This window comes from Vagococcus carniphilus (assembly GCF_014397115.1).
Lineage (GTDB): Bacteria > Bacillota > Bacilli > Lactobacillales > Vagococcaceae > Vagococcus > Vagococcus carniphilus.
In genome coordinates this window covers 921362-979032 of sequence record NZ_CP060720.1, presented here as the reverse complement: position 1 = coordinate 979032, position 57671 = coordinate 921362, and the positions used below count along the sequence as shown (strand labels likewise).

At 32.8% G+C, this 57671-nt stretch carries 52 protein-coding genes, 1 tRNA gene and 1 pseudogene (1 of these 54 cut by a window edge); 11 read left to right on the top strand and 43 right to left on the bottom strand.

Going from position 1 to position 57671, the window contains the following annotated elements; genetic code table 11:
• The 28 genes and pseudogenes from H9L18_RS04885 to rpoN all read right to left on the bottom strand — a co-directional run.
• A protein-coding gene (locus H9L18_RS04885; protein WP_185847502.1) for a zinc ribbon domain-containing protein crosses the window boundary here: on the bottom strand, positions 1-640 show its 5' portion. It extends 1004 nt beyond the left edge of the window; only the first 640 of its 1644 coding nucleotides appear in the window; the start codon lies at positions 638-640; its stop codon lies beyond the left edge, outside the window.
• A 5-nt stretch (positions 641-645) separates the two neighbouring features.
• Complete coding sequence (locus tag H9L18_RS04880; protein WP_126795041.1) at positions 646-1527, bottom strand: serine hydrolase; 882 nt, start codon at positions 1525-1527, stop codon at positions 646-648.
• A gap of 16 nt (positions 1528-1543) precedes the next feature.
• Positions 1544-2512 (bottom strand): zinc ribbon domain-containing protein, encoded by a 969-nt coding sequence (locus H9L18_RS04875; RefSeq protein ID WP_126795043.1) that lies wholly within the window; start codon positions 2510-2512, stop codon positions 1544-1546.
• 5 nt (positions 2513-2517) lie between these two features.
• Positions 2518-3726 carry a glycoside hydrolase family 3 N-terminal domain-containing protein gene (locus H9L18_RS04870; protein ID WP_126795045.1) on the bottom strand — a complete coding sequence of 403 codons (1209 nt, stop codon included), beginning with the start codon at positions 3724-3726 and terminating at the stop codon, positions 2518-2520.
• 4 nt (positions 3727-3730) lie between these two features.
• Positions 3731-5230 carry a zinc ribbon domain-containing protein gene (locus tag H9L18_RS04865; RefSeq protein ID WP_126795047.1) on the bottom strand — a complete coding sequence of 500 codons (1500 nt, stop codon included), beginning with the start codon at positions 5228-5230 and terminating at the stop codon, positions 3731-3733.
• Between the two features lie 254 nt (positions 5231-5484).
• Positions 5485-5694: a hypothetical protein gene (locus H9L18_RS04860; protein ID WP_126795049.1), complete on the bottom strand. Its 210-nt coding sequence runs from the start codon at positions 5692-5694 to the stop codon at positions 5485-5487.
• 78 nt (positions 5695-5772) lie between these two features.
• Positions 5773-6396, bottom strand: coding sequence for a DUF47 domain-containing protein (locus tag H9L18_RS04855; protein WP_126795051.1), 624 nt, complete (start codon positions 6394-6396; stop codon positions 5773-5775).
• Between the two features lie 12 nt (positions 6397-6408).
• Positions 6409-7425, bottom strand: coding sequence for an inorganic phosphate transporter (locus H9L18_RS04850; RefSeq protein ID WP_126795053.1), 1017 nt, complete (start codon positions 7423-7425; stop codon positions 6409-6411).
• A gap of 216 nt (positions 7426-7641) precedes the next feature.
• The gene (locus H9L18_RS04845) at positions 7642-8358 is read right to left on the bottom strand and encodes an MIP/aquaporin family protein (protein ID WP_126795055.1); all 717 of its coding nucleotides are present in this window, start codon (positions 8356-8358) and stop codon (positions 7642-7644) included.
• 4 nt (positions 8359-8362) lie between these two features.
• Complete coding sequence (glpO, locus tag H9L18_RS04840) at positions 8363-10183, bottom strand: type 1 glycerol-3-phosphate oxidase (protein WP_126795057.1); 1821 nt, start codon at positions 10181-10183, stop codon at positions 8363-8365.
• A gap of 23 nt (positions 10184-10206) precedes the next feature.
• Complete coding sequence (gene glpK / locus H9L18_RS04835) at positions 10207-11721, bottom strand: glycerol kinase GlpK (RefSeq protein ID WP_126795059.1); 1515 nt, start codon at positions 11719-11721, stop codon at positions 10207-10209.
• Between the two features lie 217 nt (positions 11722-11938).
• A complete protein-coding gene (locus H9L18_RS04830; protein ID WP_126795061.1) occupies positions 11939-13423 on the bottom strand; it encodes an AcpB/EbpR/MafR family transcriptional regulator in 1485 nt (494 codons plus the stop codon).
• A gap of 24 nt (positions 13424-13447) precedes the next feature.
• Positions 13448-14734 carry an FAD-dependent oxidoreductase gene (locus tag H9L18_RS04825; protein ID WP_126795063.1) on the bottom strand — a complete coding sequence of 429 codons (1287 nt, stop codon included), beginning with the start codon at positions 14732-14734 and terminating at the stop codon, positions 13448-13450.
• A 586-nt stretch (positions 14735-15320) separates the two neighbouring features.
• Positions 15321-16835: a DUF3800 domain-containing protein gene (locus H9L18_RS04820; RefSeq protein ID WP_126795065.1), complete on the bottom strand. Its 1515-nt coding sequence runs from the start codon at positions 16833-16835 to the stop codon at positions 15321-15323.
• Positions 16836-16903: 68 nt separating this feature from the next.
• Entirely contained in the window at positions 16904-18052 is a 1149-nt protein-coding gene (locus tag H9L18_RS04815; protein ID WP_187559359.1) for a hypothetical protein, read from the bottom strand.
• Positions 18049-18468: a hypothetical protein gene (locus H9L18_RS04810; RefSeq protein ID WP_126795069.1), complete on the bottom strand. Its 420-nt coding sequence runs from the start codon at positions 18466-18468 to the stop codon at positions 18049-18051. Before H9L18_RS04810 ends, H9L18_RS04815 begins: the two co-directional genes overlap by 4 nt.
• A gap of 70 nt (positions 18469-18538) precedes the next feature.
• On the bottom strand, positions 18539-19069 hold the full coding sequence (locus H9L18_RS04805) for a hypothetical protein (RefSeq protein ID WP_126795071.1): 531 nt from the start codon (positions 19067-19069) through the stop codon (positions 18539-18541).
• A 17-nt stretch (positions 19070-19086) separates the two neighbouring features.
• Entirely contained in the window at positions 19087-20052 is a 966-nt protein-coding gene (locus H9L18_RS04800) for a hypothetical protein (RefSeq protein WP_126795073.1), read from the bottom strand.
• A 20-nt stretch (positions 20053-20072) separates the two neighbouring features.
• Positions 20073-20225, bottom strand: a complete 153-nt coding sequence (locus tag H9L18_RS15555) for a helix-turn-helix domain-containing protein (RefSeq protein ID WP_185847503.1) — start codon at positions 20223-20225, stop codon at positions 20073-20075.
• A gap of 13 nt (positions 20226-20238) precedes the next feature.
• Positions 20239-20660: pseudogene (locus H9L18_RS04790) on the bottom strand (recombinase family protein); the annotation flags it as partial.
• 140 nt (positions 20661-20800) lie between these two features.
• Positions 20801-21124, bottom strand: a complete 324-nt coding sequence (locus H9L18_RS04785; protein WP_126795075.1) for a site-specific integrase — start codon at positions 21122-21124, stop codon at positions 20801-20803.
• Positions 21125-21362: 238 nt separating this feature from the next.
• Complete coding sequence (gene eno, locus H9L18_RS04780) at positions 21363-22658, bottom strand: phosphopyruvate hydratase (RefSeq protein WP_126795077.1); 1296 nt, start codon at positions 22656-22658, stop codon at positions 21363-21365.
• A 103-nt stretch (positions 22659-22761) separates the two neighbouring features.
• Positions 22762-24288: a 2,3-bisphosphoglycerate-independent phosphoglycerate mutase gene (gpmI, locus tag H9L18_RS04775; RefSeq protein ID WP_126795079.1), complete on the bottom strand. Its 1527-nt coding sequence runs from the start codon at positions 24286-24288 to the stop codon at positions 22762-22764.
• Position 24289: 1 nt separating this feature from the next.
• A complete protein-coding gene (tpiA, locus tag H9L18_RS04770) occupies positions 24290-25045 on the bottom strand; it encodes a triose-phosphate isomerase (RefSeq protein ID WP_126795081.1) in 756 nt (251 codons plus the stop codon).
• 25 nt (positions 25046-25070) lie between these two features.
• On the bottom strand, positions 25071-26258 hold the full coding sequence (locus H9L18_RS04765) for a phosphoglycerate kinase (RefSeq protein WP_126795083.1): 1188 nt from the start codon (positions 26256-26258) through the stop codon (positions 25071-25073).
• Between the two features lie 90 nt (positions 26259-26348).
• A complete protein-coding gene (gap, locus tag H9L18_RS04760; protein WP_126795085.1) occupies positions 26349-27353 on the bottom strand; it encodes a type I glyceraldehyde-3-phosphate dehydrogenase in 1005 nt (334 codons plus the stop codon).
• 43 nt (positions 27354-27396) lie between these two features.
• Complete coding sequence (locus H9L18_RS04755) at positions 27397-28434, bottom strand: sugar-binding transcriptional regulator (protein ID WP_126795087.1); 1038 nt, start codon at positions 28432-28434, stop codon at positions 27397-27399.
• A 184-nt stretch (positions 28435-28618) separates the two neighbouring features.
• On the bottom strand, positions 28619-29956 hold the full coding sequence (gene rpoN, locus H9L18_RS04750) for an RNA polymerase factor sigma-54 (RefSeq protein ID WP_126795089.1): 1338 nt from the start codon (positions 29954-29956) through the stop codon (positions 28619-28621).
• Between the two features lie 71 nt (positions 29957-30027).
• On the opposite strand from rpoN, the gene H9L18_RS04745 reads away from it, so the two are divergent.
• The 5 genes from H9L18_RS04745 (at position 30028) to H9L18_RS04725 (ending at position 32470) form a co-directional block, all read left to right on the top strand.
• A tRNA-Arg gene (locus H9L18_RS04745) sits at positions 30028-30099 on the top strand.
• Between the two features lie 94 nt (positions 30100-30193).
• Positions 30194-30328, top strand: a complete 135-nt coding sequence (locus tag H9L18_RS04740; RefSeq protein WP_126795092.1) for a teichoic acid D-Ala incorporation-associated protein DltX — start codon at positions 30194-30196, stop codon at positions 30326-30328.
• Between the two features lie 73 nt (positions 30329-30401).
• Positions 30402-31226: a glycerophosphodiester phosphodiesterase gene (locus H9L18_RS04735; protein WP_126795093.1), complete on the top strand. Its 825-nt coding sequence runs from the start codon at positions 30402-30404 to the stop codon at positions 31224-31226.
• Between the two features lie 122 nt (positions 31227-31348).
• On the top strand, positions 31349-31942 hold the full coding sequence (gene clpP, locus H9L18_RS04730) for an ATP-dependent Clp endopeptidase proteolytic subunit ClpP (RefSeq protein ID WP_126795095.1): 594 nt from the start codon (positions 31349-31351) through the stop codon (positions 31940-31942).
• A 12-nt stretch (positions 31943-31954) separates the two neighbouring features.
• A complete protein-coding gene (locus tag H9L18_RS04725) occupies positions 31955-32470 on the top strand; it encodes a thioredoxin domain-containing protein (RefSeq protein WP_126795097.1) in 516 nt (171 codons plus the stop codon).
• Positions 32471-32554: 84 nt separating this feature from the next.
• Here the strand turns inward: H9L18_RS04725 and H9L18_RS04720 are convergent, their stop codons facing one another.
• The 8 genes from H9L18_RS04720 to rapZ all read right to left on the bottom strand — a co-directional run bounded on the left by H9L18_RS04720 (position 32555) and on the right by rapZ (position 42123).
• The gene (locus tag H9L18_RS04720; protein ID WP_126795099.1) at positions 32555-33754 is read right to left on the bottom strand and encodes a dihydrolipoamide acetyltransferase family protein; all 1200 of its coding nucleotides are present in this window, start codon (positions 33752-33754) and stop codon (positions 32555-32557) included.
• 16 nt (positions 33755-33770) lie between these two features.
• A complete protein-coding gene (locus H9L18_RS04715) occupies positions 33771-34793 on the bottom strand; it encodes an alpha-ketoacid dehydrogenase subunit beta (protein ID WP_126795101.1) in 1023 nt (340 codons plus the stop codon).
• Between the two features lie 27 nt (positions 34794-34820).
• Positions 34821-35786 (bottom strand): thiamine pyrophosphate-dependent dehydrogenase E1 component subunit alpha, encoded by a 966-nt coding sequence (locus tag H9L18_RS04710; RefSeq protein ID WP_126795103.1) that lies wholly within the window; start codon positions 35784-35786, stop codon positions 34821-34823.
• Between the two features lie 13 nt (positions 35787-35799).
• Positions 35800-37137, bottom strand: a complete 1338-nt coding sequence (gene lpdA / locus H9L18_RS04705; protein ID WP_126795105.1) for a dihydrolipoyl dehydrogenase — start codon at positions 37135-37137, stop codon at positions 35800-35802.
• Positions 37138-37339: 202 nt separating this feature from the next.
• Complete coding sequence (locus tag H9L18_RS04700) at positions 37340-39127, bottom strand: sigma-54-dependent Fis family transcriptional regulator (protein ID WP_126795107.1); 1788 nt, start codon at positions 39125-39127, stop codon at positions 37340-37342.
• Between the two features lie 163 nt (positions 39128-39290).
• A complete protein-coding gene (whiA, locus tag H9L18_RS04695) occupies positions 39291-40217 on the bottom strand; it encodes a DNA-binding protein WhiA (RefSeq protein ID WP_126795109.1) in 927 nt (308 codons plus the stop codon).
• Between the two features lie 20 nt (positions 40218-40237).
• The gene (locus H9L18_RS04690) at positions 40238-41230 is read right to left on the bottom strand and encodes a gluconeogenesis factor YvcK family protein (protein ID WP_126795111.1); all 993 of its coding nucleotides are present in this window, start codon (positions 41228-41230) and stop codon (positions 40238-40240) included.
• Positions 41227-42123 carry an RNase adapter RapZ gene (gene rapZ / locus H9L18_RS04685; RefSeq protein WP_126795113.1) on the bottom strand — a complete coding sequence of 299 codons (897 nt, stop codon included), beginning with the start codon at positions 42121-42123 and terminating at the stop codon, positions 41227-41229. Before rapZ ends, H9L18_RS04690 begins: the two co-directional genes overlap by 4 nt.
• 144 nt (positions 42124-42267) lie before the next feature.
• Here rapZ and H9L18_RS04680 point away from each other — a divergent pair, with 144 nt between their 5' ends.
• Genes H9L18_RS04680 through H9L18_RS04670 form a run of 3 tightly spaced genes read left to right on the top strand, consistent with a single transcriptional unit; the run spans position 42268 to position 44224 of the window.
• On the top strand, positions 42268-42636 hold the full coding sequence (locus H9L18_RS04680) for a GntR family transcriptional regulator (RefSeq protein ID WP_126795115.1): 369 nt from the start codon (positions 42268-42270) through the stop codon (positions 42634-42636).
• Positions 42633-43481, top strand: coding sequence for an ATP-binding cassette domain-containing protein (locus tag H9L18_RS04675; protein ID WP_126795116.1), 849 nt, complete (start codon positions 42633-42635; stop codon positions 43479-43481). Before H9L18_RS04680 ends, H9L18_RS04675 begins: the two co-directional genes overlap by 4 nt.
• 11 nt (positions 43482-43492) lie before the next feature.
• Positions 43493-44224 carry a hypothetical protein gene (locus H9L18_RS04670; RefSeq protein ID WP_126795118.1) on the top strand — a complete coding sequence of 244 codons (732 nt, stop codon included), beginning with the start codon at positions 43493-43495 and terminating at the stop codon, positions 44222-44224.
• A gap of 47 nt (positions 44225-44271) precedes the next feature.
• Here the strand turns inward: H9L18_RS04670 and uvrA are convergent, their stop codons facing one another.
• Both uvrA and uvrB read right to left on the bottom strand, forming a co-directional pair.
• Positions 44272-47100: an excinuclease ABC subunit UvrA gene (uvrA, locus tag H9L18_RS04665; protein WP_126795120.1), complete on the bottom strand. Its 2829-nt coding sequence runs from the start codon at positions 47098-47100 to the stop codon at positions 44272-44274.
• Positions 47101-47112: 12 nt separating this feature from the next.
• Positions 47113-49107, bottom strand: coding sequence for an excinuclease ABC subunit UvrB (uvrB, locus tag H9L18_RS04660; RefSeq protein WP_126795122.1), 1995 nt, complete (start codon positions 49105-49107; stop codon positions 47113-47115).
• Positions 49108-49273: 166 nt separating this feature from the next.
• Here uvrB and H9L18_RS04655 point away from each other — a divergent pair, with 166 nt between their 5' ends.
• Positions 49274-50608 (top strand): C1 family peptidase, encoded by a 1335-nt coding sequence (locus H9L18_RS04655; RefSeq protein ID WP_126795124.1) that lies wholly within the window; start codon positions 49274-49276, stop codon positions 50606-50608.
• Positions 50609-50666: 58 nt separating this feature from the next.
• Here H9L18_RS04655 and H9L18_RS04650 read toward each other — a convergent pair whose 3' ends face one another.
• Together H9L18_RS04650 and H9L18_RS04645 are read right to left on the bottom strand one after the other, a co-directional pair.
• Positions 50667-51602 (bottom strand): LCP family glycopolymer transferase, encoded by a 936-nt coding sequence (locus H9L18_RS04650; protein WP_246433310.1) that lies wholly within the window; start codon positions 51600-51602, stop codon positions 50667-50669.
• Between the two features lie 111 nt (positions 51603-51713).
• Entirely contained in the window at positions 51714-52895 is a 1182-nt protein-coding gene (locus H9L18_RS04645) for a MalY/PatB family protein (protein WP_126795126.1), read from the bottom strand.
• Positions 52896-53050: 155 nt separating this feature from the next.
• Between H9L18_RS04645 and H9L18_RS04640 the strand changes: the two genes are divergently transcribed.
• Complete coding sequence (locus H9L18_RS04640; protein WP_126795127.1) at positions 53051-53278, top strand: FeoA family protein; 228 nt, start codon at positions 53051-53053, stop codon at positions 53276-53278.
• A complete protein-coding gene (gene feoB / locus H9L18_RS04635; RefSeq protein WP_126795129.1) occupies positions 53275-55188 on the top strand; it encodes a ferrous iron transport protein B in 1914 nt (637 codons plus the stop codon). Before H9L18_RS04640 ends, feoB begins: the two co-directional genes overlap by 4 nt.
• Before the next feature lie 43 nt (positions 55189-55231).
• Here feoB and H9L18_RS04630 read toward each other — a convergent pair whose 3' ends face one another.
• The 3 genes from H9L18_RS04630 to copZ all read right to left on the bottom strand — a co-directional run bounded on the left by H9L18_RS04630 (position 55232) and on the right by copZ (position 57621).
• The gene (locus H9L18_RS04630) at positions 55232-56593 is read right to left on the bottom strand and encodes an alpha/beta hydrolase family protein (protein ID WP_185847504.1); all 1362 of its coding nucleotides are present in this window, start codon (positions 56591-56593) and stop codon (positions 55232-55234) included.
• Positions 56594-56657: 64 nt separating this feature from the next.
• Positions 56658-57299 carry a TetR/AcrR family transcriptional regulator gene (locus tag H9L18_RS04625; RefSeq protein ID WP_126795133.1) on the bottom strand — a complete coding sequence of 214 codons (642 nt, stop codon included), beginning with the start codon at positions 57297-57299 and terminating at the stop codon, positions 56658-56660.
• A gap of 112 nt (positions 57300-57411) precedes the next feature.
• On the bottom strand, positions 57412-57621 hold the full coding sequence (gene copZ / locus H9L18_RS04620; protein ID WP_126795135.1) for a copper chaperone CopZ: 210 nt from the start codon (positions 57619-57621) through the stop codon (positions 57412-57414).
• Positions 57622-57671 lie beyond the last annotated feature (50 nt).

The following is a 57671-nucleotide window of genomic DNA, read 5'->3' as shown; positions in this document are numbered from 1 at the left end:
TTTCCAATGCTTTTTTTAATGTATTGATATCTTCTTTATTTTCTTCAAAATACTTTAACATAGGTCGTAGACTTTCTTCATTAATGGTAAGACTTGGGTCTTCTGTTACCATTCGGTCTACTAAATAAGACGTATCTTTATTCTTTATAGCAACAACTAATGACTCAATTTGTTTTTCTTGGCTGTTTTGCTGACTAAAGAAGGCGTATAAACCACCACCAAATACCAAACAAATGGCAACAACCAAACCAATCATTTTATTTTTCTTTGAGACAGGTTGTTTTGGTCTTTGCATCACTTCTTCTTCAACATTCGGAAATGGTACTTCATTTGGTTCAACATTCTGAGGTTCTACCTCTATTTTTTCTTCTAATACCTTTATCCCACAATTGTCACAAAAGGCAGCACCTTCTTCTAATTCATGCTGACAATTAGGGCATCGCTTCACTTCTTTATTAATAAGAGGTGTTTCAGCAACTAATTTTGTTCCACAATTCTCACAAAAAGAGGCTTCTTCTTCATTATCAACACCACAAGAAGTACATGGATTTACTTTTTTTACTTCAAAAGCATGTCCACATGATTCACAAAATGCAGCATGAGAGGCATTTTCTTGTCCACAATTTTGACACTGTTTCAAACTATTCACTCCTCGTTTATCAACTCATCAATATTTTTAACTATTTTTTCAATTTTCTCATTTGAATAACCATCACTTAAGATGGATAAAACATATGGTTTCTTATCATCAACAACACCCACATCATGATTAAAAGTGTCATTAGTTCCAATTTTATGATAAACATCTTTATCCAAACTACCAATTTTTTCTTTTTGCCAATCTGTTTCTAAAAAGTATTCTTTACCTAGCTCATTTCGGTAAATAGCAAGCATCATCTCTCCGGCTGTTTTAGCAGTCATCTCTTTTGAAAACTCCGTTTGTTTAGTGGCATAAAAAGGAGCAATAATCTCTAAAAACTCATTACCATTTTGTTTAGCGACATAATATCCCAACATGTTACTTGCTAAATTATCAGAGTGACGAATACTCCACTCTAATAATTGGGCAACAGAAAACGTTTGATTTTCAAGTTCCATTTGTTGCATGACACCTGTCCCACCTCGAACCATGGCTCCTGGTACTTCATTAACCTGATCAATATAAGGAAAAGTCATTTCAAGGGAAATCTCTTCTTTTTTTAATTTTTCTTGGGTGTAAAAAATAATAGGCAGTTTCGCAATACTCGCACCATAAAAGTTTTTTTCTTGATTTACGCCATACTGCTCTTTCGAGTCCAAACTTTCAATATAGATACCAACTGGTTCATTCTTTAATTTATCTAAGTATTCTTCTATTTTAGACATTTTCTTTTCTTGGCTAATTTCTGTTGTTTGAGTTGTCGTTTCGATCACTTGACTAGTTGTCGAGGTATTAGTAGTCGTTACTGTTGACTTCTGATTTTCCTGACAACCACTTAGTAAAAAAAGACTACTCACTAATAGCCAAGTAAGAGTTTGCTTTTTCAAATAATCACCTACTCAATTATAGAAACATTCTAGGTGTAAAAGAATCAGTTACATTCGAGATAATTTCAGCAATGCTTGTACCGATAATATCTCCAAGCATAATACCAACAATTATTTGAACAATAAAACTTACGATAATAACACCAATCGTCCAATAGAATTTATTTCGTTGTGTCTGATTTTGACTCACCCAAAGATTAGCTACAAATGAAGCATTTGTTAAAAAATAAGTGAATAATAATACGACAACGAATAGAAAACTCAAACCAATCGTTGAGACAAAAGATAAAACAAAAGCAAATAAACTTGTATACACAGCTAAGCTAATTGGAGCGTACACTCTATCAAAACTATCTAAAAAACTAATCTCTTCACGGAATATTTTTGCTGACAAGACATACACAGTCGTTACACTAATCAACTGAGTCACTAAAATTAGTAAGAACAATTGAATTAATAGAGGAAAACTAGAATCCGCATACCCCATCGTTCCAAAGCGAACTGCTTTTCCTATTGAATGGCTAATCGCTAAACTACTAAATAAAGAAATCAAGACATAACTCACTAAGCCGAAGTAACCATTTGTATTTTGCCCACCAATATTAGGCTTAGCAATGTTTTTATTCAGAAATGAAAAATAATTTTTACTATTGTCCGTTAGCTGATTAACACCTCCATGATTAATACTAATCAACGGCGCCTGTTGCTCATTACTTGGTTGTTGTTGTTGAGAGCTCTGCTGATTTTCTTGATTAATAGTTGGTTGAGACGGTTGTTCAACTGGTTGTTCTGGTTTCGCTACTTCTTCTGAAGGCACTTTTGTTTCCACAACAGGCTGTTCTTTCTCATCATTAACTTCTTCGTTAACAACTTGTTCCACTACCTGTTCTGTTACAGTTGTTACTTCCTTTTGTTCTGCTCCACAGAATGGGCAAAATTTAACCTTGTCTTTAATTTCTTTTCCACAATTAATACAAAATTTCATTTTATTTACTCCTCCAATTTGATAATTCCTAATTCATACTTCCATTTTAAAACTCTTAAAACAGATGCTTCTAATTGTTCTTCAGAATAATCGCCACTTTCGACTGCTTCTTTAACGACTGGTATCTGAGTACTGTATGTAGATGACAAAATTAAATCATTTCCTGATTTTAAAGCAGCTAGAGCAGCTTGCTCTTGGCTAATAAAATCTGCTAATCCTGCCATATCCATGTCATCAGTCATAATCACACCATCAAATCCCAACTCTTGACGCAACACCTCATGTATTTTAGGTGAAATAGATGCTGGAACTTCTGAATCAATCGCATCTACAATATTGTGTGACACTAAAATACTATCAGCACCAGCTTCAATTCCTTTTTTAAAGGGGGGTAATGATGTTTTTTCGATTTCCTCTATTGAGCGAGTATCTCTCACAATTTCAGTATGAGAATCTCGATTATCTCCATAGCCAGGAAAATGTTTCAAAGTAGAACCTATTTCATTCTGTTTTAATTCCTTAACAACATCAACTACATAATTACTTGTTCCTTCAACGTCTAAGCCAATCGTCCGGTCATAAATAAAAGACTCTGGATCAGTTGAAACATCTGCAACCGGGTATAATCCCGTGTGAATACCCAATTCTTTAAAGATATCTGATTTACGTTTCGTCTCCTTTAAGACAAGAGACATGCCGCCCTTTTTATAAAGAGATTGAGGGGATTCAAATTTATCTGGAACAATTTTTTTATTACTACTTATCCTTGTTACAGTACCCCCTTCTTCATCTGAAGCTACCATAAAAGGGGTTTGACTCATTTCTTGAAACTCAGCTATTTTTTTGGTTAATGTTTCTTTTGTTTGATTCTCCATATCTCTTCCAAAAAGAAGATAACCACCTAATTGAAAATTCTTAATGTCTTCTAAAGCATTGGATTCAGGAACACGAACAAGAAAAAGTTGACCTACTTTTTCATCAATAGACATTTCTTTTATCATCTGTTTAAGTTGTTCTTCCACACTTAATACTCTCCTTTCAGAGCTTTCAGTCTGTATTGTTGTCTCTTTTGTCTTAACACGCGTTTCAGATGAAGTTTGTGAACTCTTAGAATCAGCCGGTTTTTCTTTTTGATTACTTAAGGCATAAAGGGTACCTCCTAACAAGCTAATTAAAAGAATTCCTATAATAAAACTTTTTGTTTTAAAGGACATTTATCTAAGAAACACCTCCATTATCTACTACTTCAAAGTTTTCTTTACCACCTAAATCAACAATTTCAAAACGTTCTTCTTCTTGATTGTAAACCATAGTGGCTTTGGTATATCTAAAGACTTGAACAACGTCATCCATCTTATATGATTTATAAACAGTTCGATATTTAATTAAATACTGTACCTGATATCTATCTTTACCAATCATTGTCATTTTTTCAACTTTAGGTTCACCTTGAACACTTGATTTTTCAGAACTTGAGCGAACATCTGTAATGAATTTCAAGAAATCTTGGTAGTCAGCATTGTCTTCTCCATTTTGAAAATACTTAGCTAAATCAGATTTTGCCATTCCATCTAAATCACTGTATTCACTTGTATAAGAAGACACATCACCATAAAGACCATATAAAAATGATTGAACATCGTCTTTTGATTTGATCCCCTTAATTTCAAGCATCACCTCTGAACCATAAGACTCTTTTTCAAATTGACTTGCTAGAAATTCTTCTGATTCAATTTTTCTAATCTCTGATTCAACGACTTGTTTATCAAATTTTTTCTTCACTTGAACGGCTAATCCTTGATGCCAAACAACATCTTTAACTTCAGCTGAACCATCCTTAATAGTAGCTATCTTTTTGTTATCCACTAAAACTTCAGCGTCTTCAACATTTGACTTCACTATAAAAGAAACTTTATGTAAATCCAATTTCATATGACTATTGGTTTCAAAATCATCATTTTGAAAACGAACCAAGTCAGTTTTTGAATCAGTCGATACGTTTTTTAATGTTCCTTTGATGTCATATTTCCCAGGTGTTAATGGGCCAACTTTTAACTCTTTTTCTTTAACATCACCTTGTTTTTTACCATCAATTTCAACTGATACGCCAGGTTGTTGCGCCTCAATTGTTAAATAAACAGGCTCTAACTCTAATGCATACTTATTGAAAAATACAAAAGACTTACCGTTGGGTTTAATATTAAAATCTGATGGCTCTTGACTGCTTTTTCCAATACTACCGACGAGATTGGAGAATTTTTCTTTTTGTTGGTCATCCTTATAATAATCAGTCATCTTCTTCAAATTATCAGAAGTTAATTTATAACTTGGGTCACTGGATACCATTAACTCTGCCCACTTATCTGGATCTTTTGTTTTAATTGTTTCAGTCATTCGATTAACTTGTTGCTCATAACTAAAATAATAATTGCCGTAAGAATAAAGACCGACAAGTAATACAATGCCTACTCCACCTGTTATTAAACCTATTTTTTTCTTTTTCGTCATAGGTTCTTTTGGTACAGGTGATTGAGTACTAGTTGAGTTAACTATTGGTTGATTTGACTCTTTTATTTCTTGTGGTTCAGTGGAAGCTTCTTTACTATCCTTTTTTAACTCTTCTCCTGGACTGATTCCTTCCTGTAAATCTGAGCCACATTCTTCACAAAACAACGAATCAGATTCATTTTCGTGACCACAATTCCAACAAAACTTCATAAAATCTCCTCCTTAAAAATTAAAGCCCTAACTAACTATATATTTTAACATATAAAAGTAACATCAAGTTATTTTAACCTCAAATGTCTCACTGATTTTGTATGTAATAAAGTGATTATTGGGATATCTATTAAACATAACTAAAAAAAGCACTCCTTAATCAAGGGAGTACTTTAATTCATAAGTGGCTGCACCATCATTCGATACTTTCAGCTTCTTTCTTTGTCAATTCTTTTAGTTTATCTACAAACATTTCAACTCACTTTTTTAATTTCTACATTAATTAATTCGATTGCTAATGTTAATGCTTTGATTCTATCTTTGGACAGAGTTATCTGAGATTTAAGATTTTTTCCACCTTTTTGTTTTTCTTCTAAAGATAAAACAGCTTGTTCTATTTTTCTTAATGTTGATTCTAATGATTTTTTGGCTGACAATAATTCAGTTAACTCATACCTACTCACTATTTTTTATTCCCTTCTCAAAAAAACAAGAACTTCTTAAGAACAAGCTCTTGTTTTATCTATTTTTATTAAAATAATCTATGTATTTTTAATCACCATTGCTTCCATAATTAATACTGCTTGTTCTGTTCCATTCACTATTTTTTCTAAACGATCAAACACTTCTTTCCATCTTACAACTTCTAAAACATTCTCTTCCGAGGTAAAAAGTTCCTTAATTTGAGCACTATGAATAATATCTGCTTTTCCTTCTAGTTCCGTCACTTTTTGAATCATTTGACCGATTGTTTTAGTACTCTTAAATTTTGAAAATTCTTTTGTTACAACAGTCATAGCTTCGACAATCTCAACAATCAGTGCAGACATTTCAATTGCTTTTTCACGCATTTTTTGAATGCCTAAATTATCAAAAGAATAAGGTAGTGCATTTATATTATCTAATACATTGTCAATAAATTTAGTGATTGCTATGATATCTTCTCTATCAATTGGTGTCACAAATGAATGATTGAGTTCATACATAATACTTGAAACGATTTCATCACCTTCTCTTTCTAATTGATGAATACTTTCAGCTTTTTCTATCAAGTAGTCACTGGAATAATGTGTAATAATATCATCTAATACAAGAGAAGCCTCTTTTGTTTTCATAGATAGTTGATACATTGCATCAAAATAATCGAATCCTTTTTTTCTAGCCATTCTTCATTCCTCCTAAAATATTGCAACAAAAAATTTCGCCATGATATAAGCAATCAACCCACATCCTGGAAATGTTAATACCCAAGCCATTACCATCTCTTTAACTAACTGCCAGTCCACACTAGATATCCGTTTAGCTGCTCCAACACCCATGATGGCAGTTGTTTTCGTATGTGTTGTTGAAACTGGAATCCCGAAGATAGAAGCTCCAAACAAACAAATAGCTGCACTTAAATCTGCTGAAAAACCTTGATATTTTTCTAATTTAACCATATCCATGCCCACAGATTTAATAATTCGCATACCACCAACTGAAGTTCCTACACCCATCACAACTGAACAAATAACCATAACCCAAATAGGGATAATAAAACCTCCAGAAGGTGTTTTTTCAGCCAACCCATTGTAGAAAAGACCTAACATAAAAACGCCCATAAATTTTTGTCCATCTTGAACACCATGTAAAAAGGACATCGCAGCAGCACCACCTGCTTGACCGATGGTAAATATTTTATTGGTTTTTCGTCTTTCCATATGAAAGAATACGGTTTCAACTATCTTCGTTACAAAATAACCACCAAAAAAACCAAAGAAAGTCGAAACAAAGAGTCCAATTATAACCTTCATCCACTCATTCATATTAACCGCACCTAAGCCACCCAAAGCCATAGCTGATCCAGTTAGGCCTGCGATTAAAGCATGACTCTCACTCGTTGGAATACCAAACCACCAAGCAGCAACTGCCCAAACAACAATTGAAAAAAGAGATGCTGCAAGAGCTACTTGTGCTGCGTTTCCACTACCTTCAAAACGAACCATCTTACTAATCGTTTCTGCTACTTGAGCATTAAACATTGTCATAATTAACGCGCCTAGAAAGTTACAAATAACCGCCATCCCAATTGCCACATTAGGGCGTAAAACTCTCGTTGAAATAGCTGTTGCAATCGCATTAGGAGCATCCGTCCATCCATTAACAAAGATAACGCCAATAACTAAAATCAATGTAATAACCAAAGAAACACTCATTCATTTCATCTACCTTTTTTTAGATTTATCCCTCTCTTGTTAAGCATATCACATTAAAAAAATAAATAAATATTTATTTATGTTGCTTTATTAATAGTTTAATGACAATTTTGTCATATAATTTTTATTTCACTGTTTCGTATAATAATTGAAACTTTTACAATTACACACAAAAAAAGCAGATAGTTTTCTATCTGCTTTACTACTTCAAAACTCTTAAGGGATCATTCCCCAAGCAAGTGCTGCTAATAAACCACCTAACATTGGTCCAACGATTGGTACCCAAGCATAACCCCAATCTGAATCACCTTTGTTAGCAATTGGTAATATTTGGTGTGCAATACGAGGTCCCAAATCACGAGCTGGGTTAATCGCATAACCTGTTGGTCCTCCTAATGATAATCCTAGAGAAAGAATTAATACACCAACAATCAATGGATTCATTCCATCTGCAAAAGTTGTACGACCGAATGCTAATAAAGCAAAGACTAAAACAAACGTACCTATCAGCTCAGTAATCATATTTGAAAATGGTTTTCTAATAGCTGGTCCAGTTGCAAAAGATCCCAAAATAGCAGCCTCATCCTTTGTAGCTTCCCAATGTGGCATGTAAGTGACCCAAACTAGCGCTGCTCCAACAATACCTCCGACTATCTGAGCAATAATAAACGGTGTTACTAGATTCCAGCCTATATTTCCCGCAACAGCCATACCTAGTGTAACTGCTGGATTTAAATGAGCCGGTCCCATAAAACTTGATGCATATACAGCAATGGTTACGGCCGCTCCCCAACCTAAAGTAATAACTATCCAGCCTGCTCCTTGAGCTTTACTTTTTTCCAAAGAAACTGCAGCTACTACACCATTACCTAGCAAAACTAAAATCAACGTACCTAAAAATTCACTAAATATTTGTAAATTATCTCCACTCATCATATTAGTTCTCCTTTTTCAAATTCATTAGTTGTGATTCATTGATCGCATTTTCTAACTCTAAACGATAACTAGTTGTTTGTTCATTGTTCCAACCATAGTATTCAGCCATTTTTTTAATAATTGGTTCTTTTATTCTATCTAATTGGTCACTAATAAATAATAAATAATTAGTTCTTCGCAGTAAATAATCTACTGGTGTTAAAGTCATTTCGTTATTTAAAGCATACATTAAGCTAGCAGCTTCTGATTGTGATAAGCCAGGTATGTCTTCATTTAGATACGTTAAAACTGATTCAGTATTTGATCCATATAAATTAGCTAAGAATTCTGCTTCTTCTTTAGATAATCCTTTTTCTTGGCCTAGTTCTGTTAACTCTGATATTTTTTCATCCACTTTTGTGTGATCAAAGTGTCCACCTGAAACAGGGTAATTACTTGAATCTACTAAATCAAAATGCTTGTCATATTTTTCTTTCAATATCTTAGAAATTAATGCTACTGCGCCTTCAGCCATTAATCGGTAATCGGTTATTTTTCCACCTGCTAATGTCACTAATCCTTTATTATCAACTTCTAAGCTACTTCCTCTTGATATAGCAGAATTACCTTTTTCACTTAAACTTGATTCTGCCAATTTAAGAGATTTTTCAACATCTTCTTTTGTTTTTTCTTGATTCAAATAACCAGAGACAGTGTCAATAATTTGATTAAAGCTAGCTTCAGACATGACACCGCTATTTCCTCCATTATAATCAGATCCACCATTCTCAGAAATCAGCGGTCTTAAACCAGCCCAACTTCCTTCAATATCGTCAATACTAACATTAGCATTTGGAAATTGGTGATTAATTATTTCTAACAAGTAATCTACATCTTCATTAGTTACTCTTGGATGTGTTAGGTCTCCAGTGTAATCTGTATCTGTTGTTCCAAAATAAGTTTTATTTTCTCTTGGGATAACAAATACCATACGACCGTCATGTCTACCTGTATCAAAATAAGTAGGCTGAGAAACACTCAATACTGACTGATCAACAATTAAATGAACGCCTTTTGTAGGACGCATCATAGGTTTAAATCCTTCTTCTTTACCTAGTTCTCTAATCGTATCTACCCAAGGTCCTGTTGTATTAATAACAACCTTGGCATGTATATCGTAAATTTCTTTTGTTAATTGGTCTTCTACTTTAACACCTGATAGTTGACCATTATCATGGTAAGTAAATCCAATTACTTTTGTTTTACTTAAAGCATTAGCACCGTCTGCAGCCGCTTGTTTAACATTTTCAATCACTAATCGAGCATCGTTATTTCTAAAATCTAAATATAAGCCACCGCCTAAAAGTTTATCTGTGTTAATTTTAGGCACTCGTTCAATGACTTCTTCTTTACTTAATACTTTATTAGCAAAAGAAGTATTAGTTACACCTGCTAGTTGATCATATAAATCCATCGCCACTTTCACAGAAAACATTGAAAAAGTTGAACCTGGTTCATCATAAATAGGTAAGAGCATAGGATCTGGTTTAGGGATATGGGGAGCAATTTTTTGAACAGTTGCCCGTTCTTTAACTGTATCTGAAACAACTTCTACATCAAAATTCTTCAAATATCTGATTCCACCATGTACAAGCTTAGTCGAACGAGAAGAGGTACCTTCTGAAAAATCCTGCATTTCAATTAAAGCGGTCGTCATACCAGAAGCTGCTGTTTGAACAGCAACTCCAGCCCCCGTAATACCACCACCAATTATCAAAACATCCATTTCTTGTTTTTTTACTTCTTCAATTGATTTTTGACGATCTTTAATGGAAAAACTCATCTTAATCACCTTTCTTTTCTCTATTAATTATTTTTCCCAATACGTTTGAATGTTTGCGTTGCGGCTACAGCTTCTTTCCAACCTTCATATAAATCAGCTCTTTCTTCTGATGCCATATTTGGTTTAAAGGTAATTCCTTCTCCTTGGAATTCTTTTAACTCATCTAAATTTTCCCAGAAACCAACTGCTAATCCAGCTAAGTAAGCTGCTCCTAAGGCCGTTGTTTCTAAGTTAGGGGCACGTGTCACATCAATATCTAAAATGTCAGCTTGGAACTGCATTAATGTATCATTTTTAGCTGCTCCTCCATCGACTTTAAGGACTGGAATGTCAATACCTGAATCTTCCTTCATCGCATCAATCACATCTTTTGATTGGTATGCAACTGCTTGTAAGGTTGCTTTTACAAAATCTTCTTTTGTTGTGGCACGTGTTAACCCAAAGATTGCACCACGCGCGTCTGAATCCCAGTACGGTGCTCCAAGTCCAGTGAAAGCTGGTACTACATAAACACTGTTATCTCCTGTTGACGCATTAGCTATCTCTTCAGATTCAGGCGCTGTTTCAATCATACGTAAACCATCTCGCAACCATTGAATCGCAGATCCTGCAACAAACACACTACCTTCTAGTGCATAATACACTTTTCCATTAATTCCATAGCCAATCGTTGTTAATAAGTTATTTTTAGAAATTTGAGGCTTTTCACCAGTATTCATTACAATAAATGCACCTGTACCGTAAGTATTTTTAATCATACCTGGCTCAAAAGCTAACTGACCAAACAATGCCGCTTGTTGATCTCCTGCCATACCAGAAATTGGCACTTCACTGCCGTAGAAATGATAGCTTTGAGTATAGCCATAGACTTCTGAGTTACTTTTTACTTCTGGTAATAATGATTTAGGAATATTTAATAATTCTAAAATGTCATCATCCCATTTTAAATCCATAATGTTATACATCATTGTTCTTGCTGCATTTGAATAATCTGTTACATGGACATTACCATCTGTTAATTTCCATAATAACCATGTGTCAATTGTCCCAAAAGCAAGTTCTCCTCTTTCAGCTCTTTCTTGAGCTCCCTCTACATGATCTAAAATCCAGCGAACTTTTGTTGCTGAGAAGTAAGCATCCACTACTAACCCAGTTTTTTTATGAATCATATCAGCATGGCCCTCTTCTTTTAACCTATCCGCAATAGGTGAAGATTGTCTTGACTGCCAAACAACCGCATTATAAATAGGTTTTCCAGTTTTACGATCCCAGATAACTGTTGTTTCACGTTGATTCGTAATACCAATTCCTTTAATTTTATCTGGTCTAACACCTGATTCAATTAATGCACCAGCGATAACAGATTGTACAGAGTTCCAAATTTCATTTGCATTGTGCTCAACCCAACCAGATTCTGGAAAAATCTGAGTAAATTCTTTTTGTGAACTTCCTATATTATTTCCTTCCTTATCAAAAATAATTGCTCGAGAACTAGTTGTTCCTTGATCAATAGCCATAATATATTGTTGTTCTGTCATGTTTGTTCCTCCTTCATCAGTAAAAAGATAACGCTTTCTTTTCTATAAACGTATGATAGCGTTTTTATGATTGTTCAAACGGTCATCTTTTTACTCGTAATAAATAAAAAATGACTGTTTCCCTAAAAAAGGTAGCAGAATCCTTTATTTAAATGACTTTTCCAAATTTTTTAAAATAAAAAACTTCCATTAGATAATCTGATGGAAGTTAGAAAAATTATAATAAGCTATCATTTAATTTTGAACTATTTTTTTGCGTGTAAGTGTTTCTAATGGTCTCTTTAATTTTTTTCAAATCATATTCAGTACCTACTTCTGATATGACATAATAATCTGTTTGCCATTTAGCCTCTTGATTGTTCGTTATAATTAAATCATAGGTTTTCTTTGTTTGATACGGCTCACAAATAACCCCATTAATACTATTTAATTGAATCATAAACATGTTCGTTACTGCTTCTTTAAACAAACCATCCATTTCAAGTGAAATACCAACAGTTACATCTCGATTCATAACATTATCTAAGATGACCACTACACTTAAATATTTTATTTCGGTTATATATAATAAACTGTTGTTTTCGTCTTCCGCTAAACCTAACTGCTTTTGTGCAATATCCAATAAATGACTTGTAATAACTCTAATAGAGTGCCCAGATAAACTCGCTTCAATCGACCATATTTGCTCCTCATTGTGTACTTCAATGTCACCTTTAAAAAAATATAACCTTGGATGAATCTGTGCTAACAGAAAATACAGATGTTTTTCCAATGTTCTTGGCATAACTAACGGTCTATAATACATCAATAACGTTTCTAAAATAACCGTATCTAATAGCGCTGTTGGCGTAAAACGAGATCTAACTAATGAATACTCATCAAAATCTGATTCAGATAGAATTCCCATCGATATTAGAAAGACAAATTGCAACATAGCTTCTTCTTCTTCAATTTCAATTGCGTAGTTACCAATCATTCTTAATGTAAGCTCTCTAACTTTCAAATACAATTCGTCTTTTTCATAAGGACGGCACTTTTCAGCTAATTGATGATAATCTTGATTGCTGATAGCTACTCTCTTTTTAGTAATATTAAGCCATAAACTAACTTTCTTTTTACTTTTAAAAGATAACTCAAGATCTAATGCTTTTTCAATCATCTTTAAATACATTTGCTCACTTGAATTTAGCGTTTCTTTTTTAGATTCAGTCAGATACCAATAGAATTGAAAATAAAAATACCTAATTTGAGCTTCCTCACCTACCAGTTTTCCTTGCCAAATACTGATATTAAATTCTTTCAAAGCTGTATTTAGTTCTTTAATTTTCCTAAATAAAGTTGATTCACTGATTGATAACTCCTGTGATAAAAATACTGTAGAAAACTCTCGATGTTGAAATAAATAACTAAGTATTTGGTATTTTGTACTATTAAGATAAAAATCTGTTTCCATTTGAACCAATGAGAAAGTATTTGCCATATTCAATTGTAAATTAGATCCTTCTTCGACTAATAATATTTTCCCCTGATAAGTTTCAAGAACCTCATGCAAATCTTCAATATAGCTTTCTAGAGATGACTTAGAAACTTTGAGCTTTTTAGCCAGTAAAGAAATATTTCCTTCTCTACTAGAAAGGATTAACTCTTTTAATAATTTAAGTTGCGTTGCTTCTTTCTTGTCTAGTAAACTTTCATAATTCATCTTAGTTCAACCTCTTTGACTTAATTAAATAATATCTGAAACAGGGTTAGCATACAACGGATGATAAAAATGATCTTTTTTAGCTAATTCATCTATAGTCATTTTAGACTCAATCGCTAATGTATAACGATTAATTTTCTCTAGTATATTTTCTCTTGAAATCATTTGAACACCTAATAAAATCTTTGTGTTTTTATTATACGTGAACTTAATTTTTATTTTTTTATCCTGTTCAATGGTAGATAATGGTATATCGAGTATTAATGTCTCGATAGGCTCTTCGTAGAGGAAAAAATCTGCTTCGGTTAAACCACAACTTGCTAAATACTGACCAAAAACATAGGTTCCTATAACACGAATTGATCCTTGATAAGCTACTTTTTTTTCCTCTAGATTTTCAGCACATATTTGACCTGACCTAATAGCATTATTAATTAATGGCGAGTACATAGATTGATTTAATAACATGGAAGGAACTTGCACTAAATCTCCTATCGCAAAAACATTGGGTTGAGATGTTTCAAAATAAGCATCTATTTTTAAAGTTTGGTCCGTATGGTAGTCTAATTGTTCCTCAAATAGTGACAAGTCTGGTCTCACATTCGTAGATAAAAAAGCTGCTTCACAAGAAATAGTATTTTGTTGGGTCACAATTGTTAATTCACTCTCTAAATTATCTCCTTTTATTTCTTTGACTGTTTGCGAAAAATAAGTAGTAAGTTTACTTTCTTGACTCATTTCACTTATTAATGGACCAATTACATCTTCATCAAATGATTTGTATAAAGGATAGCTCATACTTTCAATTAAAGTCACTTCTTTACCTTTATTCACAAGAGCACTAGCCAGCTCCATTCCTGTTTGTCCTGCACCAATTACAGCTATTTCTTTACTTAATTCTATCTTTTCTAAGGCTAGTTCCGAATCCTTTTTCTTTTTATAAGTTAAAAATCCGGGATGATTACTTACTAACTTTTGAGATATCTGAGAAGAGCCCATAGCTAAAACTAACTTATCGTAATAAACTCTATCCTTAGTCGTTTCAATGTATTGCTCTGAAAAATTAAATTTAGTCGCACTTGTACCTAATATCAAATGAATTCCTTTTTTTTCTAAGGCATCTTTCGATATAAATGTCGCTTCATCCAACCTTTTAATATGTTGATTTAACAATAATATTAAGCCACTTGGTATATATCCTAACGTTTCTTCTTTTTCTATTATTACAACTTCCTCATATGGTCGAAGCTGTTTTGCTCGTAAAGCACAATGGACTCCCGCAAAAGAAGCACCAATTATAACAGTTTTCATCTAATTCTCCTTTCAGTAAACTAAAAATGATTATTTTAAATCTAATTGACGATATCTATTTATAGTAATATTTTTCATGCTTAATTTTACCAATAGATGTCGCTCCTTTACAAGAGAGAGAGTTGTATCTGATTATAAAAAAAATTAGATCATATCTATGCACAAGTAATATTTCTACCAATATTTTTTTAGAATATCGACACAATTAATCATTATATTGATTAAATAATTAATTAATAAAAAACACCCCTAGCACAAGCTAGAGGGTGTTACGTCCGAACCGTTTTAATTCCTTTAATTCCTATTAGAATAATTTTTATTTAAACTAAAATTATTTGTCGTTTAAGTTGTAGATTGAAGCTAAACCTTTGTATTCAGCTATTTCACCTAATTAGTCTTCAATATATAATAATTGGTTGTATTTAGCAATACGGTCAGACGAACTTTTCTTTTATTTGAAGAAAATCATACCACATAAAGCTTTGTATATCAACATTCTTAAAAATAGATTGTTATGTACTACTAACTTGGATGCATTTTGTAGTTAGCAATATCTTACTTTAGATTACCAAAAATGAAAGTCAATTTAGTCTATTTCTGCATAATAATTTTCTTTTTCTAAACCAAACTCTACCATTGTTGGAAAAACATTTATCCCAGCTCCTGAAAGACTAATTAAGTCCAGTACCCATTCACTATACTCACTTGGTAATTTATAACAAAAAACTTCATTATGTTCTTTAATTGTGACAATAGGTGTTGACTTTTTCGTAACTCCAGCTGAGAGTACACAATATTTTCGAGGTTTTTTTGAAATATTTAATAACGGTTGTTTAGATTCATCATAGTAAATTTTTTGTCCATGTTTACCGACAATGTATTCTTTTCTTGAATCACTTTTTGACACTAAAGTTATTGGTAATTTAAAATGAGAACTTGATTGCATTGAATTAAAATATTCTTCCAACCGCTTGCATACTTTAGTATTAAAATATTCAGGTATCATTTCAATATCTTTTTGGATTTCTTCAATTGATTCATATTCTGACACAAATTCTAGAAAGCTAACAAATGTCAACAAATCATCCGCATATAATCCAGAAAACGATTTATACCAATTATTATTTAAGCAAGATATTATGTAATGAAATTTTTTATATAATAATAATTGTTGTTCAGTCATTTTAAACCAATTTATACTAAGTATTTTTTTATTTATTCCATCCGAAATTGAACTATATCTCAAGTCTTGATGGAATGATTTTAAAAACTTTGAAATTAAACCAGCAAGCATATCAGCCCATCTGACTCCTACTGATTCCTTAGAGTCTATCTCTAAAACATTAGTTAAACCTACTTGGTGAGCTGCAACAGATGTAGTTCCAACACCTTCCATATCCAATAATAGACTGTACTCTTCAATTTTTAATTCTTTTAAGTAATGAGAAAAGCCATCAAAAGCAATTCTGTACTCCCAATCAATTTTAAAATCCTCTGAAATACTTTCTAGAAGAAGAAGATATTCCTTAAAAGCTTGTGTCTCCATTTTTTTTAACTTATGATTCTGTTTATTCTCTTCAATTCTTTCTTCAAAGAAGATTTTTAAAAGTTCAACTAATTCAGATGTACTTTCGTACATACCATTAATTATCTCTTTAGGTCTATATAGTACTATTGCTTTAACAATAGAATATTTCATTGAATCAGTATTGATAAACATACTATTTTCGTAATTTCTAAACAACTGTAAAATTATGTATTCTATTTTACTAGTAACTGAAAAATAAACATAAACTTCTTCATTAAACAAATCAAAAAAATCATTAATAAATTCTACATTATCTTTACTTAAAGAAGAGAAACCATACTTTAGTTGTTTTGGTTTTATAGTTGTACTCTTTAACTCTCCTTTAGATTTTCTTTCATCATATTTATTTTCAAAATCAATATATTTTTCCTCAAGTTCTTTGTTCTTCTCATTTTTCCATCCCACTATTGAAGTAATAAAATTATCATAGTAATTCTCTTGTTGAATTGTTTGATTATTAATTTTACGACTGTGTTCAGATTCATCATAATAAAAATTAAATTTATTTGTCATTGGATACCTCTTCTTTATTAAAAATATACCTAGCAAAACTTACCATATCAATTGATAAAATCAGAATTTTATTGAGCTTTATTCTCTATTTTTATTATTGTTATATCTGATTTTTCATTCAGAAAATCATATCTTTTTGTTTGCTCAACTAGAGCTTTACCAGTTTGATTTGAAAGAGAATCAAATTCATTTTTTATGTATGTTATCTTTTCTTCAGATTTTTTATTTACATTATCAGAATACTCCTCTAATAATTTAGTATCATTTTTAATGTTTAAAATTTGCCAAAAAATAGTACATGCTCCTAAACCTAGGAAGAAAGTTAATGATAAAGGGCTATTCCTTGTTATTTCCTTAATATCAAAGAAATTAGGGTTTTCCAGAGTATACTTATCCTTATCGATAAAATCAGAACAAATTATATCAATTTCATTTTTATCATAATCTAAAACACCAATAATTGGCCTTTGTAATCTATTAAATAGCTCATTAAACCTTTTATAATAACTTCTTACAGAGTTAGAAATATCATTTTGTCTAAATATACTATTCTCCTTCATTAATTTAAGTACATTTTCAAAATTCGATTCATTTTTCTCAAAATTCTGATACTTTAATAATATAATACCTAAATTATTTTTTGTATTTGTGATAACTTTCTTTCTGGATTCAGAGTCTTTTTGCTTCATACTTGCATCAGCCTTATCAGATAGTTTACTTAATTTTAATGTTCTCGTTAACTCAGAATAAACTAACTCCGAAATATCATTATTGGTAACACCATCACTTAAACAGTTTGCAATTAATTTAGACAATTTATTTTTGTCCATTCGTTTAAAATTTTCTTTAACTAATATTTCATTAACTTTTAAAAACATTTCAAAAAGCATGTTAATTCTAAATGTACGAATGTTAGGTGTTAACGATGTAAATGCTCCTAAATGAAAAAATCTCTTAGCTCCTTCATATGAGTTGATATCTATTGTATTTAAATCAGTATATTTGTTTTTCAAACTAAACGAATCATCAAAAATAATAATGTCAAAATTCTTTGGAAAATCGTAAAGTTTTAATGTATTTATTAATTCATTTTTATAATAAGACTTAGTTAAAATATCCATGTAGTCTGTTACTTCCCATGAGGATAGTGCAATATTTCCTTCATCTTGCTTCATTTTAATTTCTAATTTATAATTTTCAAATATTTTAGGTATCATTTTCTTAACTCCTTTATTTGTTGTTCAAAACTTTCATTTATTTCTTGAAAAGTCATACTAATAATTGTTATACCAAAACTTAGAAACATTGCGTAACCACTATTTAAATAACTATATAATGGGTGAATAAAATCATTTATAAATTGTATATCAAACATAATCAAAGAACCTACTACAAGTGCAGTATAGAATAGTAATTTAGAAAACTTTTTCACTGCTCTTTTTCTCTTATCAGAAGCAAGACTTGACACTCTAAGAATCTTAGAAAAACTAAATAGTATTGAAAAAGCAGATGAGGCTACTTTTAATCTATCTGCAACAGGAGTTCCTTTAAAAAAATATCCAACAATAGAATAACAAATAAATATGCCACCAATGACCAACATTGTACTCTGGGTTCCATTATTATTTTTCATTTTTAGACTCTCCTTTTGAAAATAACTATTACATTGTAAAGAATTAATTATTATATTCTTCTATAATTAGTTACTTTTTCTTTTCTCTTTTAACAGCATGATAAACATCATTGAGCATCGTTACAACTAAATTAAACAGGCTAAATAATCCTAATATCAATAAATCTAAATATGCTTGACATAATATGTTTGTTAAAAACTTCGATATTTTAATATCTATGTAAGGAGCAATAAGAGCAATAACTCCACAGATTAAAAAGATTAAAGATGTAAAAACAAAAGGACCAAGTAATTCTAATAACGCTTTACCTTGATACTTGTCATTTTCCCCTTGATGCTCAGCTAAAATTTTTAATTCATCTATCTTAAATACATTTCTCTCAGCTGTAAAAATGGCTAACGTAAATGTCAAACCAGTTGTAGAAGCACTAAAATAGTTAGAAATATCAAACTTTTCAAAACTAACCACATCAAAGAATATATTTCCAGTTAAAAGTGAAATTACTATTAGAAACCATATAACAATTAAATATGGAGGTAGTAGATTAGAACGTGCCATCCAAATTAGTTTTATAGGATTAGAATAAAAATTTTTGTCCATTTCTTAACCTCCTATTTTTACTTAGACGAATCTAAATCTAAATATTTTATTTTTTTTAGAACAGAAAATATTTTACTTCCTTTTGTACTAAATGACTTTAAATAGCCTTTCTTAGCTTCTTTTTCTAGAATTTTCTTTATTGGTTCCTTTTTTAATGGTTGTCCATCAGTTCCAATCAGCACTACTTCTTGTTCTTTAGCTTGAGAATCACGTAATATATTATCTCTATCTTGTGGTGGATTTCCATTTGGATAAACAATAGTATAACTTATTTCTGTAAAATCTCCTTCAAATCGGATAGAATCATATACTGGATTTATATTTATTTTTCCCACTCTATCAGTAAATTCATTACTTTCATTTAGTACTCTATTTAGAGCAATTACATAATTACTAGCCAAGTCCTCTCTTTCTGTTTTTATAAGTAAGTGCTCAGTTTTAGGATTATAGTAAGACTCTAACCCTAGTGGCTCTAAAGCATTTGAAGCTTCTTCATACTCCATAAACATTTTTAGTTTATAAAATTTACGAATATGAGTAATACTTGTTCCTACTTGATTATTAGTAACTAACATGAATTTTTTCTCAACTTGCTCGTCATCTATCAACTCATATGCTTTTTTTATACCAGGAAATATAGTTTCTAAATATCGTCTTTTTGCTCCACATTTTTCATTTAAAGTTAAAAATTTTTTTGAATAAAATATTTCTTCTCTCTCTTCATAAATTTTTACGATTTCATTGTACATTTTGATTAATTTATCTGTGCTTTTTTCTAATTCATTAAACTCTTTATAAAAATCTACTTGCTTATTATTTTTTTCAAATATTAATTGATAAAATCCTTTGATGTTTGTTACTTGTAAAATAGCCTCAAACGAATTAGGTATTACTTCAAATTTTAAATAATCTAAACTTCCATCCTCTTTATAAAATTGAAGAACATCAGGTTGGACATTAATTTTATATACACAATACGTCAAGCTCTCCATCTCCTTTTTATTTAATCTTTATTTCTAATCCTATAAATAGTATTCCTAGCTACATCTAGCTCTTTTGAAATTTGAGTTATAGGAACATCTTTCTCCAACATCTCAACAATCTTTTCATACGTTACACGTTTCTGTTTATCCGTTGAATCAGCACTATAAGCCAAAGGACGGCCTTTCTTTTTCTTTTGCTAACTCAATCCCCTGTCTTCGCCTTTCACGTATATGTTTACGCTCATTTTCAGCCGTATACTTAAACAATTCAATAATTAGATTGTTTAATAACCTTCTCAAGTTATCGTCTTGTAAACCACTCTGGGATGGCAAATTAAAAATTTCAAGTGTAGCTCCTTTGTCTTGTATCTAATTCATGATACTAGTAATTTCTTTATTATTTCGTCCTATCTGTCTAATTCCGATACAACTATTATATCATCTTCTCTAATATAGTTAAGCATCTCTTTTAATTGTGGACGATTATTATCTTTACCACTTAATTTATCTGAAAAAATCTTTTTAACTTTTTCTCTCTCTAATAACTCAAATTGTCTTTCTAAATTTTGAACTTTAGATGAGACTCTCGCATAACCAATTCTTGTCATGGTAATCCTCCTATTGTAATTTATATATAACGAACACGTATATTGAACACCTTGAAATCATAATATATCAATAACCACTCATTCTATAGTTTAGGTGTACTCAAAAATAATAAAAAAAAAAAGACTTAGTATATCAGTCTTCAAAAATAGTAATTAATCATTCTAAAAACTTCTTGGTCATTAAATGTATTCAACAACGTTTTTTCTGTTTTCAGATATGAAATTCCTTCAACAATATTTTTATCAATATATTCTTCTACTACCATATACTTGTAAAATAGCTTCACTGTCTTAAGCAATTGATTAATGTAAGTCGACTTCTTTGTTTCTTGTAAGTCTAATGCATATGTCTTAATTTGAACCTTTTTTATTTTTGTAATATTAGTTTCATTAAATTCTAATTCCATATAGTTTATGAATATTGATATTTGATAATCATATGAGCTTATGGTTTTCTTCGACAAATTTTTTCAAGTAACACAAAAAACACCACCTTTCTATTAAAATTAATAAAAGAAATGTAGTGTCTAGTATTGCTAACTTCGTGCTGTTTCTACTAGTTATACGTAAAAAATCATAGTACTAAAAAATTGGTATAGCTACAACTCAAGCTCAAAAAAATAAAAAAGACCCTTCAAAAGAAGAGTCTTTACGTCCGAACAGTTTTAATTCCTATTAGAATAAGCTTTATTTAAACTTTAATTATTTGTTTTTTAAGTTGTAGAATGCTTGAACACCTTTGTATTCAGCAACTTCACCTAATTGGTCTTCAATACGTAATAATTGGTTGTATTTAGCAATACGGTCAGTACGGCTAGCAGAACCAGTTTTGATTTGACCAGCGTTAGTTGCAACAGCGATATCAGCGATTGTTGCATCTTCAGTTTCACCAGAACGGTGAGAAACAACTGCAGTGTAGCCAGCTTCTTTAGCCATTTCAATAGCTTCGAAAGTTTCAGTTAAAGTACCGATTTGGTTAACTTTGATTAAGATTGAGTTAGCGATACCTTCTTCGATACCACGAGCTAATTTTTCAGTGTTAGTTACGAATAAATCGTCACCAACTAATTGTACTTTTTTACCTAATTTTTCTGTTAAGTGTTTGAATCCTTCCCAGTCGTTTTCATCTAATCCATCTTCGATTGAGATGATTGGGTATTTAGCACATAATTCTTCGTATAAAGCAACCATTTCTTGAGAAGTTAAAGAACGTCCTTCTGAAGTTAAGTCGTACATACCAGTTTCTTTGTTGTAGAATTCTGATGAAGCAACGTCCATAGCTAAACGGATGTCTTTTCCTGGAACGTATCCAGCAGCTTCGATAGCTTCGATGATAACTTCTAAAGCTTCTTCGTTAGATCCTAAGTCAGGAGCGAATCCACCTTCGTCACCAACAGCAGTATTTAAGCCTTTAGCTTTTAATACTTTAGCTAAGTTATGGAATACTTCAGCACCCATACGGATAGCTTCTTTAAATGTAGGAGCTCCTACAGGCATAATCATAAATTCTTGGAAGTCAACGCTGTTATCAGCATGAGATCCACCATTGATGATGTTCATCATTGGAGTTGGTAATACTTTAGTGTTAAATCCACCTAAGTAATGGTATAAAGGAACTTCTAAATAATCAGCAGCAGCACGAGCAGCAGCGATAGAAACACCTAAAATAGCGTTAGCTCCTAATTTACCTTTGTTTGGAGTACCGTCTAATTCGATCATTTTTTTGTCGATTGCCATTTGATCACGAACATCAAATCCGATGATTTCTTCAGCAATAATGTTATTTACGTTATCAACAGCTGTTAAAACACCTTTACCTAAATAACGAGCTTTGTCGCCATCACGTAATTCAACTGCTTCGTATTCACCAGTTGAAGCTCCTGAAGGAACCATCCCGCGACCAAAAGCACCACTTTCAGTATAAACTTCTACCTCGATTGTTGGGTTTCCACGTGAGTCTAAGACTTCGCGAGCGTAAACATCAGTAATAATTGACATTGTTTTTTTCTCTCCTTTAGGATTATTGTTTATTAGCTAAGGGATATTTTATCCCATACTATCATTTTAACTATTTTTCCAATGACTTGCAATGGAAAAACGACTATTTAATTAAAGATTCACCAGTCATTTCAGCTGGTTTTTCTACATTTAATAAATCTAACATCGTTGGTGCAATATCTGCTAAACGTCCACCATCTCTTAACTCAGCTCCTGCTTTAGTTACAATAACTGGAACTGGAACAGTTGTATGAGCTGTATGTGGGTTACCTTCAGGTGTTGTCATTGTTTCAGAGTTACCGTGATCGGCAAAAATGATTGCATGTCCACCTTTAGCATGAATAGCATCTACTACTTTACCTAAACATTCATCTACGGCTTCAATTGCTTTAATTGCTGCTTCTAAAATACCAGAATGACCTACCATGTCTGGGTTAGCAAAGTTTAAAAGAATTGCATCGTGTTTGTCTGCTTCGATGTCTGCTACTAAAGCTTCAGTCACTTCGTAAGCACTCATCTCAGGTTGTAAATCATATGTTTCAACTTTTGGTGAGTTGATTAAGATTCTGCTTTCACCTTCAAATTCCTCATTACGTCCACCATTCATAAAGAAAGTAACGTGTGGGTATTTTTCAGTTTCAGCAATACGTAATTGTTTCAACCCTTTATTTGAAAGAACTTCACCAATTACATTTTTCATTTCAATTGGTGGGTAAGCAACTTCTGCTACAATACTTGGATTGTATAAAGTCATCGTTACAAACTTAACGTTTTCTGGATGAACTTTACGTTCAAAGTTTTCCCACTCAACATCAGTGAATGCATTTGATAATTGAATCGCACGGTCAGGACGGAAGTTAAAGAAGATAACAGCGTCATTATCTTTAACGGTTCCTACTGGTTTGCCATCTTTTTCAATTACAACAGGAACAACGAACTCATCGTTAACACCTTCTGCATAAGAAGCTTCAATGGCTTCTACTGGATTAGATGATGTATTTCCTTTGCCTTCTGTTAAAGCAGCGTAGGCTTTTTCAACACGTTCCCAACGTTTGTCACGGTCCATTGCATAAAAACGTCCTGAGACAGTTGCAACTTCTCCGTAACCTAATTTATCCATAAAAGCTACTAATTCTTCCATGTAACCTTTACCAGATGTTGGTGCTACGTCACGTCCGTCTAAAAAGGTATGAACGTAAGTATTTTTAACACCCTTAGCTTTTGCCATTTCTAACAAAGCATATAGATGGTTTTGATGACTATGCACGCCACCATCAGATAATAATCCAAATAAATGTAAATCTGAATCATTGTCTAATGCATGTTGAATCGCATTGTTTAATGGAGCATTTGTTTGAAATTCTCCATCTTGAATAGCTTTATCAATACGCGTTAAACTTTGATACACAATGCGTCCTGCACCAATGTTAGTGTGACCCACTTCAGAGTTACCCATTTGCCCTTCAGGAAGACCTACATCAAGACCTGAAGCTTTTAATTGGTTATGTGGAAATTCATTCCAATAACGGTCAAAATTTGGTGTGTTTGCTTGAAGAACAGCATTACCTGTTACTTCGTCACGTTTGCCATATCCATCAAGGATAATCATAGCGATTGGGGCTTTACTCATACTATTTTACAGCCTCCAATAGTGCTAGGAATGAATCAGCTTCAAGAGAAGCTCCACCTACTAACGCACCATCAACGTTTTCTTTAGCCATATATTCTTTGATGTTTTCAGGTTTTACTGAACCACCGTATTGAATACGAACTTTGCTTGCTACTGTATCGTTGTAAAGTTTTGCAACTGTACCACGAACCACACCACAGATTTCATCTGCAATGTTAGCGTCAGCAGATTTACCAGTACCGATTGCCCAGATTGGTTCATAAGCAATAACTAAGTTAGAAACTTGTTCTTCTGTTAAATCAGCTAATCCACCTTTAATTTGTGATTCAATCCATTCAGCAGTTTTACCTGCTTCATAAGTTTCTAATGTTTCACCACAACAAAGAATTGGAGTCATACCATTAGCAATAATTGCTTTTGCTTTTTTATTGATATCTTCATCTGTTTCGTGGAAATACTCACGACGTTCAGAGTGACCAATAATAACATAGTCAACACCTAAGTTAGCTAAAGCTGCTGGTGAAGTTTCACCAGTGAAAGCTCCACTGTTTTCAAAGTAACAGTTTTGAGCTGAAATTTTTAAATCTGTTCCTTTTGCGATATTCACTAAATCTGTTAAGAATAGTGCTGGAGATCCAATAACTGAATCTACTTTATCATTTGAAGGAATTTTTGTTTTAACTGCTTCTGCAAAAGCATTAGCTTCTGCTACAGTTTTATTCATTTTCCAGTTACCTGCAATAATTGGTTTACGCATATTTTCGTCTCCTTAAGAATTGAAATTATTTGTCAGAAATTGATTCTACACCTGGTAATTTTTTGCCTTCTAAATATTCTAGAGAAGCGCCACCACCAGTTGAAATGTGAGTGAATTTTTCAGCATAGCCTAATTGGATTGCTGCTGCTGCAGAATCTCCACCACCGATGATTGTTGTTGCATCTTCAAGGTTAGCGATTGCTTCACAAACACCGATTGTTCCTTTAGCGAATGTTGGTAATTCAAACACACCCATTGGTCCGTTCCATACAACTGTTTTAGCACCTTGTAATTCTTTAGTGAATAATTCAATTGTTTTAGGTCCAATATCTAATCCTTCTAGATTAGCAGGAATATTTTCTGTATGGATTTCAGTTGCTGCATCATTATCAAATTCAGCTGCACACACTGTATCTACTGGTAAAATAATTTTGTCACCAGCTTTTTCTAATAAACTTTTAGCTAAATCAACTTTATCTAATTCAACGATTGATTTACCAATTTCACGGCCTTGAGCAACGTTAAATGTATAAGTCATACCGCCACCGATTAAAATTTTATCAGCTTTTTCGATTAAGTTTTCAATAACACCAATTTTATCTGATACTTTCGCGCCACCTAAAATAGCTACGAATGGACGTTTTGGCTCATCCACTGCACCACCGATAAATTTGATTTCTTTTTCCATTAAGTAACCAGCTGCTGAAGGTAAGTTTGAAGCAATACCTACGTTAGAAGCATGAGCACGGTGAGCTGTACCAAATGCATCATTGATAAATACGTCACCTAAAGATGCCCAATATTTTCCTAATTCAGGATCATTTTTGCTTTCTTTTTTACCATCAATATCTTCAAAACGAGTATTTTCAACTACTAAGATATCACCAGCAGACATATTAGAAATAGCTTTTTCTAATGCTTCTCCTCTAGTTTCAGGAATGAAAGTCACAGGTGTATCTAATAATTCAGATAAACGTTTTGCAACAGGTTTTAATGATTTGCCTTCTTTATCTTCTTCAGTTTTCACACGACCTAAATGAGAGAAAAGAATTGCTTTTCCGCCTTTTTCAGTAATGTATTTAATAGTAGGTAATGCCGCAACAATACGGTTATCATTTGTAATTTCGCCGTCTTTTAAAGGCACATTAAAGTCCACACGAACTAATACTTTTTTATCTTTTAATTCTAAATCTTCGACTGTTTTTTTCGCCATAATGAGTGAGTCCTCCTAATAAATGGTAATTAAAAAAGCGAGGAAGCGTGTCGGCTTCCCCGCTTCGAATGTAACACCTGAAACTTAAAATTAAGCTAAGTTTGCGAAGTATTCTAAAGTACGAACTAATTGAGCTGTGTATGACATTTCGTTATCATACCAAGATACAGTTTTAACTAATTGTTGATCTCCAACTGTCATAACTTTAGTTTGAGTTGCATCAAATAATGAACCGTAAGTCATACCTACGATATCTGATGATACTAATGGATCAGTAGTGTATCCGTAAGATTCGTTAGCTACTTTTTCCATTGCAGCGTTAACTTCTTCAACAGTAACTTTTTTGTCTAAAACAGTTACTAATTCTGTTAATGAACCAGTTGCAACAGGAACACGTTGAGCAGCTCCATCTAATTTACCGTTTAATTCTGGAATTACTAAACCAATAGCTTTAGCAGCACCAGTAGTGTTAGGTACAATGTTTTCTGCAGCAGCACGTGCACGACGGAAGTCTCCACCAGGGTGAGGACCGTCTAATGTCATTTGGTCTCCTGTGTATGCATGGATTGTTGTCATTAATCCTTCAACAATACCAAAGTTTTTGTGTAAAGCGTCAGCCATAGGAGCTAAACAGTTAGTTGTACATGAAGCACCTGAAATAACTGTTTCTTTACCAGTTAAGATGTCATGGTTAGTGTTGTAAACGATTGTTGGTACGTCATTTCCACCAGGAGCAGAAATAACAACACGTTTAGCACCACCTTTTAAGTGTAATTCAGCTTTTTCTTTAGAAGTAAAGAAGCCAGTACATTCTAAAACGATGTCTACTCCTAATTCTCCCCATGGTAATTCTTCAGGATTACGGTTAGCTAAAACTTTAACTTCTTTTCCGTTAACTTTGAAGAAGCCATCATGAACTTCAACATCACCATTGAAACGTCCTTGTGTAGTATCATATTTTAATAAATGAGCTAACATTTTTGAATCTGTTAAGTCATTGATTGCTACTACTTCTAATCCTGCAACTTCTTGGATACGACGGAATGCCAAACGTCCGATACGTCCAAAACCATTAATACCTACTTTTACTGTCATGCGAGATTTCCTCCTTTAGAAAATCGAAAAAAATTTTTTTATTTTAAAGAGTCGCCTCTTTTAAAATCTGATTAGCTGCACCTTCATCGGTTATTAACCATGTCTGTTTAGGTGCATTTTTGATGTATGCTTCAATTGCTTTTGCTTTGCTTTTTCCACCAGCTACAGCAATCACATACGGAATTCCTTTAAGGTCTTTTAATTGAAGACCGATGCGAGGTATCTTATAAATGACTTCCCCGTCTTCATCGAAAAAGTAACCAAATGATTCAGCCACTGCTCGATTATTAGTTAACATATCTAGCTCACTTAAACTCATGCCTCTTCTTCTTGCCATGTGTAAGGCACTACCAATACTATGAATCACACAATTAGCTTCAGAAATCAGCTCAAGGACTCTTTGAACGGTTGGTTCATGAAGTAAGTTTTCATAAGTTTCAGGGCTCACTTGCTCTGGCACATATAATACTTTAAAATCTCCACCTGACTTTTCAGCCATCATACCGCTTATCGAGTTAGCTTGGATGTTAATTGTTTCCCCTACACCACCTCTTGCCGGAACAAACAGGTTATGTCGGTTAGGTGTTTCTAAGTGTTCCATATTTTGAGCAACTGTCTTCATGGTAGTTCCACCCATTACAGCAATGGTATTATCTCCATCAGGCAATTCATTGTCCAAAACATCAGAAACGATGGCACCAAAACTTTCTAAAACTTTTTCTTCTTCATCACTATCTCCTGCAACTATGATACAACGAGCGATACCTAACTTTTGAGATAACTCTCTTTCTCTAACACGTGTACCCGAATACTCAGCCATGAAAACTTCTAGACCTTTGTAAACTTGTAATCCTTCTTCTGTTAAAGTCATACCACTCTTAGAAGCGTTGATAAAGTTTAATTGTTTCAAAAAATCAGTCTCAGTTCGTAAACTACGCTCTGTTTCATTTACCTTTTGCGCTAGGATTCTTCGTCCTACAGGCTGCATCCAGTAAATATTACGCAAGATACGAAATCTTCTTTCAACAGTTTGCATCATATCAGGAGCAATTCTCTCAATCATCTCTAAATCGCGAATCATTGAGCATACTCCTTTCGTTGGTCAGCAAACGTCCAATGTAGACTTACTGCGACCCATCATGTTTAAAAAAATGGGTTGAATCAAAATCAAAAGACATTTTGTTTTGCTTCAACCTTACAAAAACATTCTAACAGTTATCTAATGATAATACAAGTCAGATAGCTCAATATTTGTCATTAATTTGTTATTTCTGTTTTTCGTACCGTTTTCTTTTAGAAGATGACTGAATATTTAACTCGTCTCTATACTTAGCCACTGTCCTTCTTGATATCTTTATATCCTCTTTTAAAAGTAAATCAACTAGTTTTTGATCTGATAAAGGCTTTGCTTTATCTTCTTGATTCACAAGTTCTTGAATTCTTTTTTTGATTGAACTCGTTGATAGTTCCTCATCTGATTCACCTTGTTGCAACCCAACTGTAAAAAATGAGCGCAATTCAAAAATACCAAAGTCAGTCTCTAGATACTTACCATTTACACTTCGACTAATAGTAGATTCATGAACGTCAATTGCTTTAGCTATCTCTTTTAACTGCATGGGAACTAATGGGTGGTCTTTTTCTAAAAAGAAGGCAGATTGTCTTTTTACAATTTCTTCTGCTACTTTTAAAATCGTATTCCCTCTTTGTAGTAAACCTTTTTTAATCCATTCAAATTCGCTTTTTCGATTCTTCAAATACTCTTCTACTTCTTTATCTTTGGCTTGAGTCATCTTATCAAAGTAAGCTTGTTGGAAAATTAATTTCGGTGTACTACTTTTAGTACTTAAAACTTCTATATTATTATCTCTAACATGAACTAAGATATCAGGTATAATATAGCTTTCTTTTTCCTGACTAAATCTCGCTCCTGGATTTGGGCTTAATTTTTGGATATAATCAAAAATCGTTTGCACTTCATATAGTTCAACTTGATAGGCTTTTTCAATGACTTGCCACTTTCTACTAGCAAGCTCTTCAAAATACTCTTCTACTATTATATAAGCAAGTTCTGGTGCTTCTTCATCTTTTTCAATTTGAAGCATTAAACACTCTCTTAAATCTCTTGCTCCAACACCAGTTGGCTCTAACATTTGAAGAAGAGTTAACGCATCAAGCATCTCAATAGACGTTGCCCCTGTTTTCTGACAAGCCTCCTCTAATGTAATTGATAAATAACCGTTCACATCAATGTATTCTACTAAAAATAAAACTAGTTTACGCAAATAAGTATCCCGGTAATTTAAATGGATTTGTTGAATCAAGTAATCAAAAAGAGAAATTGATTCGTCTGGTAATTCATTTATCCACTCTCTATCATTGTCACTTTGTTGGTAATTTTTAGTGTTCTTTATGGGTGAATCATAATCATCTGTTTCTATCTTCACTTCCATTAATGGATTTTCAAGAGTTTTGGCTTCTAAAAAAGAGAGTAAATCCTCTGTATTATACTGAAGCATTTGAATAGATTGTTGCAATTCTTGAGTCATGGCTAATTTTTGGGTTTGGCTTTGCTTTTGATTTAAATGCTGTTCAAATCTCATTTCAACTCATCTCTTCCTCTTTAATTAGTCTTGCTATTTATTTAATTTTTGATAAAATGATAGGAGTAATTGCGTCCTTAGTGTAGTGGATATCACGTAAGATTCCGGTTCTTGAGACAGGGGTTCGATTCCCTTAGGACGCGTTTTCATTACTGATTGTATCACATTTTAAGAGTCAAAAAAAGACACGCTAAACTTGAATTTAGTTCCTCTTTTTGATAGTAAAGGAAATATAGAATGAATAATAAACAAAAAAAAATAATGATATTTATTTTAAAAACAGTGCTTTACGTCTTAATTCTTTTAGGATTAATCTATTTTTATGGTTATCTAAAATCAGATGGTGGCGGCTTTATTTACAACGAATTTTAAAATTAAAACAAGTATTAGGGTTGATCTTTTAGTGATCAACCTTTTTTACTTTAAATATACGGAGGAAATTAGTATGCACCGCAGAAAAAGAAATTACTACAAACTATTTACTATTATTTTGTTTTTATCTTTTTTAATAATGAACTGTTACCTTTTAATAAACAAAGAAATGAGTCAACAACAAAAGCAACATGTCTTTTCTCACCGAGGCGCTTCTGGTGAAGAAGTCGAACATAGCTTTAAAGCATACGATTTAGCTCTTCTTTATGGTTCTAAGTTTATTGAACAAGATTTAGTTACATCAGAAGAAGACACACTTTTTGTTTCTCATGATTTATCAGCTAAAAGAATAACCGGAATCAATAAACTTTTTTCTAAAATGACAGATCACGAAATCGAACAACTAAAAACTAAAGACAATCAAAAAATTTTAAAATTACAAGATGTTTTTGATAAATACAAAAACACTACAACCTACGTAATAGAACTAAAAGAAAACACAAAACAAATTCAGCTATTCGAAAATATTATCAAAAAGAATAAACTTGAAGATTATGTCATTGTCCAGGCCTCTGACCCAAAAGTATTAGTAGCATTAGAAAATAGTTTCCCTTCGATGGAAAAACTACTTCTTGTCAAGAATCAAAAACAACTTGAATCTGGTCTAAATTATAATGAAGTAGACATTATTTCAGTAGACAAAAAATTACTAAATCAAAAAAATGTTAATTTAGTTCATCAGAAAAAGAAAAACTTCAACACTTGGACTTTGAACACAACGGATGAAATTAAGTATGCTATTTCTTTAGATGTTGATACTTATTTTACTAACTATACAGCCAAAGCATTATCCTTAGAAAAAGAAAATAGAGAAGAGGATTTCTTAGATTTATTCTAGTTTTTAAATTAAGCTTATCTTTTGACCTTTATTGACCAATTCGTTACACTTTATTCTAGGTAGATGATTTAAATTATGTTAAAATGTAGCTACTGATTGTTTTAGTTTAGGAGGAAATTTTTATGAATTTAATACCAACAGTTATCGAGCAATCTTCTCGCGGAGAGAGAGCTTATGATATTTATTCAAGACTTTTAAAAGACCGCATTATTATGTTAAGTGGGCCTATTGATGATAATGTTGCTAACTCTGTTATTGCACAATTATTATTTTTAGATGCTCAAGACCCTGAAAAAGATATTTATATCTATATCAACTCACCAGGTGGTAGTGTTTCAGCTGGGTTAGCTATTTATGACACAATGAACTTCATTAAAGCAGATGTTCAAACAATCGTGTTAGGTATGGCTGCTTCAATGGGAAGTTTCTTATTATCAGCAGGAACTAAAGGTAAACGTTTTGCTTTACCAAATGCTGAAATCATGATTCATCAACCTTTAGGTGGTGCCCAAGGACAAGCAACTGAAATTGAAATTGCGGCTCGCCATATCTTAAATACAAGAGATCGCTTGAATCAAATTTTAGCTGACAACACAGGCCAAGATATTAAAATTATCGAAAAAGATACAGATCGTGATAACTTTATGTCTGCTGAGGAAGCTAAAGAATATGGTTTAATTGATGAAGTAATGGTTAATAGCTCTAAATTAAAATAAGGAAGTGTAAAAATGGGAATGACAGACGTTGAAACATCAAAAATTAATTATGATACTGGAATAAAAATTGGTTCTGACGAAGCTCCAGTTAAAGTCGTTGAATATATTAATGTCAGATGCCCATTTTGTAGACAATGGTCTGATGAAAAAAATGATTTATTGCAACAATTAGTAGCGGAAGGAAAAATTCAACGAATTATTAAATTATTCGATAAGGAAAAACCTTCTCTAGCTCTTGGCAATATTATGCATCACCATATTCCAACTGATGAAAATGCGATTGTAGCTATTCAAGCTATCTATGAAACGCAAGATGACTGGGGTAATTTAGATAGTCATGAAGAGGTAGCTCTTTATGCTACTGAAAAATTACAATTAACTCTTCAAGACTACAAAGAGACTGCTAAAAGCATTGTACAAGAAACAATTGATGCTAATGTCTTCTTTGTACCAACTGTTATCATCGGAGAACATGTAGTTGACCAAAAAATAAGTAGTGATGAATTACTTGCTTTAATTAATGAATAATTCAAAAAGTAGCACACCTTTTATATAAGGTATGCTACTTTTTTTGTGAGTAAATGTATTGTTATTAATTTTTATTTTTTGGTACTAAACTACTAATAAATAAGGATTTTCTAAATAGTAAACAATTCGTCCTAAGAAGTCTGCTGCAGGTGAGCCATCTACTATTTGATGATCAAATGTTAAACTTAATGGTAATTCTTGAATCTCTTCAATTACTTTCAAGTCATTAAAAATAAGTTTAGAAGAGGTACTTCCAACACCTAGAATACCAATTTCTGGCGTATTCAAAATAGGAGTGAAGTACTCAATTCCAGCACTGCCTAAGTTAGTAATAGTAAATGTTGAGCCGCTGTATAGGTTGCTTGGTAATGTGCCATCAAGAGCTTGAGATGTCACACTAACAAAGTCCGCTCCAATTTGTGATAGTGGTTTGCTATCAACATCATTTATAACTGGGACAACTAAACCATCATCAACAGCTACAGCAATTCCCATATGAACTGACTCATGTAAAATATGTTCTTCTCCATTATACGACGCATTCATTTCTGGACAATCTTTTAGCGCTCGACTAACTGCTTTTATAAGTAAAGTATTGATACTTAATGTACTGCGACTCATATTATCTCCTGCTTTTTGTTTCATCTCTTTTCTAAAAGCAAGTAAATTTGTAATATCAGCTTTGCGATGAAGCGTTAATTGGGCTGTTTGAGCTAAACTATTATGCATTCTTTGCGCAATAACTTTTCTCATTCCTTCTAAGCCTTCACCAACAGTTTGTGGTGCTGCACTGGTAGTTGTTAATGGGACAAAACGTTCCACATCGCGGCGTGTAATTCGACCATTACCACCTGAACCAATAATATCAGCTAATGCATAGCCTTGTTCATCTGCCATTTTTCTTGCTAATGGTGTTGCAAATATACGACCATCTGTAATACGTTTTACAGGTTGTTTGTTTTCTTTTTTAATCTTTTCTTCCTCAAGAGGTGTGTCTTCCTTAACCTCTTCTTTTACTTCTATCGTTTCAGTCGGAACACTTTCTCCTTCTTGTCCAATATAACCAATAACACCTTGACAAGCCTTTTCTCCACCTTCATCAACGATAATAGCAAGTAAAATACCATCTGCAGGTGCTTCTACGTCATGAGTTAATTTTTCTGAACTAATTGAGACAACTGCTTCTCCTTTAGCAATCGGATCTCCAACTGCTTTATACCACTTGTCTACTGTACCTTCTGTCATTGTTAAGCCTAATGTTGGCATAAGTAATGCTTCAGCCATTTTTTTCACCTACCCTTTATTTTAAGTCTTCGATTAATTCTTTAGCTTCTTCTAAAACTTTGTCTTTATTTGGTAAATAAAGAGCTTCTAAATTACTTGCAAATGGAACAGGTGTATTTGGTGCACAAATACATTTAATTGGACCATCTAAATAATCGAAGGCTTTATCTCCAACTACTGAAGCGATGTCTGTTGCTGTATTATTATGTGGATTAGCTTCATCAATTACTATCAAACGACCTGTTTTCTTAACTGAGTTGATAACTGTTTCTTGATCCCAAGGTGCTACTGTAATTAAATCGATAACTTCAACAGAAACACCTGATTTTTCTAATTCTTCTGCTACGTCTAATGCAACATATAGCATTTTTCCAATTGTTACAATAGTTAAATCTGAACCTTCTCGTTTAACTTTTGCTTTTCCAATTTCTACTTTGTAGTACTCTTCTGGCACCTCATCTTTTAAGCCATACAACGTTTTATCTTCAGAATAAATAACAATATTATCATCTTCAATTGCTGAAAGTAGTAGGCCTTTAGCATCATATGGGTTAGATGGAACAACAACCTTCAACCCAGGAATTGAACCAAACATGCCGTAATATGAACCTGAATGTTGCGCAGCTGCTGAAGCGCCTGCACCGTGACAAGTTCTTACTGTCATTGGAATAGTTGCTTTTCCTCCAAACATATAACGCATTTTTGAACCTTGTGCTAGTAACGTATCAAAACAAAAGCCTAAAAAATCATTAAACATTAACTCTGGAACTGGTCTCAATCCTGTTGCAGCAGCACCTACTGCAGCTCCCATGTAACCCATTTCTGAAATAGGTGTATCAATAACACGTTCGTAACCATGTTTTTCAACTAAACCTTTAGTAACACCAAACACACCACCAAAAGCACCTTCTCCATTTAGATGTTCAATGCCTGTTCCCCCTGCAAGGTCTTCTCCTAATAAGATGACACGATCATCCTTATCCATAGCCATATCTAAACCTTCATTAACTGCTTGCATAAATGTTATTCTTCTACTCATTTTCGTCACTCCTCATCTTGTTTTTACTTAAATAGATACATCTTCGTATAAGCATTCTGGTTTTGGTACATCACTTTCTTGTGCAAATAAAACGGCAGCCTCAACATCTTTTACAGATTGACTTTCAATTTCATCTGCTATCTTAGCTGATAACCATTTATTTTTAAGAGCAACTTCTCTAAAAACAGGAATATTATCAATATCAGCAAACTCTTTTTCTTTACCTTCTTTTGATTTATATTTTTGTTCGTCCCCTTCAAAGTGGCCGTAATTACGGTAAGTAACACACTCTAAAATAGTAGGACCTTCTCCGTTACGAGCTCTATCGATTGCTTCTCCAGCAGCTTCATAAACAGCTACTAAATCTTTCCCGTCCACACGAACTCCAGGAATACCATATGCAACGCTTCTTTCAGCAATTGTTTTTGACCCTGATGCATATTCAACAGCTGATGCTTCACCAAAAGAGTTATTCTCACAAACAAAGACAACTGGTAAATCCCAAATAGCCGCCATATTAATACTTTCATGGAATGTTCCTTCATTAGAAGCTCCATCTCCAAAGAAACAAATCGCTACATCATCAGTTTTCAAATATTTATTTCTAAGCCCTGCACCAACAGCGATTGGAAAACCACCACCAACCATTCCGTTAGCACCTAGCATCCCTCTATCAATATCGGCAATGTGCATTGAGCCGCCTTTCCCTTTACAAAGGCCTGTTTCTTTACCAAAGATTTCTGCCATCATTCCATTTAAATCACAGCCTTTAGCAATACAATGTCCATGTCCACGGTGAGTACTTGTGATATAATCTTTGTCAGTTAAATGAGCACAAACACCTGTTGCAACAGCTTCTTCACCAGCATATAAATGGACAAATCCAGGAATTTCTCCTGTGGTAAAAATACGATGAACCTCATCTTCAAAATTTCTGATATCATTCATTGTTTTATAGATCCACTCTGCTTGTTGTTTTGTCATTTTTTCCATTAGTAAATCCTCCTTAGTTAATCATTTGGCTACCCAATTCACCAATCATTTCTGATAATGTCGGGTGAGCAAATGTCATTTTTTCAATTTCTTCTAAACGACCTTCTGATTCTTTTACCGCTAAAATGGTATGAATCATTTCAGTCGCATTCGTGCCAACGATAACACCACCTAAAATCTCATGGTATTTTTTATCAGCAATTATTTTAATAAATCCTGTTGTTTCATTCCCTGCAATAGCTCTTCCATTAGCAGAATAGGCTGTTTTAGAAACAAGAACATCCAACCCTTTTTCTTTAGCTTCTTCTTCACTCAAACCAAAACTGGCAATTTCAGGATGCGTGTAAACACAACGAGGAACTTGATCATTTTTTAAAGGAGCTTCTTTTTGAGCAAACATATGTCTCACAGCTTTGATACCTTCTTTACTAGCTGCATGAGCCAACATATAGCCTTCAACAATATCTCCCACGGCATATACCGAATCTATTGATGTTTGATAAAAGCGATTCACTTCTAAAAATTTATTATTTGGTGTTTTCTTTAAATTTAACGACTCTGAAATTTCTAAATTTCCTTTTCTACCTGTTACGACAAGTAATTGATCAAACGAGATTGACTCGTTAGTTAATTTAACTTTTTGAGATTGCACTTCTTCAATTGTGACTCCTTCAAATAAAGTGACACCCATTTTCTTCAATTGATTTCTGATAATAGCAGTAGCTTCTTTATCTTCAGTCATTAAAATACTTGGGGCAACTTCAATTACAGTCACTTTGGTTCCTAAAGGCGCCATAGCAAAAGCAAGCTCAATTCCAATGACACCACCACCAATAATAACTAATTCTTTTGGTTGTTCTTTCAACTCGAAAAAAGTGTCTGTTGTTAAATAATTAACATTTTCAATACCATTAATTGGTGGAACAAATGGATGACTGCCTGTAGCAAGTAAGACATAATCTGTTTCTAGTAAATCTTCATTAACCATGACTTCTTTTTTATTAATAAGAGAAGCTTCTCCTTCAAAATAGTCAATTGATTGTTGTTTAAATAAATAATGAATTCCTTGTTGCAATTGATTAACAACACCATTTTTTCTCTCGACTAATTTTGGAAAATCAATTTCCTTTAACTCATTCACTACTCCAAAACGGTTAGCTTCTTCCATCTCTTCTACCCAAGCTGCATGTTTCAAATAAGCTTTTGATGGAATACACCCAACGTTTAGACAAGTACCTCCGATTTTTTCTTTTTCAATGACTGCGACCTTTTGACCAAGTTTAGCTGCTTCGACTGCTGCTACATAGCCACCAGGACCCGCACCAATTACAATCAGATTGTACTTTTTCATGACATCACCTTCCTTATGATTTGGTTCATTTCTTTATAAGCAACTATCATGCCAACTTAGAAAACGCTTTATTTAAAACTTTATTGTTCTTCTTTTTATAAAATGAGACATTTTTGTCCCATAACTGTTGCAACAAAAAAAGAAGAGTACAACCCTATTAAGTGGTCATACTCTTCATCCATTATTAAATTTAATTATTCTACTAACGCCTTATAATCTCAATTTGATACTTATCAATTTTTCGGTACAAAGTACTTCGTGCCATATTAAGTTTTTCTGCTGTTTGAGACAAATGATAATTAGTAGATTCTAACGCATTAATAATCTCAACACGTTCATCTAAATAAGTTTCTTCCATTCGATTAATCTTGATCGAGCCGATTGCAATCAATTCAATTAACTCATCTCTTGTAGGCTCTTTTGTTGGAAAATATAAATAGAGTCTCTCTAAAAAATTATGAAATTCTCTAATATTGCCTTCCCATTCGAACTCTTTAGACAAATCGCTAATTTTATTTTTCCAAATAGGATGCCAATTTTTCTTATCACAAAATGTTTCAACTAATACTTCAAAATCCTCTTGTCTTTTTCTAAGAGGTGGCAATTTTAACGGAACAACGTATAATCGGTAAAATAAATCTTCTCTGAATTTTCCCTGATTAACGAGTTCTTTTAAATTTTTATTACTTGCTGTTACAAGCCTAAAATTTACACTAATTTCTTGGTCGCTTCCAATTGGCGTAATTTTTTTATCTTCCAATGTTCTTAAAAGTGCGACTTGCATTCGTTTTGACATACTATCAATTTCATCTAAGAATAAAGTTCCGTTATCAGCTTGCTCAATTTTCCCTTTGTAACCACTTAACTTAGCTCCTGTAAATGCCCCTGGAGCATAGCCGAATAACTCACTCTCTAATAAGTTCTCACTAAGTGCACCACAGTTAACAGCTACTAACTTACCTGATTGGCGACAACTATTAAAGTGAATCGTCTTAGCAGAGACCTCTTTCCCACTTCCAGTTTCACCATAAATATGAATCGGTAAATCTGATTTAGCTGCTTGAGATAGTTGATTTAAAAAGACTTGATACCTTTCATTTTGAGAGGTTATTCCAAAACTAATAAAAGAAGGTTCTAATTTTTTAGTTTCTAATTGATAACAAAACCCTATTAATTCTTCCTGTTGGTATAAGTTATGTTTTGTATAACGATTTTTATTGAATGTCGCTAATTCAGTTATTGTTTTTCCTTCGCTACCTACTAGTAGTTCTTTCACATCATCAGATACACTAAGAACTTTTCCATCTAATCCAACAAGAATGGATTGCTCAAAAGGTAAATTTAGAGCTTCTAAAAAAGCTTCTTTTTGCTCAGCTAGCTGTACTTCTGCCATCCTTTGTTGAACATTTTTAGCAATCATTTTTAACGCAAATAAGGTATAACCTGATTCTACTAATTCTTCCATTGTAGAAACATTTAAACAAGCAACCACTTGATTGTTACCATCTAAAATAGGCGTTGAACTACAGGTAAAAGGGTGAGAAGCTTCTGCAAAATGCTCAAATCTTTCCACCGTTACACTTTGAAGTGTTCTTAAAGAAATCCCAATTGCGTTAGTTCCTACCGCTTTTTCAGTCCAAATACTACCTTCTGAAAAGCGGATTTCATTTGCCAAATGGCGTGTTTCCTCATGGCCATCTCGCCACAAAACAACCCCATTTTTATCCGTCAAAATAAAAAGTGGTTTCTTAATATAGAAAAACTCATTTAATCGGCGAATTTCATCTTTAACAATATTAATTAAATAAGCCCACGTTTTCTTTTGCGTTCGTAAAGCACTTCCTGAAACCTTTTCAACACCTTGTCTTGAGAAAGGATTAACATCATGATTCATGCAATACTCCCAAGACTCAACAATATGATTTGGTAATAATTCTTGATTAATTTGACTTGATTGAACATATGTGTGCCATAATTCTTTTGTACTCAATAGCTTCACACGCCCTTTTTCAATTTTCTAGCTACAGTATAGCACTTTTTCACATTCTTTTATAGAAAAAACAAAATAGTATCTAGAATAAAAAAAAGAGTCTGTGACAAAAGTCTAAAAACTGATATCACAGATTCATTCATTGTTAAGTACTATTATTTTTTTAAGCTTCTAGTTTTTCAGCAAACTCATTGATCTTTCGAATTCGATGATTAATACCTGATTTTGTAATCGGCCCAGAAGGCAAAATCTCTCCTAATTCCTTCAAACTGATTTCTGGATTTTCCAATCTGATTTCAGCAACTTCTTTTAATCTTTCAGGTAAACTATCAAGACCAACTCGTTCTTCGATTAGTCTAATATTTTCAATTTGACGTTTAGCAGCGTCAGCTGTTTTATTCATATTCGCATTCTCACAGTTCATTAAACGATTCACTGAGTTTCTAAGGTCGCGAACAATTCTCACATCTTCAAATTTTAACATGGCATTAGTTGCACCTACTAAAACTAGAAAATCCGCAATTTCCTCAGCACCTTTTAAATACGTGATAAACCCATTACGTCTTTCTAAAACACGTCCATTTAAACCATAAAACTTCAACATAGTACATAAATCATTACATTGTTCTTCATACATTGAATAAATTTCTAAATGATATCGACTCGTTTCAGGATTATTAACAGATCCTCCCGCTAAAAAAGCGCCTCTTAAATAAGAGCGCATTTTTTGTTCATTGCCCATAATTGAAGGAGAAACTTGAATATTGAACATATTACCATCCATAATCTCTAAATCATTTAATATCGTTTGCGTCCCTTGTTTCAACCGAACAATATAGACATTATTTTTCTTTAATTTCATTTTTCTTCTTACTAATAGCTCACTATTTACTTGATAATGATCTTTTAATAAGGTGTAAATCCGCCTAGCAATGGCTGCATTTTCTGTTTGCACATTCAAGACGAATTGTCTGTTAACTAAAGTAACTGCCCCATTCATTCGAATGAGAGCAGCTAACTCAGCTTTAGCGTGTTCCTTATGAACTTCCAATGTGGTCAGTTCTTTTTTTACATCTGCTGCAAAAGACATCCTGACTCACTCCCTTACATTTAATATTTCGTACCAAAGACTAGCCTAAATAATTCTTCCACAACTTTATTTCCATCATGAAAGACACCGCCATCCTTCAATTCTAAGAAGTCAGCAGAAATCACTCGACAATTTTCATCTCGTAATCCTTGGAAATTATGTCTTACTTGGACTAAATATTCATCATAAATATCAAAATCCATGTAACCTTCTGGTATCGGCTCTGTATTTACTAATACAGTATCGACAAATTTAGTGCCTAAATGTTTATGTAAAACTCTAATATGATCTGCATCTGAGAAATGTTCTGTTTCACCTTTTTGAGTCATAATATTACAAATATAAACAACTTCACCCTCAGCTTCTGCAATAGCTTTTCCTAAATCATCAATCATCAGATTCGGTAAAATGCTTGTATAAAGACTTCCCGGTCCTAAAACAATCATGTCAGCTTCTTTAATGGCTGTTACAACTTTTCTTGATGCTTTTGGTTTTTCATCATCCATTGTATTAGTCACATAAACGTAATCAATTGCCTTTCTGTCTTCAGCAATTTTAGATTCTCCAGTCGCTTCTGTTCCATCTTCGAATTTAGCATGTAATGTTAATGATTTTTCTGATGCTGGATAGATATGACCATCCACATGCATAAATTTAGTTAGAAGCTGGATAGCATCATATGTACTTTCTTTCATCTCTGAAAGAGCGGCAATAATTAAATTACCAATTGTATGATTAGCTAGAAAGTCATCTTCTTGCTTAAAGCGGTATTGAAAGATTTTTTCGTACATTTGCGGCATATCTGATAAAGCTACTAAAACATTTCGCAAATCCCCTGGAGGACTCATATTCACACTTTGGCGTAACATACCGCTACTACCACCATCATCAGCCACAGTTACCACTGCAGTTATTTCTGCACTTTGATAACGTAAGCCTTTTAATATGACCGGCAACCCAGTACCGCCGCCAATGACGACGATTTTAGGTCTTCTTATTCGATACGTTTTCATGAGCGGTTTACCGTTTCTTTCCGTTTGCCAATGTCACGATGCGTAATGTTTGTTTTGTAATCTTTTTCAATTCGGTGTCCTAAGCGTTCTGTTAAAGCAACAGAACGGTGTTGTCCACCTGTACAGCCAATCGCAATAGTTAAACTCATTTTCCCTTCTTTTTTGTAACCAGGTAAAATACTTAAAATTAACTCTTCATATTTTTGATAGAAATCCTCTGTCATTTCTGATGCCATCACATAATCATAGACTGGTTGATCTTTTCCTGTCATTGGTCGAAGTTCAGATACATAATGAGGATTTGGTAAAAATCGAACATCCATCACAATATCAGCATCAATTGGTAAACCATATTTAAAACCAAAAGAAACCATCTCAACTCTAAAAGTTGAAGTGTCGTGAGATTTGAAATTAGACATAATTTTTTCTCGTAATTCTCTTGGAGCTAATTTAGTTGTATCAATAACTAATTGCGCTTCTGCTTTTAATTCACTTAATAACCCGCGCTCTTTCATGATTCCTTCAGTCACTAAACCATCCATTGCAAGTGGATGAGTTCTTCTTGTTTCTTTATAACGAGACACTAACTCTTTATCTGATGCATCTAAAAACATAATAGTTGTATCTACTAATTTTGTATTTTCAATTTCGATTAACATACTTTGAATTTCTTCAAAGAAAGCACGAGATCTTAAATCAATCACTAATGCTATTTTTGTAATTTTCCCAGATTCTTTAATTAATTCCCAAAATTTTGGGATTAAACTTGGAGGTAAATTATCGATACAGAAAAATCCCATGTCTTCAAAGCTTTGAATAGCAACTGTTTTTCCAGCTCCACTCATCCCTGTTATAACAACTAATTGAAGACTTTCTACTTGATTTTCTTCCATTTTCTTCACTCCCTATTTTCAATAACTCAATTATAACATACCCGGCGTATCATAAGATAGTTAAAAAAGAAGTTGACAAATAACTCTTGTGGTTTTATAGTTAGTTACACAAGTAACTAACCGAATAAGTGATGAGGTGAAAAAATGGAATTTAATTATTCCGGAGGTAAACCTTTATTTCAACAAGTTGCCGATCAAATTTCTTTAGGGATTTTAAACGGTGCTTATCAAGAAGGTGCTCAAATTCCTTCAACAACAGAGATATCTAAAGGTTATCAAATTAATCCGGCTACAGTTTTAAAAGGAATGAATTTATTAGTTGATGCCAAATTAATCGAAAAAAAACGTGGTATTGGTATGTTTGTTCTAGTTGGTGCAAAGGAGAAAGTTGAAATGATTAGAAAAGAAGAGTTTTTGACTCATGATGTCAATCAATTAATTGAAGAAGCGAAGAAATTAAATATTAGTTTAGAAGAACTAAAAAGTATTTTAGAAAGAGGGTATCAATCATGAAATTAGAAGTTCAAGCTGTCAGTAAAACATACAAAGATAAAAAAGCCCTATCAAATATCTCTATTATTTTCAAAGAACAAACAATTTATGGTTTGCTTGGTAGAAATGGAGCTGGCAAAAGTACACTTTTAAATATTATTAACAATCGTAGTTTCCCTAGTTCTGGAGATATTTTGCTCGATAATACTCGAATAACTGATAATGAAGAGCTTCTAAATCATGTTTACTTAATGAGTGAAGATAACTTATTTCCCTCTAGCATGAAAGTCAAAGAAATGTTCAAAATCTCAGAAGAATTTTATGGTTCATTTGACTGGGATCTAGCTAATCGATTAACCGACTTATTCGAATTAAATCAAAAAACAACTTTTAAGAAATTATCAACAGGTTATCGAAGTATCGCAAAGTTAATCACTGCTTTATGTGTACCATGTGACTACATTTTCCTAGATGAACCTGTTTTAGGATTAGATGCAGGTCATAGAGAGTTATTTTATGAGTCTTTAATCGAAACATTTGAAAATAGACCTAGAACTTTTATCATTTCAACTCACTTAATCGAGGAAATCACTAATTTATTAGAAAGTGTTATTATTTTAGATCAAGGAGAAGTAACCCTTCAAAAAGATGTTGAAACGATTTTACAGGAAAACTATACCCTTTCAGGTCCAAGAGACATTATTTCTGACTTTACAAAAGATTTAAATATTATTGGAAAAGAGGAACTAGGAGATTTCGTTAGTGTTCATGTTTCTGGTATTTCTCCTGAAACACTACCAACTGGAGTTCGTTTAGCTCCGCTAAGTTTACAAAATTACTTTGTTCAATTAACAAAAAGAAAGTAGGTTGTTTTATCATGAAATTATCAACAGCTATTAAGTATCGTTTTAAATATCAAATGAAAGCTGCTCTTTTTTTCTTTGGTTATTTTTTACTTTTCGCCATTGCGTTTCCTTTAATTGGAATTTTTGTATCAGGGACTGATAGTACTGTTAGTTCTGATATGCTTTTTGCTTCAATGCTTTTTATGATTATTTTAGCTTTTATTGGTGTTAGCTCAGATTTTAAATTATTCATTCAAAATGGGATGTCCCGAAATAATATTTTCTTATCTTCCCTTATCTCAAATTTTACACTATCTCTAATCATTTCCTGTATTCTCCTAGGAATAAAACAATTTGGAAATGGGCTGCTCACACAAAAATTAAGTTTAACTCTATTTTTTGTCGATATTTATACGAAAGAAAATTTAATGACTAGTTTTTTACTGCTCTTTATTTTTTTACTGTTCGCTAGTTCTATAGGCTCTATAATGGGCGTTTTTAACGACCGAGTAACTGGATATAAAAAATTATTTGTTATCGCAACTCTCATTATGATTCCTATCTTAGTTAGTTTATTGGTAAAAATAATTAGTCCTGATTTTAAAACAAGTATCTTTTCTTTTATCTTAAAATCACTAGGCATTTATCCTGATGGCAACAAACCATTTTCACTCGTTCTATCCCTTTTTGTCATCTTCATCGTTCTTTCTATCATTACTTATTTAATGAATTATAAAAGAGAAATCAAACGAATCAATGCTTAAAAAAAGAATCCAAACTCTATAATTTATAGGGTTTGGATTCTTTTTATTTAGTCAAATCGTTCCATGACTTCTTTTAGATAATAACCTGTGAAACTTTCTTCAACAGTGATGACTTCTTCTGGCGTTCCAGTAGTGACGATAGTTCCACCACCATCTCCACCTTCTGGGCCTAAATCAATAATATAATCAGCTGTTTTAATGACGTCTAAATTATGCTCAATAACAAGTACAGTATTACCTGCATCAACTAGGCGCGTTAAAACCCCAATCAAACGACTAATATCATCTGCATGTAGTCCTGTCGTAGGTTCATCTAGAATATAGAAGTTTTTACCAGAAGAACGTTTATGAAGTTCACTGGCTAACTTCATCCGTTGAGCTTCCCCTCCTGAAAGGGTTGTTGCTGATTGTCCAAGTTTTACATATCCTAAACCAACATCAACAATGGTCTGCATCTTACGATGAATTTTAGGAATTGCCTTAAAGAAATCCACTGCTTCTTCGACAGTCATTTCTAATATCTCAGCAATATTCTTTCCTTTATATTTGACTTCTAATGTTTCTGAATTGTAACGATGACCATGACAAACCTCACAAGGTACGTACACATCTGGTAAGAAATGCATCTCAATTTTTATGATACCATCACCGCGACAAGCTTCACATCTACCACCTTTGACATTAAAGCTGAAACGACCCTTTTTGTAACCACGGATTTTCGCTTCATTTGTTTTTGAAAACAAATCACGAATATCATCAAACACACTTGTGTAAGTTGCGGGATTACTTCTTGGTGTTCTACCAATAGGACTTTGATCAATATCAATAATTTTCTCTATTTCTTCATAACCAGTAATTGATTTGTATTTTCCTGGTTTTTCTGAATTACGATTAATTTTTTGGGCTAGTGCTTTCTTTAATATCTCATTCACTAATGTACTCTTACCTGATCCTGAAACACCTGTAACTGCGACAAATTTGCCTAAAGGGAAAGTAACATTAAGGTTTTTTAAATTATTCTCACTTGCCCCTTTGACCACAATTTCCTTACCATTTCCTTTTCTTCTAGAAGTGGGAACTGGAATCTGTTTTTTTCCTGATAGATATTGACCTGTTAAAGATTTTTTATTTTTTTCAACTTCTGAAGGAGTTCCTGCAGCAATAATCTCTCCACCAAGTTCTCCTGCCCCAGGTCCTATATCAATCAAATAATCAGCGGCACGCATAGTGTCTTCATCATGTTCTACTACGATTAAAGTATTTCCTAAGTCACGCATTTTTTTCAACGAATCAATCAATCGGTTGTTATCTCTTTGATGTAAACCAATAGAAGGCTCATCTAAAATATATAGGACACCTGAAAGATTAGATCCTATTTGAGTAGCCAAGCGAATACGTTGAGCTTCTCCACCTGATAATGTACCAGCTGAACGACTCAAAGTTAAATAAGTTAATCCGACATTTTTTAAGAAACTCAATCGATCTTTTATTTCTTTTAAGATAGGACTAGCAATCATTTGTTCCTGTTCACCAAATGACAATCCTTCAAAATAATCTAATGAATCTCCCACTGCTAAATTACTCAACTCACCAATATGATGACCATCTACTTTAACTGATAATGCTTCTTCATTTAAACGATAGCCATGACACGTTTCACACGTTAGCTCTGTCATATAAAGCCTCATCTGCTCACGCGTATAATCACTATTTGTTTCATGATATCTTCTTTTAATATTAATTAATATCCCCTCAAAAGGAATATCAACATCACGAACACCACCAAACTCATTTTCATAATGAAAATGAAACTCTTCTCCTTTTGATCCTTTTAAAAGAATTTCTTGTTGTTCGTCTTCTAATTTCTCATAAGGTGTGTCAAAATCAATTCCAAAATGATCACAAGCTTGTTCTAACATTTGAGGATAATAGTTTGAACTGATAGGGTTCCACGGAGCAATTGCTCCTTCTCTTAATGTTTTTGATTTATCTGGTACAACCAAATCAGCATCAACTTCTAGTTTAACACTTAAACCATCACACTCTGGACAAGCACCAAATGGCGTATTGAATGAGAATAATCTTGGTTCAATTTCACCTACTGTGAAGCCACAATACGGACAAGCATAATGCTCACTAAATAAAATTTCTTCTTCAGAATTAACATCTACTAAGGCATAACCTTCAGATAATCTTAATGCCATTTCAAAGGAATCAAATAAACGAGAACGAACGCCTTCTTTTACGACAATTCGGTCAACAACAATTTCAATGGAGTGTTTCTTATTCTTTTCAAGTTCCGGAATTTCTTCAATATCATAAGATTCACCATCAATTCTTACTCGAACAAATCCCTCTTTTTTTATTTTTTCAAATACTTTTTTATGTTGTCCCTTTTTACTTCGAACAATTGGTGCCAAAATTTGAACTTTAGTTCTTTCTTCTAACTCTAAAATACGATCAGTCATTTGTTCTGGTGATTGACTACTAATCTCTGTTCCATCATTTGGACAAATTGGATGTCCTACTCGAGCATAAAGTAATCTCAAATAGTCATTAATTTCTGTCACTGTTCCTACTGTTGAACGCGGATTCTTACTCGTTGTTTTTTGGTCGATTGAGATAGCTGGGCTTAACCCATCAATGCTATCCACATCTGGTTTATCCATTTGTCCTAAGAATTGTCTTGCATAAGCTGAAAGACTTTCAACATAACGCCTTTGCCCTTCAGCATAAAGCGTATCAAATGCTAAAGAGCTTTTTCCTGAACCAGATAAGCCTGTAATAACCACTAATTTATCCCTTGGAATCGTCACATCTATATTTTTTAAATTATGGGCTCTTGCCCCTCGAATCACTATTTTGTCATTTGCCATGGTGATCCTCCTTTATTTTCCAGATTTTAATTCAAGAAGGGTATCTCTTAAAGTAGCGGCTTTTTCAAAGTCCAGCTCTTTAGCTGCTTCTTTCATTTGATTTTCAAGTTCAAGTAACAATTCAGATTTTTCTTCTTTATTAAGATTTTCATATTGTTCTGTTAAGCTAACTTCTTCCTCTTCTTCACTTACCTTAGAAATACTGATCAAATCACGGATTTCTTTAATAATTGTCTTAGGTGTAATGCCATGTTCTTCGTTATAAGCTTCCTGAATAGCTCTTCTTCGTTTCGTTTCTTCAATCGCATGATTCATTGAATCTGTCATCTTGTCTGCGTACATGATAACTTTTCCATTTTCATTTCTTGCTGCACGACCTATTGTTTGAATTAATGAGCGCTCACTTCGTAAGAAGCCTTCTTTATCAGCATCCAAAATAGCAACTAATGATACTTCTGGAACGTCAATTCCCTCTCGAAGTAAGTTAATTCCAATTAAAACATCGAACTCACCTAATCTTAAATCACGAATAATTTCTGTTCTTTCTAAGGTTTTAACATCACTATGAAGATATTTAACTTTAATCCCAAGTTCTTTAAAGTAATCAGTTAAATCTTCAGACATTTTTTTCGTCAAAGTCGTAATAAAGACACGTTCATTTTTCTCAACTCTGTCATTGATTTCACCAACTAAATCATCGATTTGTCCCATGATAGGTCTTACTTCAATATTTGGATCAAGCAATCCTGTTGGACGAATAATTTGTTCTGCGATAAGGTCTGTTTCTTCTTTTTCATATGGGCCTGGAGTAGCAGAAACATAAACAATTTGATTAACATGTTCTTCAAATTCTTCTAATTTTAATGGACGATTATCTAGAGCACTAGGTAATCTAAAACCATAATCTACTAACATTTGTTTTCTCGCTCTATCCCCATTATACATTCCTCGAACTTGAGGCATTGTTACGTGAGACTCATCCACCATAATTAAAGAATCTTCTGGAAAGAAATCAATTAATGTATAAGGTGGTTCTCCTTCGTCTCGTCCTTCCATATGACGAGAGTAATTTTCAATACCTGAGCAATAGCCCATCTCACGCATCATCTCAATATCATAGTTCGTTCGTTGTTCAAGGCGTTGTGCTTCTATCAATTTTTCATCTTCTCTTAAATCTTTTAGTCGAACATCTAATTCATCTTGAATTCTTGTAATAGCTTTTTCCATTTGTTCTTCATTTGTCACAAAATGAGTAGCCGGGAAAATAGCCACATGTTCTGTATCTGACATAATTTCACCAGTTAATGCATTTACTTCTCTGATTCTATCAATCTCATCACCAAAAAATTCCACACGAAGAGCTTGTTCATCTCGAGAAGCTAAGAATATTTCTACTACGTCTCCTCGAACTCTAAAGCGTCCCCGTTGGAAATCAATATCATTTCTGTCAAACTGAATATCTACCAATTCTCTTAATAGTTGATCTCTTTCCATCTCCATCCCAACACGTAAAGACAGAACTTGCTCTTGGTATTCTTTTGGATCTCCTAATCCGTAAATACAAGAAACAGAAGCAACCACAATCACATCGTTTCTCTCTAGCAATGAACTAGTAGCTGAGTGACGTAATTTATCAATTTCATCATTCACACTTGAATCTTTTTCGATATAAGTATCACTTGAAGGAACATACGCTTCTGGTTGATAATAATCGTAATAACTAACAAAATATTCAACAGCATTATTTGGAAAAAACTCTTTAAACTCACTATATAATTGACCTGCTAACGTTTTATTATGAGCAATAATCAAGGTAGGTTTGTTGACTTCTTTAATCACATTTGACATCGTAAAAGTTTTACCCGATCCTGTCACACCTAGTAAAATCTGAGCTTTTTCTTTTTTATTTATATTATCTACAAGGGTTTTTATTGCCTCTGGTTGATCACCAGATGGCTCATATTTCGAAACCAAATCAAAGGTATGATCAGTACTTCTTTCTATCATAATTTCATTCTCCTTTGGTTGTATATTGACCTTTTTATTTTACCATAGCGAACATATTTTCGCCAATTGAAACGCCTAAAAAAATCGGTCATTCATATGGCTTTTCTTTTTAAATTAAAAGAGTACAATAAAGGTGTAGTCAAATTATGAGAGGATGATTAAATTTATGTCAAAAGAAATTTCTATCGAACAAATCAAACAATTTAATAATAAATATCATTCTGTTCCTAGTCATTTAATCAGTCAGCGAGCAGTTATGAAAAATGGGATTTTAGCTTCATCTGAAAATCAAGCTTCTATCGTCAAAAATAATCCTGTGTTTTCTATTGATTTAGATACAGGGGATGTCTCAAATCAAAAACAAAGTGGACGGTGCTGGATGTTTGCAGCCTTAAACACTTTCCGTCACCAAATAAGTCAAACCTTCCATATTAAAGATTTTGAGTTATCTCAAAATTATACTTTCTTCTGGGATAAGTTTGAAAAAGCTAACTATTTTTATGAAAATATTTTAGCTACTAGTAACGAATCTTTAACAAGTCGAAAGGTTGCTTTCCTTTTACAAACACCCCAACAAGACGGTGGACAATGGGATATGTTAGTAGCAATCATTCAAAAATATGGTATCGTTCCAAAACAAATTATGCCAGAAACTTTCAGCAGTTCTCAAAGTCGTGAAATAAATGATTTTCTCAATAAAAAATTAAGAAAAGATGCTGTCACTTTAAGAAAAATGGTATCAGACAGCAAAACAAGCGAAGAAATTGCTCAAGTAAAAGAAAGAATGTTGCAAGAAATTTACAATTTATTAGCAACAAGTCTTGGTACTCCACCAGACTCATTTGATTTTTCTTATGTCGATACTGATGGAAATTACCAGTTGAAACAAAACCTAACACCTCAATCTTTTTATGATGAATTTATTGGTCGAGATTTAGCAGATTATGTTAGTGTCATTAACGCACCAACTGCTGATAAACCATATAATCATATGTATTCAGTTGAACTTTTAGGTAATGTTGTTGGTGGAAAAGAAGTTCGTCACTTAAATGTTGATATTGAAACATTTAAAAAATTAGCTATCGATCAACTAAAAGCAGGAGAGGCTGTTTGGTATGGTTGTGATGTCGGTCAATCCTCAACAAAAGATTCAGGCGTTATGGCTACAGATGTTTACAGTGTTTCTGAAACATTAGATATTGATTATCAAATGACAAAAGCAGAACGTCTTGATTACGGTGAAAGTCTAATGACACATGCCATGGTTATTACTGGTGTGGATTTAGTTGATGATAAACCAACAAAATGGAAAATTGAAAACAGTTGGGGAGATAAAGTGGGAACAAAAGGCTATTTTGTTATGAGTGATGACTGGTTAAATGAATACACTTATCAAATAGTTATCAACAAAAAATTCTTACCAGCTGAGTTAAAAGATATTGTCGAAAAAGATGATGTTACAGTTCTTGCCCCTTGGGACCCAATGGGAGCTTTAGCATAGATAAAAAAATAAAAGCAGTTAAGACCTATCAAATTGAAGTGTCTTAACTGCTTTTTTATTATTTAGCTAATTGTTGTTTTAATAATGTTTGTACTCTGACTAACTCTTCATCAGGAATAACTTGGTAAGATAAACCATCAATCATTTCACCATTACCATGAAGTGTTTCTTCATCAATCGTTTTAAAACTTTCTCGGTAATCCATGGCAATTTTAAACATTTCTTCAGGTTCTAAATCTGTTTTCATGTTATCTTCAATTGCTTTTAAAATTTGTTTATATTTTGTTACACCGTTGAAAGTTAATGCTTGATCTGCAATAGCTGCGATTACTTCTTGTTGTCTCACTTGACGACCGTAATCTCCATTTGGATCCTCATATCTCATTCTTGTATAAGCTAAAGCTTGGTCACCATTTAATTTATTTTTTCCTTTAGGGAATGTATGTCCATCTTGTTTGAATTCAAATTTATTATTTACTTCAACGCCACCAACAGCGTTAACTAAATCTTCAAATCCTTCCATATTAATCCACACATAGTGATCAAGAGGAATACCTAATAATTTTTCAACAGTATCTAGTGCCATTTTTTCTTGTCCATAAGCATAAGCATGTGCTACTTTTTCAACTGTTCCATGCCCTACAATCTCAGTACGAGTATCACGAGGAACACTTAATAAAGTTGTTTTCTTTTCATTAGGATTAACTGTTGCAACAAGTAATGTATCAGAACGACCGACATCTGAACGTCCAAATTCTCCTGTGTCAATTCCAAGCATTAAAACAGAGAATGGTTTTCCGTCTTTGATATTAGTTCCTTCTGGACGACCTTTTACTGGTTTACTTACTTTATTTGCCGTATTTTTCACATCAAAATATGTCTTCCCTGCAATCGCTGTTGCTCCGACAAGTAAGGCTACGAGAACACCTAAAAGAATTAAAACTGTTTTCTTTAACGGACTCATTTTTTTCTTTCTTTTCTTACGAGTTTCCATAATTCATCTCCTATAAATAACAATTTAAAACAAGTCTAGCATATACTTTTTATAAAAACTATTGTAAATACCAGACATTTAAATAAACTTAATTTTTTTTAATAACAAGACCTATTTATTATTTAAGACTTTTGCTAGCTGTTTAGCTGCTATCTTAATATTTTCAGGTTTTGTCGCTAAATTAATTCTTATAAAACCAGCACTCTTTTCTTCAAACCATTCACCATAATCTATCGCAATTTTAACTTGTTTTTCCAAAATAGTTGACATCTCTTCTTTAGAAAGGTACTCAGATAAGTCTAACCAAGCTAAATAGGTTCCTTCTTTTTTAGCAAGTGATGCTTTAGGAAGTGATTGGCTAATTTCGTCTTTTAATAAATGATAATTGTGTTCTACCACTTGAATTAACTCATCTAACCACTCTTCACCTTCTTCATAGGCTGCTTGAGTCGCTAACACACCAAATAAACTAACAGGATTATTGATAATTTTTTCTGTGTATTTATCATACGCTACTCGATGTTCTTCATTAGGTATCAGTATATGAGAATGAAGCAAGCTAGCTAAATTAAATGTTTTTGATGCTGACGTTAAAACAAATAATTCTGTTAAATAAGAATCGTCTACTGACAAAGCACTCGTAAATTTTTTTCCAGGTTGAATAAAATCTTGATGTATTTCATCTGAAATAATCTTAACTTGATGTCTTTGACAGATATCAAAAAGTTGTGTCAACTCTTCACGTGTCCAAACTCTTCCCACTGGGTTTTGAGGAGAACAATGTAAAAAAAGTTTTACTTTATTTTTAATAATTTTTTCTTCAAAATCTTTAAAGTCTATATAATACGTTTCATTTTCTTGCTTTAATGATGACGTTACTAATTGACGCTCATTATTTTTTACAGCATCAAAGAACGGATAATAAACTGGAGTTAAAATAATAACACTATCATTTACCTCTGTAAAAGTTTGTATCAGGTAGTTAAATGAATTAACAACTCCTGTTGTAAAACGAATCCAATCTTTTTCAATGTTGATGCCATGGCGGTTTTTTTGCCATTGACTAAAAGCTTTATAGTAAGATTCTTCTACTAAAGAGTATCCAAAAACCCCATGTTCTACTCTCTTAGCTAATGCTTCTTGAACAGCAACTGGTACCTTAAAATCCATATCAGCCACCCATAATGGTAATAGATTTTCATCTGAAAATTTCTCTTTTAATCCGTCCCATTTGACAGAACCTGTTCCTTTTCGCTCTACATAATATGTTTTAATAAACGTTTCAATTGACATCGTATACCTCCTTTTTTACAACTATTTCTATTATAACGAATTACATGGAGATTACCATCTTTAATATACAAATCTTTCCTGAAATCGGTTGATATATACCTGAATTAGGATTATACTAAAAAAAGATTAGGTTAACCTAAAAAGGAGAACGAGTCATGAATTTACTAACTATTAATGATCATGAAGAAGTCTTTGTTGAGAATATCACTCATCCTGACGCAGAAATGAAAAGACGATTACTAGATTTAGGGTTCTACAAAGGAACTCCTATCAAAAAAGTTTTAGTTAGCCCAAAAGGTGACCCGATTGCTTACCGGGTAAGAGGAACAACCATAGCACTTAGAAATAGTGACGCTAAATATATTGAGGTGATGACGAAATGATGGAAGAAACAACCGATACTTTCGTTATTCAAAAGAAAAACGAATCTGACAGAACAATTGCCTTAGCTGGAAATCCTAACGTAGGTAAAAGTTCAATTTTTAACGAACTCACAGGAATGAGACAACATACTGGTAATTGGCCAGGTAAAACTGTTGATTTAGCACAAGGTTATGCTCAACATAAAAACCAAGGTTATGTCCTTGTAGATTTACCAGGAACATACTCTTTAATGGCCCATTCTCAAGAAGAGGAAGTGGCTCGTGATTTCATCCAATCTAAAGATTCAGAAGCTACTATAGTTGTTTGTGATGCAACGAGCTTAGAGCGAAATTTAAACTTAGTTTTACAGATCATGCAAATCACACCTAAAGTTGTCGTTTGTGTTAATTTGCTAGATGAAGCCAAAAAGAAAAAAATTAGTATCGATTTATTAAAACTTCAAGAATTACTTGGTGTTCCAGTTGTTGGAACTTCTGCTGTGAAAAAACAAGGTTTAGATGAATTAATGGAGAAAACTGAACAAGTCATTACTGGGGACATACAAGCTAATCCTTATATGCGAGATGCTTTAAATCAACTCCATGATGATTCTGAAACTGAAATCCTAGCTTTATTAGACCGAGCTTCAGTTATTGCAAATGATGTCATTAGTTATGGAAAAAAAGATTTTGATAAAAAAGACCGTGTACTTGATAAAATTTTAACTCAAAAAAGTACCGGTATCCCTATTATGATTCTATTATTAATGCTTGTTTTTTGGTTTACAATTGTTGGAGCGGATGGGCCTTCTGATTTCTTAGCAGATACTTTTAATCAATTTGGCAATTGGTTAACTAAAATGGCTAATCAAATGAATGTACCTAACATGCTTCAAAGCGTTTTAATTGATGGAATCTATAAAGTTCTCTCAACCGTAGTTGCTGTTATGTTACCACCAATGGCCATCTTCTTCCCAATCTTTACTTTACTTGAAGATTTTGGTTATCTACCGAGAGTGGCTTTTAACCTGGATAAATATTTCCAAAAGGCCGGAGCCTGTGGTAAACAAGCACTAACAATGTGTATGGGCTTTGGCTGTAACGCAGCAGGTGTCGTAGGTGCAAGAATTATCGATTCACCTAGAGAAAGACTAATTGCTATCGTTACTAACAACTTTGTTCCTTGTAACGGTCGTTTTCCAATCTTAATTGCTGTCATTACAATGTTTTTTGCAGGTACAAGTACTGGGTTACTAGGTTCTGTTAAATCAGCTGCCTTTTTAACAGGAGTTATTCTGCTTGGTGTGGCAACAACGATTTGGGTCTCTACTTTACTATCCAAAACAATTTTAAAAGGATTACCTTCTTCCTTTACATTAGAATTACCGCCCTACAGAAAACCTCAAATAGGACAAGTAATTGTTCGTTCTATTTTTGATAGAACCTTATTCGTTTTATGGCGTGCCATTATCGTAGCCGCTCCAGCAGGTTTAGTTATTTGGGTCTTAGCAAATATTCATATTGGTGATCAATCTATTTTACAAAGTATTACTGCTTTTATTGATCCTTTTGCTCATTTAATGGGACTTGATGGAACCATTTTAATGGCCTTTATTCTAGGATTACCTGCTAATGAAATTGTTATTCCTATCATGATAATGGGATATATGGCAACTAGTACGATTACAGACTTTAATTCACTTAACGAATTTCATCAATTACTAGTTAACAATGGTTGGACATGGTTAACAGCAACGAATGTCTTATTATTTACTTTGTATCACTGGCCATGTTCAACTACTCTAATCACTATTTACAAAGAAACTAAAAGCAAAAAATGGACCTTCGTTTCATTTATCGTTCCAACAGCGATTGGCATTGGAATTACTATGTTAACCACATTGATTGCTCATTTATTTCATTTAGTTTAATAAAAAAGATCAGTAAAAGCTTAACAACTTTTACTGACCTTTTTTAATATTTTTCGACTTTTATATCTTTATGTTCATTTAAAAAGCTATCAACAGCTTTTTTATTTTTACCTTTTAGATGTTGATCAAAGAATCCAAGTGACACTTGATTAATTGTCTCAAATGTTTTTTTGTAATCAGCATTTTTTACTGCAATTAAAGGTGAAAAACCAGCTAAATCTGTAAAGCTTCCATGATCTGTATTTGGCAAGATTAATTTGTAAACACCTGGTTGATTGACTTGATCATTTCGAATGCCACACTCTACAAATAATGGGTCTTTTCCTTCTTTCATATTCTTAATAGTATCACTAGCATTCATAAGTAAGAATGGTTTTGTTATATCGCCCTCTTTTATTGCTGGACCATAAAATCCTCCATCCATATTAATGGCTGCTTTAATACGATCGTCATTAATAAGTGAGTACGTTGATGTTGCTCCACCATAAGAGTGACCAAGAGCACCAATTTTATCTGTATCTACTTGTTTCATTACATCATCGTATTTTTTATTCTTTTTATCTAATAATGAATCTAAAACAAAACGAGCATCAGCTTGCCACTCTAAATTATGTTTATCTAGATAGTCTAAAGTTAAATCTTTGTCTTCATAAGGAACATACGCTTGATTTTCAAACAGTGTAAGAGCAGAATCTTTTGTATAGTTAACTGCCGCAATAACATAACCATGACTTGCTAACTCTTCTAGTTGGAAAGTGTTTTGACGATTATATAAAGTCATCCCATGTGAAAAAATAAGTAAAGGAAATGTCTCATCACTAGCAACTTTTCCATCTAAATAAGAATGAGTTTTTATTTGATTCATATGACCTGTAATCATATCTGGCATCCCTTGTGTTCTAGCTAGTTCATGTCTCAAACCATCTATATCTACTGAATAATCAGTAAATTTTCCTTTGTTATCAACTGATGGATAATACAGTTGAATCATCATATCTTTTTCATTCTTCTTATTTTTATTATTAGTTAGCATCACACTTCTAGTTCCCACTTCATAGTTACCAGAAAGAGCTTTAAATTGAGTGATTGGAAAAGCATACAGTGGACTAATCGTTACCAAAATAGCTAACAAAGCTCCTACTATTTTTCCGACAACTAAGCTTTTTGGGAAACGAATTTCTTCTTTACTTTTTAAAGTAAAAAGTAAAACAATTACCAAAATAGCTAAACCATAAGTGGGAATTATCTGCCAACGATAACTATCAATGAGTAAACTTAAAATCATCAGTCCTATTTCTGTCATTGCTATCGGTTTTCGATAACGTTTTGCTACATCAAATTTTAGTATGATACTACCTAAAGTTAGTAAAGTAAAGCCAATAAATAATATTTCAAAAAATCTCATTTTCTCTTCTCCTTTAAGATACATTCAAATGTATGTATAACTTTAAAAAAATAAACGTATTTGTTTATTTTTTTGTTTCTTCGTAATATCCCATAAAAGCGTCTATAACTGATTCATCAATTAGTGGCAAACCTGATGTTTTTAACAATTGATCAATAAACCTAATTTTTGATTGATAATCAGTTTGACTAACATGAATAATATTAGGATTACTCCAAATATTAAACAATAACATCATCATTTCAGAAACTTCCTTGATGTTCTCAACCTGACAAGAACCATCCTTGTTACCTTCTTCAATTAAACGTGATACCTCAGTGGCAGTTACTTCAATACTATCGTGAACGATTCTAAAAATAAATTCTGGTGAATTAACAACACTAGGAATATTAGTCATCGCACCTTTTTCAGTTTGTTTTTTTAAACTTAAAATAATGCCTTGTCTTAAACGATCGACTGCTTTCGTTTTTGTATCAGTAATCTGATTTAACACACTCTTATTTTCGGAAAAATATTCTTCCGTAACTGCATCAATTAAATCAGCTTTCGATTTAAAATGATGATAGAAAGCACCTCGAGTAATACCTCCCACATCATCAATCACTTCTTGAATCGTCACATTTTCCCAACCACGAAACGTAAAAAGTTTAGCAGCTGATTCTAAAATTGCTTTTCTAGTTCTTTCTGGGTATTTATTACGAGCCATAACAATCACTCCTATACATACATTTGTATGTATGATACTATCCTAATCTTTTTAACTTGTCAAATAAAAAAAGCCGATTTTTTAAAATCAGCTTTTATCAAATATTATTATATTAGATGCTGCTTGCTTCATAGCCTAATTCTGTAACTGTTTCTAAAATCTTTTCTAACGGAATTTTAGTTTCATCAAACTTGATTTTAGCTTCTGCATTTTTTAACTTCACTTTTATTTTATCCACACCATCTAACTCAGATACTGCTTTCTCCACTTTTCCTACACAATGCTCACAACTCATGCCATTAATCTTTATTGTTTGTTTCATATCTATCACCTTTCTTTTATTGTTTACGTTTGTAACTTATAAATCAATAC

Bases quoted from the DNA above. Each gene is read 5' to 3' on its own strand.
- H9L18_RS04875 (WP_126795043.1), bottom strand. From the start codon at position 2,512: ATGAAATTTTGTATTAATTGTGGAAAAGAAATTAAAGACAAGGTTAAA.
- H9L18_RS04870 (WP_126795045.1), bottom strand. From the start codon at position 3,726: ATGTCCTTTAAAACAAAAAGTTTTATTATAGGAATTCTTTTAATTAGC.
- H9L18_RS04865 (WP_126795047.1), bottom strand. From the start codon at position 5,230: ATGAAGTTTTGTTGGAATTGTGGTCACGAAAATGAATCTGATTCGTTG.
- H9L18_RS04855 (WP_126795051.1), bottom strand. From the start codon at position 6,396: ATGGCTAGAAAAAAAGGATTCGATTATTTTGATGCAATGTATCAACTA.
- H9L18_RS04850 (WP_126795053.1), bottom strand. From the start codon at position 7,425: ATGAGTGTTTCTTTGGTTATTACATTGATTTTAGTTATTGGCGTTATC.
- H9L18_RS04845 (WP_126795055.1), bottom strand. From the start codon at position 8,358: ATGAGTGGAGATAATTTACAAATATTTAGTGAATTTTTAGGTACGTTG.
- glpO (WP_126795057.1), bottom strand. From the start codon at position 10,183: ATGAGTTTTTCCATTAAAGATCGTCAAAAATCAATTGAAGAAGTAAAA.
- glpK (WP_126795059.1), bottom strand. From the start codon at position 11,721: ATGACAGAACAACAATATATTATGGCTATTGATCAAGGAACAACTAGT.
- H9L18_RS04830 (WP_126795061.1), bottom strand. From the start codon at position 13,423: ATGAATTATGAAAGTTTACTAGACAAGAAAGAAGCAACGCAACTTAAA.
- H9L18_RS04825 (WP_126795063.1), bottom strand. From the start codon at position 14,734: ATGAAAACTGTTATAATTGGTGCTTCTTTTGCGGGAGTCCATTGTGCT.
- H9L18_RS04820 (WP_126795065.1), bottom strand. From the start codon at position 16,835: ATGACAAATAAATTTAATTTTTATTATGATGAATCTGAACACAGTCGT.
- H9L18_RS04815 (WP_187559359.1), bottom strand. From the start codon at position 18,052: ATGATACCTAAAATATTTGAAAATTATAAATTAGAAATTAAAATGAAG.
- H9L18_RS04810 (WP_126795069.1), bottom strand. From the start codon at position 18,468: ATGAAAAATAATAATGGAACCCAGAGTACAATGTTGGTCATTGGTGGC.
- H9L18_RS04805 (WP_126795071.1), bottom strand. From the start codon at position 19,069: ATGGACAAAAATTTTTATTCTAATCCTATAAAACTAATTTGGATGGCA.
- eno (WP_126795077.1), bottom strand. From the start codon at position 22,658: ATGTCAATTATTACTGATGTTTACGCTCGCGAAGTCTTAGACTCACGT.
- gpmI (WP_126795079.1), bottom strand. From the start codon at position 24,288: ATGAGTAAAGCCCCAATCGCTATGATTATCCTTGATGGATATGGCAAA.
- tpiA (WP_126795081.1), bottom strand. From the start codon at position 25,045: ATGCGTAAACCAATTATTGCAGGTAACTGGAAAATGAATAAAACTGTA.
- H9L18_RS04765 (WP_126795083.1), bottom strand. From the start codon at position 26,258: ATGGCGAAAAAAACAGTCGAAGATTTAGAATTAAAAGATAAAAAAGTA.
- gap (WP_126795085.1), bottom strand. From the start codon at position 27,353: ATGACAGTAAAAGTAGGTATTAATGGTTTTGGACGTATCGGACGTTTG.
- H9L18_RS04755 (WP_126795087.1), bottom strand. From the start codon at position 28,434: ATGATTCGCGATTTAGAGATGATTGAGAGAATTGCTCCTGATATGATG.
- rpoN (WP_126795089.1), bottom strand. From the start codon at position 29,956: ATGAGATTTGAACAGCATTTAAATCAAAAGCAAAGCCAAACCCAAAAA.
- H9L18_RS04740 (WP_126795092.1), top strand. From the start codon at position 30,194: ATGAATAATAAACAAAAAAAAATAATGATATTTATTTTAAAAACAGTG.
- H9L18_RS04735 (WP_126795093.1), top strand. From the start codon at position 30,402: ATGCACCGCAGAAAAAGAAATTACTACAAACTATTTACTATTATTTTG.
- clpP (WP_126795095.1), top strand. From the start codon at position 31,349: ATGAATTTAATACCAACAGTTATCGAGCAATCTTCTCGCGGAGAGAGA.
- H9L18_RS04725 (WP_126795097.1), top strand. From the start codon at position 31,955: ATGGGAATGACAGACGTTGAAACATCAAAAATTAATTATGATACTGGA.
- H9L18_RS04720 (WP_126795099.1), bottom strand. From the start codon at position 33,754: ATGGCTGAAGCATTACTTATGCCAACATTAGGCTTAACAATGACAGAA.
- H9L18_RS04715 (WP_126795101.1), bottom strand. From the start codon at position 34,793: ATGAGTAGAAGAATAACATTTATGCAAGCAGTTAATGAAGGTTTAGAT.
- H9L18_RS04710 (WP_126795103.1), bottom strand. From the start codon at position 35,786: ATGGAAAAAATGACAAAACAACAAGCAGAGTGGATCTATAAAACAATG.
- lpdA (WP_126795105.1), bottom strand. From the start codon at position 37,137: ATGAAAAAGTACAATCTGATTGTAATTGGTGCGGGTCCTGGTGGCTAT.
- whiA (WP_126795109.1), bottom strand. From the start codon at position 40,217: ATGTCTTTTGCAGCAGATGTAAAAAAAGAACTGACCACATTGGAAGTT.
- H9L18_RS04690 (WP_126795111.1), bottom strand. From the start codon at position 41,230: ATGAAAACGTATCGAATAAGAAGACCTAAAATCGTCGTCATTGGCGGC.
- rapZ (WP_126795113.1), bottom strand. From the start codon at position 42,123: ATGGAAGAAAATCAAGTAGAAAGTCTTCAATTAGTTGTTATAACAGGG.
- H9L18_RS04680 (WP_126795115.1), top strand. From the start codon at position 42,268: ATGGAATTTAATTATTCCGGAGGTAAACCTTTATTTCAACAAGTTGCC.
- H9L18_RS04675 (WP_126795116.1), top strand. From the start codon at position 42,633: ATGAAATTAGAAGTTCAAGCTGTCAGTAAAACATACAAAGATAAAAAA.
- H9L18_RS04670 (WP_126795118.1), top strand. From the start codon at position 43,493: ATGAAATTATCAACAGCTATTAAGTATCGTTTTAAATATCAAATGAAA.
- uvrA (WP_126795120.1), bottom strand. From the start codon at position 47,100: ATGGCAAATGACAAAATAGTGATTCGAGGGGCAAGAGCCCATAATTTA.
- uvrB (WP_126795122.1), bottom strand. From the start codon at position 49,107: ATGATAGAAAGAAGTACTGATCATACCTTTGATTTGGTTTCGAAATAT.
- H9L18_RS04655 (WP_126795124.1), top strand. From the start codon at position 49,274: ATGTCAAAAGAAATTTCTATCGAACAAATCAAACAATTTAATAATAAA.
- H9L18_RS04650 (WP_246433310.1), bottom strand. From the start codon at position 51,602: ATGGAAACTCGTAAGAAAAGAAAGAAAAAAATGAGTCCGTTAAAGAAA.
- H9L18_RS04645 (WP_126795126.1), bottom strand. From the start codon at position 52,895: ATGTCAATTGAAACGTTTATTAAAACATATTATGTAGAGCGAAAAGGA.
- H9L18_RS04640 (WP_126795127.1), top strand. From the start codon at position 53,051: ATGAATTTACTAACTATTAATGATCATGAAGAAGTCTTTGTTGAGAAT.
- feoB (WP_126795129.1), top strand. From the start codon at position 53,275: ATGATGGAAGAAACAACCGATACTTTCGTTATTCAAAAGAAAAACGAA.
- H9L18_RS04630 (WP_185847504.1), bottom strand. From the start codon at position 56,593: ATGAGATTTTTTGAAATATTATTTATTGGCTTTACTTTACTAACTTTA.
- H9L18_RS04625 (WP_126795133.1), bottom strand. From the start codon at position 57,299: ATGGCTCGTAATAAATACCCAGAAAGAACTAGAAAAGCAATTTTAGAA.
- copZ (WP_126795135.1), bottom strand. From the start codon at position 57,621: ATGAAACAAACAATAAAGATTAATGGCATGAGTTGTGAGCATTGTGTA.